This is a genomic window from Azospirillum brasilense, from assembly GCF_022023855.1.
GTDB classification, from domain to species: domain Bacteria; phylum Pseudomonadota; class Alphaproteobacteria; order Azospirillales; family Azospirillaceae; genus Azospirillum; species Azospirillum brasilense_F.
Genome location: NZ_CP059449.1, coordinates 566483 through 620408, shown reverse-complemented (window position 1 = coordinate 620408; position 53926 = coordinate 566483). Strand labels below are relative to the sequence as shown.

Below are 53926 nucleotides of genomic sequence, written 5' to 3'. Positions count from 1 at the left end.
GTTCAACCGCCGCACCTTCTTCGAGCGGCTGGACGAGGTGCTCGGCCGTTCGGACACAGGGCCGTCCGCGCTGCTCTACGTGGACCTCGACAATTTCAAGGCCGTGAACGACCTGCATGGGCATCAGCAAGGCGACGCCGTGCTGAAGGCCATCGGCGGGCTGCTGACCAACGGCGTCCGGCCCGGCGACCTGCCGGGACGGCTGGGCGGCGACGAGTTCGTCCTGTGGCTGGGTCGCACCGACGAGGAGCAGGCGGTGGCGGTGGCCGAACGGCTGCTGGCCGGGATGGTCGCGCTGCGCCATCTCTCCGCCGGTCCGGACAAGCCGCTGGGCCTGTCCATCGGCGTCGCCGTGCACCGGGTGGGGCGCGAGACCGTGCAGGAGCTGACCGACCGCGCCGACTCGGCGATGTACGACGCCAAGAAGCGCGGGAAAGGCCATTACGCCGTCGCTCCGGCTCCCAAGGGGGAAAGCTCTGTCGTGGCAGAGGCGTCCCTATGACCATCCGCGGCGACCACGCCGATCCCCAGCTTCTCGACCCCGCCGATTACGAGGCGGCCAAGCAGATGGCGCGCAGCGCCGACCCGGCGGTGCGCCGCCGCGTCGCCGCGTCGCCCGAGACCCGGCCGGAGCTGCTCTATTTCCTGGCCGCCGACGCGGCGGCGGAGGTGCGTGAGGCCATCGCCACCAACGCCGGCACGCCGCGGCAGGCGGACCTGATGCTGGCCACCGACCGGGAGGTCGCGGTGCGCGGCGCCCTGGCGCAGAAGGTCGCCCGGCTGCTGCCCGACCTGTCCGCCGACCAGGCGTCGCAGATCGAGCGGCTGACGCTGGAGTGCCTGGAGGCGCTGGCCCGCGACCAGGCGACGGAGGTGCGCGGCATCCTGTCGGAAGCGCTGAAGGAGCTGCCCGGCGCGCCCCACGGCGTCATCAACACGCTGGCTCGCGACGTGGAGCTGTCGGTCTGCGCCCCGGTCCTGCAATTCTCGCCGATCCTGACCGACGAGGATCTGGCCGACATCATCATGCGCGGTCCGGTGGCCGGCGCCCTGTCGGCGATCGCCGGACGCAAGCAGATCTCGGCCTCCGTCGCCGACTCCATCGCGCGGTCCGACGACGAGGCGGCGATGACCGCTCTGCTCGCCAACCCTTCGGCCCAGATCCGCGAGGAGACGCTGGACCGCATCCTCGACCAGGCGCCGCAGCACGAGCCCTGGCACGCCCCGCTGGTCCGCCGGCCGCGCCTGCCCGCCCGTGCCGTTGCGCGTCTGGCGAGCTTCGTCGCCGACAACCTCCTGAAGGTCCTGCGGGAGCGCACCGACCTCGACCCCGCCGCCGCCCGCGCCCTGGCCGAGGGCGTGCGGGCGCGCGTCAACCGCGGGGCCGGAGGCAACGGTGGCGGTGGACCCGGTGTCGCCCGCGGCCTCGTCGATTTCGGGGAGGAGGAGCTTGGCCATCTGCCGGGCGACAAGGACAAGGCGGCCGAACGCCCGTCCGACAAGGCGGCGAGGCTGAACAAGGAAGGCAAGCTGACGGAGAAGCTGCTGGAAGGCGCGCTGGCGGAGGGCGACCGGGCCTTCGTCCTGGCCGGGCTGGGCGAGCTGGCGCAGCTTCCCATGCCGATCATCGACCGCATCATCGGCACCCACGCCCCGCGCGCCGTCACCTCCCTGGTGTGGCGCTGCGGCCTGTCGATGCGCTTCGCCCGGCAGGTGCAATTGCGCATCGCCCAGATTCCGCCAAAAACCGCGCTTATGGCAAAGGAAGGCGTCCTTTACCCGATGTCCGACGACGAGATGCGCTGGCAGCTCGCCTTCTTCGGAGTCGAGGAGAAAGTCTGACGTCGCGCCACCACACGGACCCGTTCATGCGCGCCCTGGCTCTGCTGCTGTTGTTTCTCGGTTTCTCCATACCGGCCTTCGCCGCTCCGCCGCCCGCCTCCCCCGAGGAGCGGGAGGTCGCGGCGGTCTTCGATAGCGCCCGTTCCGCCCTGGCGCAGAAGCGCGGCGCGGCGGTCGTCCCGCTGCTGTCCCGCGCGTCGGTCGACAAGCTGGAGCAGGTGCGCGGCGTCGCCCGCAGCGGCAACGACTCCGGACTCGCCAAGCTGGAGCCGGCGGAGAAGTTCGCCGCCATGGGCTTGCGCCGCTATGTCAGCCCGGCGGACCTGCGCCGCATGTCGCTCGGCGAACTGGCCGATCACGGCATGAAGAACGGCTGGCTCGGCCCCAACGTCATCGGCAGCAGCGGGCTCGGCCCGGTGCGGGTGCGCGGCGACCGCGCCTCCGCCCTGCTGATGGTCGACAACCGCCCGGCCCTGGTTCCCGCCGACTTCGTGCGCGAGGGCGGGGCGTGGAAGATCGACCTGACCGGCGTCTTCAGCTTCGGCAGTCAGATGCTGAAGGGCTTCGCCGCCATGTCGGGCAAGAGCGACGAGGCCTACATCGAGGACATGCTGCAGAAGCTGCCGGCCAAGCCGGCGATGATGCACCGCTGACCGGCCGGATGGGCGCGGCTGTGCTAGCGCGGACAGGCAGGGGATGACGCGTTGCGCGTTACACCTCCTGCGACGGGGTGGGCCGTTGCGCGGAATCCAGGGATTGCGTTAGAGTCGCGCCACACGCACGACGCGTTGGTGCCCCTCATGACCGCTCCGGATGGCTATCCCTTCGCCGCGCTGACCGAAGCGGACGCCGGGTTCTTCCCGTCGGCCAGGAGCGTCGGCGTTCCGCCCGCCATCCCCTACCGGGTTTCCTGTGCCCCCGCTTTCGCAGCGGCGGCGGTCCGTCTGGCCGCCAAGCGCGGAACCGACCTGTCGGCGCTCGCCGCCGCCGCGCTGTTGCTGGCGCCCGACCGGACGCCAGACCCGGGGGCACCGGACGATGGTGCGGAGCGGGCGGTGCTGGACCTGCGGCTGCCGCCCGGCCACAGCGACGCGGCGATCCGCCGGGCGCTGGCGGCGGCGCTGGCGCTGGCCGAACCCGGCTGCCGCCTGATGCCCGCCGAGGAGGCGGGGCGGCTGGAAGGCGCGGTGGAAACGCTGACTTACCGCAACAAGGCGCTGGCCCACGCGCTGGAGCGGGTGTCCTTCCGCCCGCTGGACGGCAAGCTGACCCAGGTGCGCGACGCCGCGCAGATGTTCGGCTTCGTCAATGAATGGTGCTTCGACGAGGACCGGGTGGTGAAGCGCTTCCGCGAACTGGCCCCGGTCTATCACCCGGACACCGGCGTGGTCGCCTGCCGGGACCGCATGGCCCAGCTGATCGACGCGCGCAACCTGCTGATCAACCACGTCCGCACCGCCTACCGCTCTGGTCCCTGGACGCGGCGTCCCTGAAGGCGGCGGCCCTGAGTCCGCGAACGGATCAGGTCCCGGTCATCTCCTCGATCCCGATGGCGTCGGTCAGGCTGGTGCCGTCCAGAACCGTCCCGTCGAGGTCCGCGCCGGTCAGGTCGGTGCCGGTCAGGTCGGCCTCGCTCAGGTTGGCGCCGCGCAAGTCCGCCCCGGCGAGGTTGGCCCCGGACAGGTTGACCTTGCGCAGGTCGGCGTCCTTCAGAACGGCCATACCCATGCGGGCGCGCTGCAGGTTGGCCCGCCAGACGTGGCTGCTCGACCCCTGGATGTGCACGGGGCCGAGCTGCGCCTCGGTCAGGTTGGCGCCGGTCAGGGTCGCCCGCTCGAAGTTGACGCCGCGCAGGTCGGCCTTGGTGAAGTTCACCTTGCGCAGGTCCGACAGCGACAGGTCGGCGATGGCGAGCGAGGTGCCCATCATCGACGCGCCCCGCAGCGTAATGCATTGCAAGATGCCGGCCGACAGGTTGATGCCGTCGAGGTTGCGCCCCGACAGATCGAGCGAGGAGAGGTCGGCGCGCTTGCCGTCCTTGCCGCCGCTGTCGATCCAGGAAACGTGCAGGGTCAGGATGTCGCGCAGGTCATCGTCCGGATTCTCCAGAACCTTCGCCATCACCGCGGCGGACAGGTTGGGCGAGCGGAGCTGGGCCGCGTCCAGGATGGCGCCGATCAGGTTGGCGTTGGTGAAGTTGGCGCGCCCGATGGCGCAGTTGGTCATTACCGCACCGGACAGCCGGGCGCCGGACAGGTTGGCCTCCGACAGGTCGGCGTCGGTCAGGTCGCAGCCCGTCAGGTTGGAGTTCGTCAGGTTCGCGCGCATGAACTTGGTGCCGCGCAGGATCGCGTCGGTCAGGTCGGTCTGCATGACGAAAGCGTTCGCCACCTTGGCCCGCGACAGGTCGGCGCCGCGGATGACCGCCGCCGTCAGTTCCGAGGTCAGGACGGAGTCCTCGAAGTTGTGCGGCATCATCTCGCCCGACGGGCTGTAATGCAGCAGCGTACCGTCGCGCAGGTCCACCTCAACCAGCATGGCTTCCGACAGCACGGCGCCACGCAGGCAGGCGCCGCGCAGGTCGGCGCGGCGCAGGTCGGCCTTCTCCAGGTTCGCCAGCCGCAGGTCGGCGGCGTAGAGGTTCGCGTTGGTCAAATTGGCCCGGGTCAGCCGGGCGCTGAACAGCTTTGCCCCGGACAGGTCGGCGTCGGACAGGTCGATGCCGGACAGGTCCAGATGCGACAGGTCGCGCATCTTCAGGTTCGCGCGCACACCGCCCGGCTGGCTTTTCCGGAAAGCCTGATGCCGGAGCAGGATCGTGTTCAGCTGACTCTGCGTCAGCTTCGTGCGCGGCGTGTTCGTTCCGAAGCCTTGCGCGGGGGGCATCAGGGAAATCCCGGGTTGGAGTCGCGGCACACTGTAAAGGGGAGCCGCGAAGAAAAAGTTAACAATCGCTAACGCTTTATTCAAGTACGCCTCGAATGCGTTCCATCGAGGGCGCTGTTCCCGGGCCGCAAAGCCCCTGGTTGTGTAAGGAAATAGTGGCCCTTCGCGGGGCGTTGCGCAAGAAGGTCCAGCGGGGCGTGGTTGTTGGGTTGTTGACTCCGCCCCCCGCGATGCGTATGGTCCGCCGACCTGCATCCGTCGAGCCATCGACCGGGTACCATCGGCCTGCGTGCCGGGGACCTCCGCCAGTCCGCGAGTTTCGCGCACTGGCTCGTTTGTGCTTGAGCCGATCGTGTTCGAGCGGATGGAGACCGAAACTGAGGACCGCTGACCCATGTTCGATGGCCTGACCGGACGCCTGGGCGACATCTTCGACAAGCTGCGCCGCCGCGGCGCGCTGAGCGAGGAGGACGTCAACGCCGCGCTGCGCGAGGTGCGCGTGGCGTTGCTGGAGGCCGACGTCGCCCTGCCGGTGGTCAAGCAGTTCGTCAACCAGGTCAAGGAACGCGCGATCGGCCAGGAGGTCCTGCGCTCGATCACCCCCGGCCAGCAGGTCATCAAGATCGTCCACGACAACCTCGTGGAGATGCTGGGGCAGGGCGAGGAGATCAACCTCAACGCCGCCGCTCCCGTGCCGATCCTGATGGTCGGCCTGCAGGGCTCGGGCAAGACCACCAGCACCGCCAAGATCGCGCTGCGCCTGAAGAACCGGGACCGCAAGAAGGTCCTGATGGCCTCGCTGGACGTGCGCCGTCCGGCGGCCCAGGAGCAGCTGAAGGTCCTCGGCGAGCAGACCGGCGTCGCCACGCTGCCGATCGTGCCCGGCCAGGACCCCGTCGCCATTGCCCGCCGCGCCATCGAGACCGGCCGGCGCGAAGGCTACGACGTGGTCATGCTCGACACCGCCGGCCGTCTGTCCATCGACGAGGAGTTGATGGCCGAGGTCGCGGCCGTGCGCGACGCGACCAAGCCGGCGGAGACGCTGCTGGTCGCCGACGCCATGACCGGCCAGGACGCGGTGACGGTCGCCACCAACTTCAACGACAAGGTCGGCATCACCGGCATCATGCTGACCCGCGTGGACGGCGACGCCCGCGGCGGTGCCGCCCTGTCGATGCGCCAGATCACCGGCAAGCCGATCAAGCTGCTGGGCATGGGCGAGAAGATCGACGCCCTGGAGGCCTTCCACCCCGACCGCATCGCCGGCCGCATCCTCGGCATGGGCGACGTCGTGTCGCTGGTCGAGAAGGCTGCCGAGAGCATCGACAAGGAAGAGGCCGAGAAGCTCGCCCGCAAGATGGAGAAGGGCCAGGGCTTCGACCTCGACGACATGGCCTCCCAGCTCAAGCAGCTGCGCAAGATGGGCGGCATGTCCGGCCTGATGGGCATGCTGCCGGGCATCGGCAAGATCAAGAACCAGCTCAAGGACGCGAACATCGACGACGGGGTGATCAAGCGCCAGGAGGCGATCATCTCCTCGATGACGAAGAAGGAGCGCAAGCACCCCGAGCTCATCAAGGCGTCGCGCCGCAAGCGCATCGCCGCCGGCTCCGGCACCAGCGTGCAGGAGGTGAACAAGCTGCTCAAGCAGTACGACACCATGCGTGGCATGATGAAGCAGGTGCAGAAGCTGGGGCAGAAGGGGCTGATGCGCCACGGGCTGCAGAGCCTCCTGCCGAAGAATTTCCGGGGACCGAACTGATCCCTGGCGACCGCAACGCGCGATGAGCGCGATCACCTTCAACCGCCTATCAAGCGACTACACCAAGGAAGCGACTGTCCCATGTCCCTGAAGATCCGTCTGGCCCGTGGCGGCGCCAAGAAGCGTCCGTTCTACTCGATCGTCGTCGCCGACGCCCGCAGCCCGCGCGACGGCCGCTTCATCGAGAAGATCGGCACCTACAACCCGATGCTGCCGCGCGAGCACGAGCAGCGCATCGTCCTGGACGCCGAGCGCGCCAAGCATTGGCTGTCGGTCGGCGGCCAGCCGACGGACCGCGTCGCCCTGTTCCTGGCGAACGCCGGCCTGATCGCCAAGCCGGAAATCCGCGAGACTCCGAAGAAGTCCGCCCCGAAGGCCAAGGCGCAGGAGCGTCTGAAGGCCGAGGCCGCCGCCAAGGCCGCTGCCGAGGGCTGATAAAGGGAACGCTCCTCGCCCCCACCCTGACCCTCCCCCGCTGAGCGGGGGATGGGATAAAAGCTCCTTCCCCCGCCCAGCGGGGGAAGGCCGGGATGGGGGCCACGAGCCCGCAAAGCACACGCTCAAGCCATGTCCACAAAAGTCTGCGTCGGCCAATTCGCCGGGGCTCACGGCGTCCGCGGCCTCGTGAAGGTGAAAAGCTTCACCGAGGACGCACAAGCCGTGGCGTCCTACGGCCCCCTCTCGGACGAGCGGGGCGCCCGGCGCTTCGCGCTGACGCTTCAGGGCACCATGAAGGACCTGTTCCTGGTCCGCGTCGATGGCATCGCCACGCGCGAACAGGCGCAGGAGCTGACCGGTGTCCGGCTCTATGTGGACCGTTCCGCCCTGCCCGAGACGGAGGACGAGGACGAGTTCTACCACGCCGACCTGATCGGCCTGCGTGCGGAGCTCGCCGACGGCACCGTCTGGGGCACGGTGAAGGCGCTGTACGACTTCGGAGCCGGTGACGTGCTGGAGATCCGCACGGAATCGGGGCCGCTGGAGATGCTGCCCTTCACCCGCGCCTGCGTTCCGGTGGTCGATGTGAAGGGAGGCCGCGTCGTGGTCGATCTTCCCGCCGTCATCGAAGCGCGCGAAGGCGAGGCGGAAAAGGACGGAGAGGACGCGCCGGACGGCGCGGATGACGCTGAAGACGACGTTGAAAACAAGGGAACCCGCCCGTGAATCACGGCGCTTCCGGTTCTCTTGTCTGGACGGCCAAGGTTCTGACGCTGTTCCCGGAGATGTTTCCGGGTCCGCTGGGGCTCAGCCTTGCGGGAAAGGCGCTGGAAAATGGAGTCTGGGCGTTGGAATCAGTGGACATTCGCTCGTTCGCGCGCGATAAACACCGCTCCGTCGACGACACCCCCTTCGGCGGAGGGGCCGGCATGGTCATGCGGCCCGACGTGCTGGACGCGGCTCTGACCGCGACGGCGGGTCCTCCGGGCACTCCTGGACGCGGACGGGCGATCTACCTGTCGCCTCGCGGACGGGTGCTCGACCAGGAGCTGGTCAAGGAGCTGGCGGCCACCCCGGTGGTCACCCTGCTCTGCGGCCGGTACGAAGGGGTGGATGAGCGGGTGCTGGACGCGCACGGCCTTGAGGAGGTCAGCCTCGGGGATTTCGTGCTGTCCGGCGGCGAGACCGCCGCCCTGTGCCTGATCGACGCCGTGGTGCGCTTGCTCCCCGGTGTCATGGGCAATGCGGAGACGGCGGGCGAGGAAAGTTTCGAACGGGGGTTGCTCGAATACCCCCACTACACCCGGCCCGCGGTCTGGACCGACGGGCAGGGTGTGGAACGGTCGGTTCCGGACATCCTGTTGTCCGGCCACCACGAGAAGGTTCGCGCCTGGCGGCTCGCCGAGGCGGAGCGGATCACCCAGGCCCGGCGACCGGACCTGTGGGACCGCTACGAGGCGGGCAGGAAGGCCGAGGGTCAGATTGGGAAACGGGGTCGCCGGCGCGGCCCGAAACCAGAGTGACGGTCCGCCGCGAGGCGCACCGATGGAAAGGGGTAGTGTCATGAACCTGTTGCAGCAGCTCGAGCAGGAGCAGATCGAGAAGGCCCTCGGCGGCAAGACCATTCCCGTGTTCTCGCCGGGCGACACCGTCCGCGTGAACGTGAAGGTGGTCGAGGGCACGCGCGAGCGTGTCCAGGCTTACGAGGGCGTCGTGATCGCCCGCCGGAACGCCGGCGTGAATTCGTCCTTCACCGTCCGCAAGATCAGCTACGGCGAGGGTGTGGAGCGCGTGTTCCCGCTCTACTCCCCGCGTCTGGAGTCGATCGAGCTGGTCCGCAAGGGCGCCGTCCGCCGCGCCAAGCTGTACTATCTGCGCGACCGTCGCGGCAAGTCGGCCCGTATCGCCGAGCGCACGACCGGCCGCGGCATGAACAACACGAAGGCCGCCGCGGAGTAATCCGGCGCCCTTTCGTTCGGTACGCCTGAACCAGCACCCGCCCGGAGCGATCCGGGCGGGTGTTTGGCGTTGGGGTAGTGATGGCGGGGACGTGGTTGCGTCGATGCCCCCCTCCCGACCTCCCCCCGCTTTGCAGGGGGAGGAGATTTAAGCCCTCCCCTGCGTCAGCGGGGGAGGGTTGGGTGGGGGCCCAGTGCAGCCGCTCCTCCTACCGCGCCCGCATCGTCGTCAGGATCCCCGCGCCGATCAGCGCCACGGCGATCAGCACGCCGGCCGTGAGCGGCTCGCCCATGAAGACCGCGCTCAGCAGCAGGGCGGTGACGGGGACGAGGCAGATGATCTGCCCGGCCTGGGCGGCCGGCATGGCGGTCAGCGACTTCGCCCACCACCAGAAGCACAGCCCCGTGGCGATCACCCAGTTGAACGCCAGGACGGTGCCCAGCGCGGGCGTCCAATGGATCGGCCGGGCGTGCTCCGCCGCCAGGGCCAGCGGCGCAGTCGCCACGGCGCTGACGGCAATCTGCCAGAAGGTCTGGGTCCAGAAGGGCGTGCGCCAGCCGCCGCGCCGACGGCGGTAGAGGGTGGCGCCGAGCGCCCAGCTCAGCGCGCAGGCGAGCAGCAGCCCGTTGCCGAGCAGCACCGCCGGGTCGCTCCAGTCCATCAGCGCCGGGTTGAAGAAGACGAGGACGCCGGCGAAGGTCAGCAACGCGCCGATCACCCGCCCACGCGTGAAGCGCTCCCCGGCCAGCAGGACGCCCAGCGGCAACGCCCACATCTGCATGGTGTAGGCCAGCACCGCGGCCCGTCCCGGCGGCACCACCCGCAGCGCAATGGAGCTGAGGTCCAGCATGCCGGCGATCTGCAGCAGCCCGACCAGGGCCAGCGGCCAACGCTCTCCCGGCGGCGGCAGGAGGGGAAAGCGCAGCACCCGCGACAGCAGGGCCAGCACCGCCGCCGCCCCGGCGAAACGGAGAAAGCAGAAGGTCAGCGGCCCGATGTCGGACAGGGCCAGCTTCATCAGGGGCCAGTTGGCTCCCCAGAACAACACGATTCCCGCAAGCTGCGCGTAGACCACGGTGCCCGGACCGCCCACGGGTCCCTGGCCGGCCGCGGCGCGTGGCATGGCCTGATCCGCCATGAGTCCTCCCAACCCTGAATTTTGCCGCATCCTACGGCGCGGGTGGGGGCGGGAGGTCTGCGTTCCCGGTGCGGCAGCCCCGCGAGGGGGGCCGTTACGGCGTGCCGCCGGTGGAGAAGCCGGTGAGGACCTGGATGCCGAACCAGCCGCCGATGGCGAACAGCACCAGAAGGATCATGGTGGTGGCGATGGCGATGTTGGTCTGGCGGATGCGCCGGCAGTTCGGGCAGCCGGGAAGCTCGGCGGGATAAGGCCGTTCGCAGCGTTCACAGCGGACAGTGGGGTCCGTCACGGGATGACCCTTCATCGAATGGGGCAATGGAGATCGGTGGGCGGACGCTACCATAAGGAGCGCCTTCCCCGCCAGCCGATGGGCAGCGCGGGGGAGCGGCGATTTTTCGCTGCGGGATGCCGGGTGCTTTCCACAGGCTCGGCCTTGTCCTGGTTGAAAGAGACGGCTATTGTGCGGCCCTCTTACCGCACGCTTCGTTCGTCCGGTCTGTGGTTTGCGAGAGAGAATTGCCGCGAGAGAGAGTTGCTATGTCCAAGCCGCGCACCCTGTTCGACAAGATTTGGGACAGCCACGTCGTTCACCGTCAGGACGACGGCACCTGCATCCTCTACATCGACCGCCATCTGGTCCATGAAGTGACCAGCCCGCAGGCGTTCGAGGGGCTGCGGCTTGCCGGCCGTCCGGTGCGCCGTCCGGAAGCGACCCTCGCCGTTCCCGACCACAACGTGCCGACCACCGACCGCTCCAAGGGCATCGTCGAGGAGGAAAGCCGCATCCAGGTCGAGACGCTGGACAAGAACGCGCGCGACTTCGGCGTCCGCTACTTCCCGATGGACGACGTCCGCCAGGGCATCGTGCACATCGTCGGTCCGGAGCAGGGCTTCACGCTGCCCGGCGCCACCATCGTCTGCGGCGACAGCCACACCGCCACCCACGGCGCCTTCGGCGCGCTTGCCTTCGGCATCGGCACGTCGGAGGTGGAGCATGTGCTGGCCACCCAGACCCTGCTGCAGAAGCCGGCCAAGAACATGCTGGTCCGCGTCGACGGCGAGCTGCCGGAGGGCGTGACCGCCAAGGACATCGTGCTGGCGATCATCGGCCGGATCGGCACCGCCGGCGGCACCGGCCACGTCATCGAGTTCGCCGGCGACGCCATCCGCGGCCTGTCGATGGAAGGCCGCATGACCGTCTGCAACATGGCCATCGAGGGCGGCGCCCGCGCCGGCCTGATCGCCCCGGACGAGAAGACCTTCGCGTATGTGATGGGCCGCGCCCTGGCTCCGAAGGCCGGCGCCTGGGAGCAGGCGGTGGAATACTGGAAGACGCTGCCGTCGGACGAGGGCGCGGTCTACGACACCACTGTCGTTCTGAACGCCGCCGACATCGTTCCGCAGGTCACCTGGGGCACCAGCCCGGAGGACGTGCTGCCGATCACCGCGACCGTGCCGAACCCGGCCGACGTGGCCGACGCCGGCAAGCGCGCCGCCGTCGAGCGCTCGCTGGCCTACATGGGCCTGGAGCCCGGCCAGAAGCTGACCGACGTGAAGGTGGACACCGTCTTCATCGGCTCCTGCACCAACGGCCGCATCGAGGATCTGCGCGCCGCCGCGGTGATCGCCCAGGGCCGCAAGGTCGCCGAGGGCGTGCGCGCCCTGGTCGTCCCCGGCTCGGGCCTCGTCAAGGAGCAGGCGGAGGAAGAGGGTCTGGACAAGATCTTCACCGAGGCCGGTTTCGAGTGGCGGGAGCCGGGCTGTTCCATGTGCCTCGCCATGAACGCCGACCGCCTGTCGCCGGGCGAGCGCAGCGCCTCGACCTCCAACCGCAACTTCGAGGGCCGTCAGGGCCGCGGCGGGCGCACCCACTTGCTCAGCCCGGCCATGGCCGCCGCGGCGGCGGTGACCGGGCACCTGACCGACGTGCGCAGCCTGTAAGCTCTCACGGTCCGCTGTGACGCCCGGAGCGGGGATGGCCTTCCAGCCGTCCCCGCTTCGTCCTTTTCGGGGCATCCTCCGCTGTCGCGCGCCGAACGCCTCATTGACCTGATCCAGTGCCTGCGGCGCCATCGCCGGCCGGTCAGCGGGCATGTCCTCGCCGACGAACTCGGCGTCAGCCTGCGCACGATCTACCGCGACGTCGCCACCCTCCAGGCCCAAGGCGCCCGCATCGACGGCGAGCCGGGCGTCGGCTATCTCCTCCAGCCCGGTTTCCTGCTGCCGCCGCTGATGTTCGCGGAGGAGGAGATCGAGGCGCTCGCCCTCGGCATCCGCTGGGTCGCCGACCGGGCGGATGGCGCGCTGGGGGCGGCGGCGCAGAACGCGCTTGCCAAGATCGCGGCGGTGTTGCCGCCGGATCTGCGCGACCGGATGGACGCCTCCGCGCTGCTCGTCGGGCCGGGGGAGCCGATCGTCGGGGACGGCGTCGACCTCGCCGTCGTCCGGCGGGCCATCCGCGGCGAGCGCAAGCTGTCCATCGCCTACCGCGACCGCGACGGGGCCGCCAGCGAGCGCGTCGTCTGGCCCTTCGCGCTCGGCTTCTTCGACCGGCTGCGCGTCATGGTCGCGTGGTGCGAACTGCGCGGGGCGATCCGCCATTTCCGCGCCGACCGCATCGTCACCGTGACGGCGCTGGAAGCCCGCTACCCGCGGCGGCGGCAGGCGTTGCTCAAGGAGTGGCGCGAGGCTGAGGGCATCCCGGCGCGGTGAGCGCCCCCGCGCACGACTGCTGACAGAAACTGTCAGTGTGTTGGCCTAGCTTGGTCTTCGCCGGACGGGATCGCCCGTGCCGGGGACCAGCGAGGAAACCAGCCCATGTTCAGCGCCAACATCATCCTCCTCTATGTGGACAGCCCGACCGCCAGCGCCGCCTTCTACGCCGATCTGACCGGCAAGCCGCCGGTCGAGGCGTCGCCCACCTTCGCCATGTTCGCTCTGGACTCCGGCGTCATGCTGGGGCTGTGGTCGCGCCACACGGTGCAGCCGGCGGCCTCCACGGGACCGCTCGGCGGCAGTGGCGAGATCGGCTTCCGGGTGGCCGGTGCCGAGGCGGTGCAGGCCCTTCACGACGACTGGGTGCGGCGCGGCCTGACCATCGCCCAGCCGCCGACCGCCATGGATTTCGGCCACACCTTCGTCGCGCTGGACCCGGACGGGCACCGCCTGCGCGTCTTCGCCCCGATGGAAGCGTGAGGTCCGCCATGGATCGGACCACCGCCGGCCGCAGCTGGATCGCCGTCGCCTCCGCCGAGCATGTCCGGCGGGGGCGGGCGGAGGGCTTCATGCAGGTCTGCCACGGCAAGGCGGCGCCGCTGCGCCGCATCCGCCCGGGGGACCGCGTCGCCTATTACTCGCCGACCGAGCGTTTCCAGGGAAAGGACCGCCTGCAGTCCTTCACCGCCGTAGGGATCGTGCGGGATGGTGCCCCTTACCCGTTCGACATGGGCGGGGGCTTCATTCCCTTCCGCCGCGACGTGCGGTGGCTGGACGGGCGGGAGGCGCCGATCCAGCCCCTGCTCGACCGGCTGGACTTCTCCGCCGGTGTGCGGAACTGGGGCTATCCGTTCCGCTTCGGGCTGTTCACGGTCACCGACCGCGACCTGGACACCATCGCCGCGGCCATGGGGGCGGACCTTCCCTGACCGGTCCCCGCCACCGGGGGGCTCTCAATCCCCCCGCCCGCGGCGGCGGCCCATCAGCCCGTCCGGGCGGTAGATCAGGAAGAGGGTGAGCAGGCCGAAGGCCACGATGTCCTTGTAGGCGATGGCGAAATAGGCCGACCAGAAGGTCTCGACCAGCCCCAGCAGGGCGCCGCCCAGCATGGCGCCGGGGACCGACCCGATGCCGCCGACCACCGCGGCGGCCAGCGCCTTGAAGCCCACCAGATAGCCCGTGTAGAAGTTCACCCCACCGTAATAGAGCGCGATCACCGCCCCCGCCGCCGCGGCGAGCGCGCCGCCCACCGCGAAGGTGGTGGCGACGGTGCGGTCCACGTCCACCCCGACCAGCTCCGCCGCCCCGACATCGTCGGCGCAGGCGCGGTGGGCGCGGCCGTAGGCGGTGCGCTGCATGATCGCCCAGAGCAGGGCGTAGAGCCCGCCGGTCATCAGAAGGATCACCGCCTGCGAGGTCAGGGCGGTAACGGTGAAGGCGCCGTCGCTGAGCAGCTCGTGCCGGTCGGCCAGGAACTGGGCGGGCCACCAGTCGCGGGCGCCGTGCAGAAGCCGCATCCCCTCCTGATAGGCGATGGACAGGCCGACGGCGGCGATCAGCGGCGTGTGGTTGTGGGTGCGGCGCAGGCGGCGGAACACCAGCCGGTCCATGGTCCAGCCCTGGACGGCGGTGAAGGCCATCACCGTGGCGAAGACTCCCAGCACCGCCAGCGGCAGGCTGCCCAGCCCGGCCATGCCCAGAGCCGCCGCCCCCATGGCGGTCAGCATGGCACCGATCATGGTCAGTTCGCCCATGGCGAGGTTGATCTGCCCCAGGATGCCGTAAACCAGCGTGTAGCCCAGCGCCAGCAGCCCGTAGACGCAGGCCACCGTGGCCGCGTTGATGAGCTGTTGCAGGAAGAAGAGCAGCGGCGCCCAGTCCGTCCGCGGCCCCGGCTCCGGTCTGCTCGACTCGGGCGGCAGGCCTAGGCGGGCGGCGGGCAGGCCGGCCCAGATGCGCAGCATGATGAGTTGCATGGGCCGCAGCCGCCCCATGCGGTCGGTCGCCACCGCCACCAGCTCGTGCCGGCGCGAGTCGAAGAAGCGTCCGCCGAAGCGGCAGGCGATCCAGTGGGTGCCGGTCTCCGCGCCGCCGTTGCCCGAGCGGTAAGTCAGGCGCAAGGCCGGCTCGTCGCCGCCCAGCGCTTGCGTGTCCAGGATGGTGACGGGTCCGGAGTCGAAGGCGGGGATCAACTTGCCGCACAGCGCGGCCTGATCGCCGTCCACACCGCAGCCGGTCAGCAGCAGGGCGGCGATGAGCAGCAGGAACGGTGGGAGCAGGCGCGGCGGATGACGGTGCACGGCGACGGAAACCCGGCCGGTTGTGCTTCGCCTGAGAGTCTATCGGCAATTGGCAACGAGCGCCAGACGCCGCCTTGGGAGTGTCAGTAGCGGGCGCCGACGAAATACAGCCCATCCGGCGGGGCGGTCGGCCCGGCGGCGGAGCGGTTGCGGGCCTCCAGCGCGCGGCGCAGGTCGTCGGCGCTCCACTTGCCGGCCCCGACCAGCTCCAGCGTGCCCACCATGTTGCGCACCTGATGGTGCAGGAAGGAGCGGGCGGCGGCGTGCACCCGGACCTCGTCGCCGACCCGCTCGACGGCCAGCCGCTCCAGCGTCTTGACCGGGGAGTTGGCCTGGCAGAGCGCGGCGCGGAAGCTGGTGAAGTCGTGCCGGCCGACCAGGACCTGCGCGGCCGCGTGCATCGCCTCGGCGTCCAGAGGGCGCATGACGTGCCAGGCGCGGCCCGTCTCCAGGGCCAGCGGGGCGCGGCGGTTGACGATGCGGAAGACGTAGCTGCGCCCCAGGCAGGTCATGCGGGCGTGGAACTCCTCCGGCACCGCCTCGGCCAGCAGGACGGCCACGGGGGCGGGCCTCAGGTGGAAGTTCAGCGCGTCGCGCAGCTTCAGCCCGGTGAAGGGCTTTTCCAGATCGAAATGGCAGACCTGCCCCAGCGCGTGCACCCCGGCGTCCGTCCGTCCGGAGGTGTGGACGCGCACGGTCTCGCCCGACAGGCGCTCGATCGCCTCCTCCAGCGTCTGCTGGACGGAGGGGCCGTTGTCCTGCCGCTGCCAGCCGACGAAGGGCCGGCCGTCATATTCGAGGGTCAGTTTCCAGCGCTGCATGCGGCGTCGCCGAGACGGGTGCCGACGGGAAGGGCGAAGCCGCGCAGGAGGGCGGCGCCATCCACCGGGGCCTTGCCGGGCCGCTGCACCAGGGTGAGGCGTACGGCGCCGTCGGAGCAGGCGATGGTCAGGCGGTCGTCCAGCAGCGTGCCGGGCGCCGCCTTGCGGGCATCAGGCGTCGGGGCGGGCGCGGGCTCCGCCTTCAGCACCTTGATCCGCTCCACCCCGCCCGTCGGCGTCGGGGCGTCGAACCAGCAGCCGGGCCAGGGGGTGAGGGCGCGGACCTGCCGCTCCACATAGGCGGCGTCGCGCGTCCAGTCGAGCCGGCCATCCTCGCGCGTCAGCTTGGCGGCGTAGGTCACGCCGGCCTCCGGCTGCGGCTCTGCGGTCAGGCGGCCTTCGGCGAGGCCGCCGAGCGCCTCCACGATCAGGCGGGCGCCCATCTCGGCCAGCGCGTCGTGCAGGCTGCTGGCGGTGGTCCCGGCGGTGATCGGCACCGCGTCCTTCAGCAGCATGGCTCCGGTGTCGAGCCCGATGTCCATCTGCATGATGGTGATGCCGGTCTCGGCGTCGCCGGCCAGGATCGAACGCTGGATCGGGGCGGCGCCGCGCCAGCGCGGCAGCAGGGAGCCGTGCACGTTCAGGCAGCCCAGCCGCGGCGCGTCGAGGATCGGCTGCGGCAGGATCAGACCGTAGGCGGCGACCACCGCGGCGTCGGCCTTCAACTCGGCGAACTCCGCCTGGGCCTCGGCGTTGCGCAGCGACTTGGGCGTGCGCACGGGGATGCCGTGCTCCTCGGCGAAGCGGTGGACCGGGGATTTCTGGACCTGCTGCCCGCGCCCAGCGGGGCGGGGCGGCTGGCTGTAGACGCAGACCACCTCGTGCCCGGCATCGGCCAGGGCGCGCAGGCTGGGCACGGCGAAATCCGGCGTGCCCATGAAAACGAGGCGGAGCGGCGTCATGAAGAGTCGTCCAACGTCAGAAGGTTAGGCGCGCTGCATCTTCTGGACTTTGCGCAGGATCATGTTGCGCTTCAGCATCGACAGGTAGTCGACGAACAGCACGCCGTTCAGATGGTCGATCTCGTGCTGGATGCAGGTCGCCAGCATGCCGTCGGCTTCGATCTCGCGCATCTCGTTGGTCTCGTCCAGGTAACGGACGCGGACCGAGGAGGGGCGGGTGACCTCGGCGTACTGGTCGGGCACCGACAGGCATCCCTCCTCGCACACCGACGTCTCGTCCGATTTCCAGACGATTTCCGGGTTGGCGAGGCGGATAGGGTTCGGCTTCTCGTCCTTGTCGTGCACGTCCACGACGATCACCCGCTCCAGGATGCCGATCTGCGGCGCGGCGAGGCCGATGCCCTTCGCGGCGTACATGGTCTCGACCATGTCGTCCATCAGCTTGGCGATGCGGGCGTCGACCTTTTCGACGGGCTTCGCCTTCTGCTTCAGGACGGGGTGCGGGGCGACGAGGATATCGAGAACGGCCATGGGAACTCAGCAACGGTGCGTGGAGGTGCGACAATCCGTCAAAATATGGGGGGCGGGCCACGAGGTCAAGGAAGGCGCAAGGCACAACCCGCGGCGACCCGCCGATCCCATCGGGACGGCCGCGCCTCAGAGGGGCGAGCGGGTGATCGACTTGATGGGGCCGCGGGGATTGCCGGACATCTCGGCGATCTTGCGGTCCTGCTCCTCGATGAAGCCGCGGGCCGGCTCGTCGCCGTCCAGGCCGCCGACCAGCGTGCCGGGAACCTTGCGGTTGGAGGTGCGGGCGCCGTCTTCGTACAGAACGTCGAACAGCACGTAGGCGCTGTCTACCGGCTGCTTCTTCTTGGTCTTGGCCATGGGGGGAAACTCCGAACGTCAGGGGGGTGCTTGTAGAGGAAAAGCGCGCAACGGAAAAGGGCACCGGTTTCCCGGTGCCCCCTCCGATGCCGTGCCGTGAGACGTGGCTCAGACGGCCTTCAGGTTCTCCGCCGAGGTCTTGCCGCGCTTCGGATCGCGCTGCTCCTCGTAGGACACCTTCTGGCCTTCGTTCAGGCTGCGCAGACCCGCGCGCTCAACCGCGGAGATGTGGACGAAAACGTCCGCACCACCGTTGTCCGGCTGAATGAAGCCATAACCCTTGGTGCTGTTGAACCACTTGACGGTACCGACGGGCATGATTGCTCTCCGATTAGTATGAAAGGCGCCGCATCGGCCGGTGCGGCGCATCAGACTGTGTCCAGGCATAGCGACGATCTGGGCACCCGAAGGCGTAGCAGGCCGGCAGTCCGAAGCAGAATGACAGGAGGGAAATTGGGACCGCTCCCCTCCTTTGCAAGGCGAAACAAGACGGGCAAATCTGGGTTGCAGACTTCGGTCCTAAGCCCTGGCTGCCGCTCGCAGCTCGGCCGCGCGAAGCTCCGGCGCTTGGAGCGGGCGCGGGGCGTGGTCCAGCGGTTCCAGCAGGGGGATCTCCTCGGCGCTGTCCGGGGTGGCGTGCAGGTCCCGGAAACGGCGGGCGGTGACCAGGACGCGGGACTCCAGGCTGCCGACCGCCCCATTGTAGCTGCCCACGGCCTTTTCGAGCTGCCCGCCCAACCGCTCCATGTGGCCGCCCAGGTCGTGCAGGCGCTTGTAAAGCTCGGCGCCCAAGGCGCTGATCTCGCGGGCGCTGTCGGTCAGCCGCTCCTGCCGCCAGCCATAGGCGACGGCGCGCAGCAGCGCGATCAGCGTCGTCGGGGTGGCGAGGATCACGCGGTGGTCGATGCCCGCCTCGATCAGCGCCGGGTCATGCTCCAGAGCCGCGGAGAAGAAGTTCTCGCCGGGCAGGAACAGCACGACGAATTCCGGGGAATCCGCGAACTGGTCCCAATAGGCCTTGGTGCCGAGCTGCTTCATATGCTCGCGCACGTGGCGGGCGTGGCGCGACAACCCGTCGCGGCGGGCGCCGTCGTCGGCGGCCTGCACCCCGTCGAGATAGCCCTCCAGCGGCGTCTTGGCGTCCACCACGATGGTCTTGCCGCCGGGCAGCTTGACCACGAGGTCGGGGCGCAGCCGCCCGCCGGCGGCCTCCACGCTCATCTGCTCCACGAAGTCGCAATGGTCGAGCATGCCCGCCATCTCGCAGACCCGGCGGAGCTGGATCTCGCCCCAGCGCCCGCGGGCCACCGGGCTGCGCAGGGCGCGGACGAGGTTGCCGGTCTCGGCGCGGAGCTGGGCCTGGGTCTCCACCAGCGACAGCACCTGCTGCTTCAGCCCCTCGTAGGCGCCGGCGCGGCTGCGCTCCATCTCCTGGATCTGGCCGTCCATGCGTTCCAGCGACTGGCGGACCGGGGCGACGATGTCGGCGATGGCGGTCTGACGCTTTTCCAGGTCGCCGCGCGCCTGCTCCTGGAAGGTCGTCAGCGTTTCCTTGGCGAGGTCGAGGAAGCTCTGGTTGTTGGAGCGCAGGGCCTCCGCGGACAGGGCCTTGAAGCTGTCGGACAGGGTGGCCTGCGCGCGCTCCAGAAGGGCCAGCTTCTCCGCCGCCGACGCGCGCTCGCGGGCCAGCGTGGTGGACAGCTCCGCCTGCCGTTCGCGGGCGGCGGACAGCTCGCCGGTCAGCCGGGTGATCTGGTGGTCGCGGGCCTCCACCTCTTCCCGCAGGTCGCCTTCGATTCGCTCGGCGACGTCGAGCCGGGTGACCAGCTCGGCGTGGATGGCGGCGGCCTCCGCCTCGGCGCGTGCGGCGTAGAGGCGCACGATCATGCCCGCCAGGATCGCCCCGAGAAGGGCGCCGGCAAGACCGCCGAGAGCCACCGACTGTGCGTCGAACGCGAACTGCATGAAATTCCCCGAAGATCGCTGCAAATGCCGAGACCACAGGCGAGACTACAGGAACGAATCAGGAAAGAGAACGGGCAATGAACAAAGAAGAACCCTCCCTGCGGCTCCGTTCTGCCTGCGATGCGGGTCGGTGAAGCGGGCTTGCCCGCCGTCGCCGTCTGCGCCATATCCGACGGATGCCCGACGATCCGTCCTCCCCCTCCGGTTTCCCTCCCGGCCCCCTCAAGGGCCCCCGCGTCCGCACCATTCCGCCCGGCGAGGATCGCGAGCGGCTGACCTGTCCGGATTGCGGCTACATCGCCTACCAGAACCCGCTGATCGTCGTCGGGTCGGTGGCGACCTGGGAGGACCGCATCCTGCTGTGCCGCCGCGCCATCGAACCGCGCAAGGGCTATTGGACGCTGCCCGCCGGCTTCATGGAGGAGCGAGAAAGCACCATGGAGGGCGCCGCCCGCGAGGCGTGGGAGGAGGCGCGGGCCAGGATCGCCATCGACTCGCTGCTGGCCGTCTACGACATCCCACGCATCAGTCAGGTGCAGCTCATTTTCCGCGCCCGCCTGCTGTCGCCGGACGTGTCCGCCGGGCCGGAGAGCCAGGAGGTCGGGCTGTTCCGCTGGGAGGAGATCCCCTGGGACGATCTGGCCTTCCCGACCGTCCAGTGGGCCTTGCGCGAACACCGGTCGCGGCTGGGCCGCCAGGACTTCGCCCCGGCGATGAACCCCACGCCGGACGTTTTGGCGCAGTGGGAGCGGATGCTCTAGCTCCCGATCACTCCACGGTGGGCGAGGCGGGGAACTTCGCCACCAGCTCCGCCGTGCCCTGCTCGCGCTTGACGGTCAGCGGCAGCCAGGTGCCGGGGGCTTGGCGCTGCACCACCGCCGTCAGGTCGGAGGCTTCGCGGACCGGGGATCCCGCCGCGGCGACCACGAGGTCGCCCGCCGTCAGGCCGGCGGCGGCGGCGACGCTGCCCTCGGTGACGGAGCGCACGCGCACCCCCTCGGTTCCTGGCTCAAGCATCACGCCCAGCCGGGGGCGGGGCGTCTCGGCCGGCGCCTCGCTCTCGCCCAGCCCGTAGACCGCGTCGGCGATCCGCCCGTCCAGCTCGGCGCAGGGGCGATCCTCATCCCAGGGCAGCAGGACGACGCTGTTCCGGATGCCCAGGTCGGCCAGCTGGTGGGGCACGCCGTCGCGGCCTTCGATGTGCCCTTGGCCCAGGATGGCGACGACGGTGCGGTTGGTCTGGCGGTGGGTCTCGGCGATCCGCTCGGCCATGGCGCGGTCCCAGACGGATTGCGCCTCGACGAATCGCTCGAAGCTGCCGGAGCGGCGCTCGGTCGGACCGTGGGCGGCCATCACCTGGCGCAGCCGCTCGGTGTAGGAGGCGGGAGGAGGGGCCGGGTCGCCCACGCCTTCCCGTTCGTTGGCCGGAACGGCGGCCCAGCCATCGCGCGCAGTGCGGCTGACCAGCCCGCGGTCGACGTTCAGCGCGACCACCGGCAGTCGGTTCATCCGGGCGAAATGCAGGATCGGCAGGTAGAAGCGCGCGTCGTAGCCCCAGACCTTCGGCCAGTTGGTTTCGCGCAGCAGCTCCGCCTCGGTCAGCTGCCCGGCGCTCCAGCGGTCGAGGACCGGCTGGACGCTGCGCGGGAACATCTCCATGCCGACCGCCAGATCAGGGTTCAGCGCGTGCAGCGCCGCCAGGCTGTGAAGCTGCCAGCGGTGGTGGTCGGCGTTGTCGTGCCGCTCTCCCAGCAGCACGGCGGGCGAGGCCGCGGCGCGGCGCAGCAAATCGGCGGCGTTCAGCGGGCGGGCGGTGGCGTCGGACCAGCCGCCGGGCGGCACGCAGGCATTGGTCAGGGCGGCGGCCTTCGCCGCGGTGGCGTCACCCAGGCCGGCCAACAGGCTGCCGGAGAGCAGAAGGACAGCCATCAAACGGGGGAGCACGTCGGCGGTCCTCCTGGACTCTGTGAAACGGTTGGCCTCAGGCTGAAGGTTGGGCGGTGGGGTGCGCCCGTCAACGGTGCATGGTCTGACCGGCAACGGCCGCGCTGGCGCGGTGCGGCGAAGCGGGGTATCCTCGGACATCATGCCGCACCGTAAAACCGTCATTCTGACCGGCGCGAGCCGGGGCATCGGCCACGCCACCGTGCAGCGCTTCAGCGCCGAGGGCTGGCGGGTCATTTCCTGTTCCCGCGAGGAGGTGCCGGACCATTGCCGGCGCGATCCGAACTGGACCCACCACATCCCGACGGACCTGTCCGATCCGGACAGCCGCGCCCGCTTCCTGGAGGAGGCCAACCGGGCGCTGGACGGCGGGCCGCTGCACGCGTTGATCAACAACGCCGGCATTTCGCCCAAGACGCCGATCAAGGAGCGTCTCGGCTGCCTGAACGGGGCCATCGAAGGATGGCACCGGGTGTTCGAGCTGAACTTCTTCGCTCCGCTGGTGCTGGCCCGCGGCTTCGCGGCGCCACTGTCGCGGGCGAAGGGGGCGATCGTCAACGTGACCTCCATCGCCGGCCATTCGGTGCACCCCTTCGCGGGGTCGGCCTATTCGACCTCCAAGGCGGCGCTGTCCGGCCTGACCCGTGAGATGGCCGTGGAGTTCGCCGAGATCGGCGTGCGCGTCAACGCCGTGGCGCCGGGCGAGATCGAGACGGCCATGACCGGGCCGGAATACGACGTGCTGATCCCGCGCATCCCGCTGAAGCGCATGGGCACGCCGGAGGATGTGGCGGCGGTGGTCTTCTACCTGTGCGGTCCCGACTCGGGCTACGTCACCGGTACGGAAATGTTCATAACCGGCGGGCAGCATCTGTATTGATGCGGGTGGTTGCCCGTTACGAGTGACGGGCTGGGATCACAAGATTTACACGGATTTTACCGATCTTTTCACGGATTACACGGATTTTTTAGATCGCTTGCTCAGCAAGGGCTCCTCGACAAGTCACTACTGGGCGAGCATCAAAGAAAAATCCGTGTAATCCGTGCTCTAAATCCGCGAAATCCGTGAAGTCATTTTTGCCCGCAACGGTGTTCAGCCACCTCAGCCGAGGTTGTGCTTCGCCACCACCGCCGCGAAGTCGTCGCCGAAATGCTCGCCGACGCGGATGACCGAGACGCCGTGCGGGATTTCCTTCAGGGCCGGGTTGTCCAGGCTCATCGAGGTCAGCAGCGCCATCGGCACATTGTGCGTGACGCTCATCGCACGCAGGCCGCGGATCAGGTCCAGGCCGGACAGGCCGTCCATCACCATCGACGCGATCAACATGTCCGGCGGGACGCGAACGGCGAGACTGATCGACTCGATGGGGTCGCTGACCGTCACCGTGCGGAAGCCGCAGGCCGCCAGTTCACTGCCCAACTTCTTGGCGACGACCTTGGACGGGGTGACCAGCATGATCTCGACGTTGCTGATCTGGATGTCGGTGATCTCGAACTGGTAACGCACCGGCAGGGCGCGGATGATCCGGTTCGTTTCGGCAACCTGCGGCTGCTCGGCGCGGTCCACCAGCTCGGCGATCCGGTCCACGAAGGTCTGCGCGTCGTTCAACTCGCGCTGTTCCAGCCGTTTCAGGCCGGACAGGTAATCCTCCAGGCGGTGCGCGACGAGGCTGACGGTGGGGTAGCCGAAGCTGGTGCCCATGCCCTTGAAGTTGTGGGCCTCCAGCCGGAGCACGCCGATGACCGCGCTTTCCTCCCGCGTGCCCTTGGACAAGCCTTCCAGGGCGGCGTTCATCACCTCCAGCCGGTCGCGGGCGTCGTCCATGAATTCGACGCGCAGGCGGTCTTCAAGATCGTCGGGCGACAGGTTGGAAGCCATGGGAGAGGGTCCTGACTATGCTTTCGGGTTAGGCAGTATGGCCCCGAAAGTTACACCAGAACCCTAACGCGGAACAAATGTTGGCATGAAAGGCGGCTAAAACGCCGCGCCGGTCACAACCGGGACAGGAGATTGTTGAACCAGTTCAGCCGCTCTTCGGCCTGGGCGATGTCGTGCTCCAGCCATTCGGCGAAATGGCCGTCGGTTCCCGCACTCGCCCGCTTCAGGTCGCCCAGCCGGGCCAGCTCCGTCTCGCACAGGGAGGCGAGGTGGTCGATCTGGTCGCGCTGCGACTCGACGTCCAGCAGGTGCAGGAAGCGCAGCTTCAGCGCGATGACCAGCTTGTTCAGCCCGTCCGCCGAAGGCGCGCGCACGTTGGCGCGCATCAGCGTGTCGAATTCCGCCCGTCCGGCCTCGGTCGCGCCGAGCAGGGCGTTGTCCTCCATGCCGGTGCCGTCCAGCGCCTCGATCAACCCCTCGTAGCGCAGCATCTCCAGCGACGTGCCCATGAGGTCGAGCGACGGGCCGACGATGCGGTCGAGGAAATGGCGGAGCGCGCCGGCCAGTTCGGCGTAACGCTGCGGCCCGTTCTGGATCAGCGTGCCCAGGACGGCGAGGCGCACGGCCTCCTTCGGCATCAGCGAGTTGTCACGGTACATGGCGAACCCCTGGGCGGTGGCTGTCGACGTTTACGGACCGAACGTTGCGAAACGTTCTCAGATACGTCTAAAGGTAAGGCGCTCCGGCCCACAAGTCCAGAGCGCCGATGCCATCATCGCCGGGAGATCACCGAATCCCCTCCTCCCTGGAGGAGGGGTGCCGTGGGGCTTACGCCGCCAGACGCAGGTCCAGGCGGCTCCACACGTCGAGCAGGGCGTCGACGAGACGCGCCATCTCGGCGTCGCTGTGCAGCGGGGTCGGGGTGAAGCGCAGGCGCTCGCCGCCGCGCGGCACGGTCGGGTAGTTGATCGGCTGGACGTAGATGTCGTGCCGTTCCATCAGCTCGTCCGAGGCGCGCTTGCAGCGGTGGGCGTCGCCGACCATCACCGGAACGATGTGGCTGGCCGACGGCATCACCGGCAGGCCGGCCTCGGCCATCAGCCGCTTCAGGGTCGCCGCGCGCTCCTGGTGCCGGTCGCGCTCCGTCTGGCTGGTCTTCAGGTAGCGGATGCTGGCCAGCGCCCCGGCGGCGAGAACCGGCGACAGGGAGGTTGAGAAGATGAAGCCGGCGGCGAAGCTGCGGATGCAGTCGACCAGCGCGGTGGAGCCGGTGATGTAGCCGCCCTGGACGCCGAACGCCTTGCCCAGCGTGCCCTCGATGATGGTCAGCCGGTCCATGGCGCCGTCGCGCTCCGCCACGCCGCCGCCGCGCGGGCCGTACATGCCGACCGCGTGCACCTCGTCCAGATAGGTCATGGCGCCGTGCTTGTCGGCGACGTCGCACAGGTCATGGATCGGGGCGACGTCGCCGTCCATGGAGTAGACGCTCTCGAAGGCCACGACCTTCGGGCGGTCCGGGGCGATCTGCGACAGCAGCTCGTCCAGGTGCTTGGGGTCGTTGTGGCGGAAGATGTGCTTCTCGGCGCCGCTGTTGCGGATGCCGGTGATCATCGAATTGTGGTTCAGCGCGTCCGACAGGATCACGCAGTTGGGCAGCAGCTTGCCCAGCGTCCCCAGCGTCGCGTCGTTGGACACGTAGCCGGAGGTGAAGAGCAGCGCCGCCTCCTTCCGGTGGAGGTCGGCCAGTTCGCGTTCCAGCAGCACGTGGTAGATGTTGGTGCCGGAGATGTTGCGCGTGCCGCCGGCGCCCGCACCCACGCCGTCGATGGCGTCGTGCATCGCCTTCAGGACGACCGGGTTCTGGCCCATGCCCAGATAGTCGTTGGAGCACCAGACGGTGACCTCCCGCTCCTTCCCGGCGGCGTCGCGGAAGGTGGCTTTCGGAAAGTTCCCCGCTTGCCGTTCGAGGTTGGCGAAGACCCGGTAGCGGCCATCCTGTTTCAGGCTGGCGATCTGGGTGCGGAAAAAGCTCTCGTAATCCATCGCGCGTTCCGTTCGCATTCATCCGAAGGGGCGGGTGCCGTCCGGGCGGTCCAGCCACCGGGCCTAGCACGTTAGGAAGATGGCATGATCGTTGCCGTGTTGCCACCCGGCATTGACCGAGGTCAAAAGGTCTGCCCGGCAAGGAGGCAATTCTCGCCGATCCGCCGCCGCGGGGCCATTCGACCTATGGATGATCGTCCGCGCGGGGCGATTCATGTTCGTCACCCGCCGCGCTGTTGCCGAGGCTGTGAAACACCCTTTCGCCCCTGCATTTCGTTGATGATTGCAAGTGATCGTGAATATTATCAACATATAACGGACAGCAAAGATCAAAGTATCTCCTGTCCGATTGTGCCGAATACCATTGTCGTGTTCTTTTACGAACAAGGTCGTATGGACGAAGACAGGGAGTAAGTGAGAGGGTTCGTCAAGCCGTTGATGGGGAGTGTCGTGCGATGAGTGCCGTTCTGACGTTCGACAGCGCGCATGGCCGGCGAATGTCCGGCCCGGAATTGAGCCATGGTGCCACCGGTCCCGGCGGCAGCAAGGTCATCCCCTTCCGCCCGGCCCCCGCCGCAATGGTCTCCCCGGCGGCCTCCCCGGCGCCGTCCCCAGCCCGCGCCGAGGCGGTGGCCCAGCCGGCGGAGCCCGCGCCGCGGCCGGAGCGTCTGGCGCGGCTGATCTACATGGCGAGCGTGGGCGGCTACATAGCCGTGCGCGAGGACACGCTGGTGCAGTTGGACGGGCGCATGGTCTGGCCGACCGCCGACGCGCTGATCCGCGACGCGGCGGCGGCGGGCGTGCCGGTCTCGTCGCACGTCATCAACACCGCCCGGTCCTGACGCCTCTCATCGAATGAAAAGGGCCGCCCGCGCCGGATGGCGGGGCGGCCCTTTCTCGTCGCGGAACCGGCCGTTACCCGCGCAGGACAGGGATCGCGGCGTCCAGCGCGGTGGTCAGGCGGTCGAACATCAGGTTGATGTCCTCCTCGCCGATGACCAGCGGCGGGCAGACCGCCACGCTGTCGCCCATGGCGCGGATGATCAGGCCGTTCTCCTGGCTCAGCCCGTTCACGACGGCGCCGGCCCGGCCCACCGGATCGAACGGGGTCTTGGTCTCCTTGTCGGCGACCAGTTCGAGGGCGCCGATCAGCCCGACGCCGCGCGCCTCGCCGACCAGCGGATGGTCGGCCAGGGCCTTCAGCCGGCGCTGGAACAGCGGGGCGACGGCGCGGACATGGCCGATCAGGTCCCGCTCCTCGTAGATTTTCAGCGTCTCGATCGCGACCGCCGCCGCCACCGGATGGGCGGAGTAGGTGTAGCCGTGGCCGAAGGTGCCGATCGTCTTGCTCTCCTCGACGCAGGCCCGGTAGACCGCGTCCGACACCATCACGGCGGAGATCGGCAGATAGCCGGAGGACAGCTGCTTGGCGCAGGTTATGATGTCCGGCTGCATGCCCATGGTCTGGCTGCCCCAGAAATTGCCGGTACGCCCGAAGCCGCAGATCACCTCATCGGCGACCAGGAGGATGTCGTACTTCTTCAGGATCGGCTGGATCTTCGCGAAGTAGGTCGCGGGCGGAACGATGACGCCGCCGGCCCCCATCACCGGCTCGGCGAACATGGCGGCGATGGTCTCCGGCCCCTCGGCCAGGATCAGCGCCTCCAGGCTTTCCGCCAGACGGGTCGCGAAGGCCTCCTCGCTCTCGCCCGGCTCGGCGAAGCGGTAGTGGTGCGGGCAGTCGGTGTGATGGATGCGCGCGATGGGCAGGTCGAAATCGCGGTGGTTGTTCACCAGGCCGGTCAGGCTGGCCGTCGCCACGGTGACGCCGTGATAGGCCTTCACGCGCGACAGGATCTTCTTCTTCTCCGGGCGGCCCAGAGCGTTGTTGTAGTACCAGACCAGCTTGACGGCGGTGTCGTTCGCCTCCGACCCGGAGTTGGCGAAAGAACACCTTGGACATCGGCACCGGGGCCAGCTTGATCAGCCGCTCGGCCAGATCGATGCCCGGCTCGTGGCTTTTGTGGCCGAAGACATGGTAGGTCGGCAGCTTGCGCATCTGGCGGGTGGCGGCCTCGACAAGGCGCTCCTCGCCCCAGCCCAGCGACACGCACCACAGGCTGGCCAGACCCTCGATGTATTCCTTGCCGCTGTCATCGAAGACGCGCACGCCCTCGCCCCGCTCGATGATCAGCGGGCCCTGGGTCTCGTGCGCGTGCAGGTTGGTGTAGGGGTGGAGGAAATACGCCTTGTCGCGGCTGGCGGCGGAGTTTCCAGCGCCATGATTGTCGGGCCCAGAACTTTCAGTCGCCGCGACGCCCTGTTCGGTCATGATCTCTATCCCTGTGTTCGCTGCCGGAGTCGGTCGTTGCCGATGCTGGTTCGCCGCTGTTGAAAATGTTAAACGGCGCTCCCGATCATAGGCATGGTTGGTCCTCCTGACAAAGCCGGAGAATCGGGGGGTGGGGCGGGCATTCCCATCCTGCATGGCGCCCAGGCCCGTTGCACAAGCTCCGGGGTTTCGGAAGGTAAGGGGAACGATGATCACCTTGTATGGAATGCCGAGCAGCGCGTCGATGGCGCCGCACATCCTGCTGCGCGAGATTGGGCAGCCCTTTGATCTGGTCCTGCTGGACCGCGCCACCGCCGCGCACAAGGCGCCGGACTATCTGCGGCTGAACCCCAACGGACGGGTGCCGACTCTGGTCGACGGCGATCTCGTGCTGTTCGAGGCGGCGGCGATCTGCCTGCATCTGGCCGATTCGCACCCGGCCGCCGGGCTGGCCCCCGCGCCCGGCACGGCGGAGCGCGCGCATTTCTACCAGTGGCTGGTCTTCCTGACCAACACCGTCCAGGCCGACATGCTGGTCTATTTCTACCCGGAGCGTCACGCCGAAGGGGCGGAGGCGCAGGCCTCGGTCAAGGCCATGGCGGAAGCGCGGCTGCTGGAGCGCTTCACGCTGCTGGACCGTCAACTGGGTGATAGGGCGTGGTTCCTGGGTGACCGCTACAGCGCCGTCGATCCCTACCTGTTCATGCTGGCCCGCTGGACCCGCTTCATGGGCACGCCGGCGCGCAGACTGCCCAACCTCGGCCCCTACCTCGCCCGTGTGCTGGACCGTCCCGCCGTCAAGGCGACGTTCGAGGCCGAAGGGCTCGGTGACCCTTACTATTGAGTGGACAAGGGGGTGCCGCTCCGTTTCCAAAACTGAGCGGCATCAGCCGCTCAGCGCGGCACCTGCCAGGGCAGATGCTCCGCGCCGACCAGCCGGTCGGCGTCGGCGGCGGGCATCGGGCGGGCGAAATGGTAGCCCTGCCCATAGTCGCAGGCGAGCGCGCGCAGCAGGTTGGCGTCGGCGCTCGTCTCGATGCCCTCGGCGATGACGTCGAAGCCGAGGAGCCGCGCCAGATCCATGATGATGCGGACGATGGCGCGGTTTTCCTCCGACTGGTGCATGGCCATGACGAAGGAGCGGTCCACCTTCAGACTGTCGATGGGCAGCTTGTGCAGGTAGGACAGCGACGAATAGCCGGTGCCGAAGTCGTCGATGGACATCTTGATGCCCAGCCCGCGCAGGGTCTGCAGCAGGCGGATCGACTGCTCGGCCTTTTCCATGACCGCGCTTTCGGTGATCTCCAGCTTGATCCAGGACGGCTCGGCCCCGGTTTCGCGCAGAACGTCGCGCACCAGCGAGACCATGTCGGGGTCGTTCAACTGGCGGGTGGACAGGTTGATGCTCATGAACAGATTGGCGGAGCCGGGCAGGCGCTGATCCTGCCATGCGGCGATCTGCCGGCACGCCTCGCGCAGCACCCAGGCGCCCAGCGTGACGATCAGGCCGGTGCTCTCGGCGATCGGAATGAAGACGCCGGGGGGGATGTTGCCGCGCTCCGGATGGTTCCAGCGCACCAGCGCCTCGAATCCGGCCAGACCGCCGGTGACCATCTCGACGATCGGCTGGTAGGCGACCCACAGCTCCTCGCCGCGCTCCAGGGCGCGGCGCAGGTCGTGCTCCAGCCGCACCTGCTCGACGACGCGGGCGTGCATGGCCGGGTCGAACCAGGCGTGGCGCCCGCCGCCCTGCTCGCGGGCGCGGCCGGTGGCGATCTCCGCGTCGCGCAGCACGTCCTCGGGCCGGGTGTGGGTGTCGCAGGAAGCGGCGACGCCGATGCTGGCCGACAGGAAAACCGAGGCGCCCGACGCCGTCTTGGCGGAGCGGACCAGCGACGCGATGGTGGTCAGCCGCTCCTCCACCGCCAGCGGGTCCTGCGTGCCGCCGATCAGCAGCGCGAAGGCGTGGTCGCTGATGCGGGCGATCAGGTCCACCGAACCGGCCCGCACGCTCAGCCGCGTGGCGACGTCGGTCAGGATCTCGTTGGCGAAGCTCTGGCCCAGGCTGGTGCGCACGTCGACGAAGCGGTCGAAATCCACGATGACCAGCGTGAAGGGTTCCCCCATGCCGTGGAAATCGGCCATGTGCTTGACCAGCAGGAGCCGGTTCGCCAGCCCGGTCACCGGGTCGTAGTAGGCCAGCCGGAAGAGGTCGTCCTGGGTGCGCCGCCGCTCCGTCATGTTCTGCATGATGACGAAATAGCCGGCGATGGAGCCGTCCGGGCCGCGGTAGGGCGCGTGCACCCGCGTCACGTAGTCGTTGCCGCCGCCGGATCGGGGAAGCCAGCCCTCCACCTGCACCGTCTCGCCGTCCAGCGCGCGCTCAACCGCGGCGCTGTTGTTGCGCTGGGTCTCCGGCCCGAGGATGTCGCCCACCGTGGTCCCGATGAGGGAGTCCAGCTTGCGGCCCATATAGTCCAGATACGCCTGGTTGGCGTAGAGGTGCCGCCGCTGCGTGTCGAGCAGGCCGACCATCGCCGGTATGACGTCGAGAAGCTGCCGCAGGGTGTCGAGCGCCGGAGCCCCGGAAGCGGTGCCGGACAGGGCTGCGGCAAGGGAGGCGAGGTGAGGGTCCGGCTTCATGGGCGGGAATGGTCGAGACACCGTTGGGAAAACCACGATCAACACTTACGCGAAAGAATGCCTGCCCGTCAAAACCAAAGCCGCCGAAGACGGTGGAAAGCATCGCCCCACTATAGTTGCCCGACGACAGAACCGACCTTCATACTCGGGTATTCATGCAAATCACGGTTGATGTTTCGATTGGCGGCGATTGATTTTGCGGCATCGGTGGCGGGCGGGGCCGGAGGCGGCGTGCCGATCCGTGCCGGACCACGGCAGGTTGCCGGGGCTGCGAAAGGTCACGAATGGTCGAATCCTAGGCCGGCGATCGGACCGGCGGCGCGCGCAGATGCGTCATGCCAGCGTTCCCTATTCTGACCATCGTCAGAGAGGGCCATGCCGGGCTATAATTTCGACCAATGCGCGAGAAGAGGTGGTGCACAACGATCGCCCACCCGCGCGAGCGAGGGAGAATCGCCATGGCACTCAAGGATCTGCTGGTGGTCGTCGACGACACCGCCGCCGCTGCGGCGCGAATCGATGCCGCCGCCCAACTGGCCGCGCGCACCGACAGCCACATCACCGGCCTCTACCCCATCGTTCCGCTGACCCTGCCGGGCTATGTCGAGGCGGAACTGCCGGACGAGGTGCGCGCCATGCAGCGCGGCTACACCGAGAACCAGACCGCCAGGGCGGAGGCTCTCTTCACCGACGCGGTGCGCCGCAACGGCCTGACCGACCGCTCGGAATGGCGGGTCCTCTACGGCCACCCGACGGACAGCGCGGCGCTGCATGGGCGCTACGCCGACGTGGTGGTGATCGGGCAGGCCGATCCGCACCGCGACCGTGACCGCCCGATCGCTCTGCCGCAGGATCTGGTGTTCGAATGCGGGCGTCCGCTGCTGGTCGTGCCCTACGCCGGCTCTTTCCCTCACATCGGGGAGCGCGTGCTGGTGGCCTGGAACGGCAGCCGTGAAGCGGCCCGCGCGGTGGCCGACGCGATGCCCATCCTGACCGCCGCCAAGCGCGTGGTGGTGATGGCCGTTAACCCCAAGGCCGGTCCTGCCGGCATCGGCGACGAGCCGGGCGCCGACATCGCCAAGCATCTGTCGCGCCACGGCTGCCGTGTGGAGGCCACCCACATCGTGACCGATCAGATCGATCCGGGCGACACGCTGCTGAACACGGTCGCCGACGAATCCTGCGATCTGCTGGTCATGGGCGCCTATGGCCGCTCGCGGCTGCGCGAACAAGTGCTGGGCGGCATGACCCGCTACATGCTGGAGCATATGACGGTTCCGGTCCTGATGAGCCATTGAGGCCATCCGGTCGTCCGGGAATAGTCCGGCGGGACCGCCTGTTCATCCCAGTGAGGCGGCGCCGGGCTTCGGCCGACGGATTTCGGTCGAGGGGCGCCGCCGGACCTGCGAAGGAAGTCCGGCATGAGCGCGCTGATCCCCACGTTCCTCCACCGCATGCGTCTTCCGGGCGTGGCCGCGGTGTTCCGTCCGGCGGCCCGCATCGCGGTGCTGGGCATCGCCGGTGCGCTGGCGCTGGCCGTTCTTCCCACGGCGGCGGACGCGCATGGCCCGCGGGACCGCGGCTCCTGGTACGGCGGTTCTCCCTATGGCGGTCCTTCGGTGATCGTGCCGCCGCCGGGAAGCCGGGTGATCGTCGTGCCGGGCTACCGCCCGCCGCCGCCCATCGTGGTCGCCCCGCCCCCCTATTGGGGACCGCCGCCCCGTCACCACCACCACCGCGCCTGGCGCAACGATTGGGGGCCCCGTCCCTATCCGGGGCCGAGCGTGCAGTTCTATGGCGGATGGTCGTCGGGCCGGGGCTGGTGACGGGCCGGTCCGCTTCGAGGCTTCCTGTCTAAAAAGACCAGTCTGAAAGGAATGGGTGTCGCAGGAACGGCACCGCAATGACGTATTCTCGCATGGACAACGGCCCGCTGCCCGCCCATGCTCGCGGCGGTGGCGCCCAGTTCGGGGTGCCGCGCTGTGCGTGCATGAGGGTGCGATGTCCTTCCTTGATAAAGAAACGAAACACCGTCGATCGATGAAGCGTGGTCTGGCCGCGGCGATGCTGGGGCTGACGGTCCTGTCGCTCGGCGCCTGTGCCGGCCAGAGCCAGAACCGCTACAGCTACCGGGATGTCGGCCAAGCGACCTCGGTCGAGTTCGGCACCGTGATGGCGACCCGTCCGGTGGACATCCAGGGGCAGAACACGGGGGCCGGCGGGCTGGTCGGCGGCGCTGCCGGCGGGTTGGCGATGTCCAACGTCGGCAAGGGCTCCGGCAACGTGGCGGCGATCCTGGGCGGTGCGCTGGTGGGCGCCGTGGCCGGCGCCGTGGCCGAACAGGCGATTTCGGACCGCACCGGGATCGAGTATGTGGTGACGCTCGCCACCGGCCGCACGATCACCATCGTGCAGGAGCAGGCAACCAACGAGCCGATTTTCGGTCCCGGCCAGCGCGTGATGGTGCAGACGAACGGCACCTACCAGCGTGTCCTGTCCGCCGATCATCTGCCGACCGAGACGAACCGCCCCAAGGGCATCAAAGTGGTGGATTGAGGCGCTCTGGCCGTGGGTTGGCGCCCCGGCACAGGACGTCCTCCTGCCTGTTGATCCGAGGGGACGAAGGAGCGGCGTGCAGGAGGATGATCCGATGATGGGCGGAACAGGCGGAAGGGCAGAGTGCCTCCGGGCGCTCCAACGGGGTGGAGCCGTCGCGTCGGTGGTGCTTGTGGCGGCCTGCGCCGGGCTTAGCCCGCCGCCGCAGGCCGCCGCCGAACCCGGCGCGGTGAGTGCCCTGGATCGGCTCAGCCCGAACCGCTGCAACGAGGCCGTCGCCTCCTCCCTTGCCGGGGTGCGGATACCGGTGTCCGACGTCCGCTATCTTGCCTACGGCCTGTATCGCAACATACCGGGGGACATCGTTGGCTACGATGCTTGGGTGGGCTTGAACAGCCAACCCGGAGCCGTGGTGGTGCAACTCGATGAATATTGCGCGCCGCGCCAGATCTACGCCCGTGAAGGAGCCCGGCTTCCCGACGTCCGATAGCGCGCCGGCCGCTCCCGCCAAAATAGTCTTTGCCATCCCGACAAAAAAACTGCCGCTAACCCATTGGGCTAGCGGCGAGTTGAACAGGGAGGCTTCACGTCTGGGAGACGCTGGGTCCGAGGACCCAACCCCGGAAGCGGGCTTCCGGGACGAAACGCCGGATGCTGCGGCGCAACATCCAACGCCCAAGATTTGACCATTCTGCCCAAAGGATTCCATCCCCAAATATCCAATTCGGCCATGCGAGAACCGCATAGCTTGTAAGGGCTTGAATAAACGTGAGAAATTGGCGTGCGGATGCGTATGGTGCTGAAGGGCAGGTGGCCTCGCACGGGAAACGGCAACCGGATTGCAAAGATGCGAGACGGGTTTCGGTACAATCCGTACAAAAAGAAAAGCGCCCGGCATGGCTCACCGGGCGCCTTTGCATCAATAACAGGCAAACATGGTGTCTGCTCAAAGGCTGGGCTGGGTCAGAAGGCCGACTCCGCCACCTTCTTCACCAGGAAGTCGCGGAACACCGCGATGCGCTTGGAATGACGCAGCTCCTCGGCATAGACGAAGTAGGCGTCGACCTTCGGGCCGTCCACATCGGGCAGGACGCGTGTCAGCTCCTTGCTGCCGTCCACCAGGAAGTCGGGCAGGGCGGCGATGCCCAGGCCGCTCTCCACGGCGCGGTACATGGCGTAGATGCTGTTGACCTGCAGGATCGGCTTGCGCGCGCCCGGCGCCGGATCGCCAACCTCGTTGATCCAGTTGACGTTGGCGATGGGCGCGCGGACGTCTGGCGGATAGGCGACGATGTCGTGACCGTCCAAGTCGGCGGGGATCTTCGGGGCGCCGCGCTTCTTCAGATAGTCCTGATGAGCGTACAGATGGAAATGCACCGACATCAGGTGGCGCTGGATCAGGTCGGGCTGGCGCGGCGTGTTCATGCGGATGGCGATGTCCGCCTCGCGCATCGCCAGATCCAGCTCGTTGTCGTCGATCAGCAGGGTGAGCTGGATGTCCGGGTAGATCGACAGGAACTCGTTGACGCGCGGGGTCAGCCAGGTCGAGCCGAAGGCCACCGTGGTGGTCACGCGCAGCGGACCCTTCGGATGCTCCCGACTTTCGGTCAGCATCGCTTCGGTCATCGACAGCTTGGCGAAGACGTCGCGGGCGGTGCGGTGCAGAAGCTCGCCCTGCTCGGTCAGGATCAGGCCGCGCGCGTGCCGGTGAAACAGCGGCACGCCGAGGCTCTCCTCCAGCGCGCTGATCTGGCGGCTGACCGCCGACTGGCTGAGGTTCAGCGTCTCGCCGGCGTGCGTGAAACTTCCAGCCTCGGCCACGGCGTGGAAGACCCGAAGCTTGTCCCAGTCCATCATGCCTGTCTTGCTGCCCGCGCCCTGGCGGGGAGCCTCCCGTTCATTCTTGAAGACGGCGCATAGCCGCCATGCTCATTTATACCGGGAACGCGCGGCGAACGCACCCCCAACCAAAGGCCCACCGCACGAAAAAGAGCCAAGCTTGGTAAGAATTTTCCGTTGTGCTGCGAAGAGCGCACATTTGTTTATCCCGCATTGTGGGATTTTTGCCGTTCGCGCAACCGAAGGACGACTTCGCTGCGCTGGATTTGCTCGGACGATAATCGAGATCCAGCGGAGGACCGGGAGACTCGGACCGGCGACCCCTGGGAAGGCACCTCCCTCTTGTTGCTGCGGGGCTTCCACCCTTGCGCCGTTGCGCCGGGCGTCGGATGGGCCGCAAATCGGGTGTGACGCGGATTTGGGAAGGAGGGGTTCCGAATGCCCGATCAGCATCAGCCGGCGCTCACCCGCGATCAGGTGATCGACATCTGCGGGCGCCTGGACGACATGCGCATCGCCAGCATCATCGGCACGGGCGCGACGCCCGCCGAATTGATGGAGGCCACCAGTTGGACCGGCGCCGACGACTACATGGGGGAGGCGACGCGGCATCCCCCCTCGGGCCGGGTCGCCCGGCTCCTGGAGCTTCTCAAGGCGGACGAGCCGGACTGGGAAGACCGCTGACCCGGCCGCATTTGATCCGGCTGCGGCCGATCCGGTTGGGGTTCAGTCGGCCGCTTCGAGCGCGCGCGGCGGTTCCTTGGCCCGCGCGCGGGCGCGGTGGCCGCTGATCTCGGCGCCGGCGTCGGGCGGCAGCCGCAGGAAGAACAGGGCCGACACGCAGGCCATCCCCCCGACCGTCAGGAAGGCCGGCACGAAGTCGGTGGGCGTCAGCGCGGCACCGGGGCCGCCGGTGATGCTCTGCGTCAGGTGCAGCACCGTCGCCCCGACCGCGACGCCCAGGCTGAGCGAGACCTGCTGCATCACGCTGGCCAGCGTGTTGGCGCGGCTCAGGCACTCCTTGGGCACCTCGGCGTAGGCCAGGCTGTTCAACCCGGTGAACTGCAGCGAGCGGAAGAAGCCGCCCATCAGCAGCGCGCCCAGGATGACCCAGTGCGCCGTCTCGGGCCGGAAGGCGGCATAGCTCGCCAGGATCAGGCCGCTGAGCAGCGCGTTGGCGGTCAGCACCCGGCGGAAGCCGAGGCGGCGCAGGATGGGACCGGCCAGTGCCTTCATGGTCAGCGCCCCGGCGGCCCCGGCGAAGGTCAGCGCCCCGGACTCGAAGGGCGTGCGCCCGAAGCCGACCTGAAGCATCAGCGGCATCAGGAAGGGCACGGCGCCGATGCCGATGCGGAACAGCGTGCCGCCCATGACCGAGGCGAAGTAGGTCGGCAGCCGCAGCAGCGAGGGGTCGAGCACCGGCCGCTCCATCCCGCGGGCGTGGCGCAGGTAGAGCCACGCGGCGGCGAAGCCCAGCCCCAGCACCCCGGCCACCGCGGCGGGCGGCAGCACCCCGCGGCCGACATTCTCCAGCCCGAACATCAGCGCGGCCAGGGCCAGCGCGCTCAGCATGAAGCCGCGGCCGTCGAAGGGGTCGCGCTCGGTCTCGCGCACGTTGGGGATCAGGGCCAGCACCAGCGCCATCCCGATCAGCCCGATCGGCACGTTGATGTAGAAGATCCAGCGCCAGGAGGCGTAGGTGGCGATGAAGCCGCCGACCAGCGGCCCCAGCGCCGGGCCGATCAGCGCCGGCAGGGTCATCTGGGCCATGGCGGCGACCAGCTTTTCCTTGGGCACCGTCTTCAGCAGGATCAGCCGCCCGACCGGCACCATCATCGCCCCGCCCAGCCCCTGGACGATGCGCGCGCCCACCAGCTCGTACAGCCCGTCCGCTTGGCCGCACAGGATCGAGCCGACGGTGAACACCCCGATGGCCGCCGCGAAGATCGTCCGCGTGCCGTAGCGGTCGGCCATCCAGCCGCTGACCGGCAGGAACACCGCCAGCGCCAGCATGTAGGAGGTCATGGCGAGGCTGAGGCGCAGCGGGTCCTCGCCCATCGACCGTGCGATCTCCGGCAGCGCCGTGGCGATCACCGTCGCGTCCAGATTCTCCATGAACAGGGCGCAGGCGATGATGAAGGGAATGTAGCGGGTGGCGCGGGGCATGGCGGAAGGCATGGCGGGGATGGGGCGGTGGGACAGGGGAGGCAATTTTCCCAATCTGGACTTCCCCCGTCCGGAAACCACCGCTATGGCGCGAACCCTGGCATGCGCGGCCGCTCACCGCCCCTTGAAGACCGGCTTGCGTTTCTCCAGGAACGCCCGGTAGCCCTCGCGGAAATCCTCCGTGCCGAAGCAGTGGTAGCATTCGGCGATCTCCGCCTCCGACAGCGGGGTGGGGTCGGACAGGCGGCGGACGAACTGCTTGTGCAGACGGGCGGCCAGCGGGGCGCCCCCGGCGATGCGCCCGCAGGTCGCGGTGATCTCGTCCTCGAAGGCTTCGTCGGCGACGAGGCGGTGGACCAGCCGCTTGTCCTTGGCCTCGTCCGCGCCGAAGACGCGGCCCTCCAGCAGGATTTCCAGCGCCGCCGGGCCGCCCGCGATGTCGTGGAGCAGCTTCAACTCCGGCAGCGCCATGGAGATGCCGAGCCGGCTGACCGGCACGCCGAAGCGGCTCCCCGCCGTGCAGACCCGCAGATCGCAGGCCAGCGCCACGGCCAGCCCGATGCCGCAGCAGGCGCCCTGGATGGCCGCCAGCGTCGGGTGCGGCAGGTCGCGCAGCAGGGCCAGCCCCTCGTCCATCAGCACGCCGTAATCGGCGCCCTGTTCGGGGCTGTTGCGCTCCGTCTCGAATTCGGAGATGTCGGCGCCGGGGCTGAAGGCCCGCCCGCCGGCCCCGCGCAGCACCACCGCGCGCACCGTCTCGTCGGCGCCGAGCTGGCGCAGCAGCGGGATCAGCGCCTGCCACATCGGCTTGTCGAAGGCGTTCAGCTTGTCGGGGTTGCTGAGGGTCAGCGTGGCGACGACGCCGTCGCGGGTCAGGGTCACGGTGCCGGCCATGGCCTGTCGGGCTCCCCATCCATTCGGTTGCGTATGGGGCAGACCACAAACACCCGCGCCTCCGATCCGTCAAGGACTTCGCAAAGCCCGCTTCCACTCTGGACCGCAGGGCTGCGGGTCCCCATAGTTCGTAGCCGGGACTTCACCGGACGGAGATGACGCCGCGATGCGAACGGGATTGGCCGCTTTCACCCTGGCCGCCGCTCTGGCCGCCGCCCCCATGGGCTCGCCCGCCTTCGCAGCGAAGGACGAGCTGGTGATCGGCATGACCCAGTTCCCGTCCAACTGGCACCCCTCCATGGAAGCGATGATGGCGAAGAGCTACGTCCTGTCCATGGCGCGCCGGCCCTTCACTGCTTACGATCCCGACTGGCGGCTGACCTGCCTGCTCTGTACCGAGCTGCCGGCGCTGGACAAGGGCACCGCGGAGGTCGAGACGCGGGCCGACGGCAAGAAGGGCATCAAGGTCACCTATACCATCAACCCCAAGGCGACCTGGGGCGACGGCACGCCGGTGACGACCGAGGACGTGCTGTTCACCTGGACGGTGGGCAAGCACCCGCAGAGCGGCTACAGCAACTTCGACCTGTTCGCCCGCGACATCGTGGCGATTGACGCCAAGGACGAGCGCACCTTCACCATCCATCGCGACAAGGCGGTGTGCAGCTACGCCGAGATCAACGACTTCGAGATCCTGCCCGCCCATCTGGAGCGCGCGGTGTTCGAGGCCGACCCGGCGACTTACCGCAACCGCTCCAAGTATGAGACGGACACGACGAACCCCGGCCTGTGGTTCGGCCCCTACCGCATCGCCCAGGTCGAGCCGGGCAGCCATGTGGTGCTGGAACCCAACCCGACCTGGTGGGGCGCGAAGCCGGCTTTCAAGCGGGTGATCGTGAAGTCCATCGAGAACACCGCCGCGCTGGAGGCCAACCTGCTGGCCGGGCAGGTCGACATGGTGCCGGGGGAGACCGGCCTGCCGCTCGATCAGGTGCTCGCCTTCGAGAAGCGGCACGGCAGCCGCTACAACGTCTTCTACAAGCCCGGCCTGTTCTTCGAGCATGTCGAGTTGAATCTTGACAACCCGGCGCTGGCCGATGTGCGGGTGCGCCGGGCGCTGCTCCACGCCATCGACCGCGACGCGATCTCCAAGCAGCTCTACGACGGGCGCCAGCCGGTCGCCCACAACGAGATCAGCCCACTCGACCGCGTGCACGCGCCGGGCTACCCGACCTACGCCTTCGACCCGGCGCTGGCGGCCAAGCTGCTGGACGAGGCGGGCTGGAGCGAGCGGCGCGCCGGGGTGCGCCACAACGCCAAGGGGGAACGGCTGTCGCTGGAGATCATGACGACCGCCGGCAACCGCTCCCGCGAGGTGTTGCAGCAGGTGCTCCAGGCCCAGTGGCGGCAGGCCGGGGTGGAGGTGCGCATCGTCAACGAGCCGGCCCGCGTCCTGTTCGGCGACACGCTGGAGAAGCGCCGTTTCAAGTCGATGGCGCTGTTCGCCTGGATCAGCGCGCCGGAAAACATCCCGCGCACCATCCTGCATTCCAGCATGATCCCGACGGAGGCCAACAACTGGGCGGGCCAGAACTACACCGGCTACCGGAACCCGGAGATGGACAAGGTCCTGGAGGACTTGGAGCACGTCTGCGAGCCGGAGGCCAACCGCGCGCTGTGGGCGAAGCTGCAGACGCTCTACGCCCAGGACCTGCCGAACCTGCCGCTGTTCTTCCGCGCCGATCCGTTCATCCTGCCGCCCTGGCTGGAGGGCGTGGTGCCGACCGGGCATCTGGATTCCAGCACGCTGTGGATCGAGACGTGGAAGGCGAAGGAGTGAGGGGGGGCATCCCAGGGGTTGCCCCCACCCAACCCTCCCCCGCTATGCAGGGGAGGGCTTTTTCTCCTCCCCCTGCAAAGCGGGGGGAGGTTGGGAGGGGGGCTCCGCTCAGCAACGCCCCCAACACTCCATGACCCGCTTCCTCGCCTCCCGTCTGCTCCAGGCGCTGGTCGTCCTGCTGCTGATGAGCTTCGTCATCACCGTCCTGATGACGCTGATGCCGGGCGATCCGGTGGACATGATGCTGGCCGGCAACCCACGCGCCACGCCCGCCGACGCGGCGCGGCTGAAGGCGCTCTACGGCCTCGACAAGCCTCTGCTGGAGCGCTACGGACACTGGCTCCAGGCGGCGCTGGTGGGGGATTTCGGCTTCTCCCGGCTCTACGCGCAGCCGGTGCTGACGATCCTGCTGCCGCGGCTGGGCAACACGCTGCTGCTGCTCGGGGCGGCGATGGCGCTGACGCTCGCGGTGGCGCTGCCGCTCGGCGTCTACGCGGCGCGGCGGCCCTACGGCTGGGCGGACAACGCCATCAACCTGTTCTGCTTCGCCGGCATCTCCGTCCCGGCCTTCTGGCTGGCGCTGCTGCTGATCCTGCTCTTCGCGGTGGAACTGCAATGGCTGCCGGCCTCCGGGCTCGGCCCGGTGGGCGGCGAGGGCTGGTGGGAGCGGCTGCCCTACCTCGTGCTGCCGGTGGCCTCGCTGACCCTGGCGAGCATCGGCGGCTACACGCGCTACGTCCGCGCCGCGATGATGGGGGAGCTTCGCCAGGATTACGTCCGCACCGCCCGCGCCAAGGGGCTGGGGGAGGGGCGGGTGGTCTGGCGCCATGCGCTGCGCAACGCGACCATCCCCATCGTGACCATCGTGGCGCTGGAGTTCGGCGCCCTCTTCTCCGGCGCGCTGGTGACCGAGACGATGTTCGCCTGGCCGGGCATGGGCAAGCTGATCTACGACAGCATCATGGGCAACGACCTGAACGTGGCGCTGGTGGCGCTGCTGTTCGCGACGCTGACGACGCTGGCCGGCAACCTGCTGGCCGACGCCACCTACGCCGGGCTGGACCCGCGCATTTCCTTCAAGGGGGACGGGGCGTGAGGGCCGGGCGCTTCCTGCGGCGCTTCGCCCGCCACCGGCTGGCGGTGGTCAGCGCCCTGCTGCTGCTCGTCCTGGCCCTCGCCGCGGCGGCGGCGCCCTGGGTGGAAAGTTGGCTGGGGGTGGAGTCCACGGGGATCAGCCTGCTCGACCGCTTCGGCCCGCCCTCGGCCCTGCACCCGCTGGGCACGGACGAGCTGGGGCGCGACGTTCTGGTGCGGCTGCTCTACGGCGGGCGGGTGTCGCTGTTCGTGGGCGTGGCGGCGGCGCTGGCCTCCGCCGTCATCGGCACGGGGATCGGGCTGCTGGCCGGCTATTTCGGCGGGCGGCTCGACGACCTGCTGATGCGCGTCACCGACGGGCTGATCGCCTTGCCGCTGCTGCCGCTGCTGATCGTGCTGGGCGCCATCGACCTGACGCGGCTGGGCATCCCGCCGGAGGTGGCGGGATCGGAGGACGCCAGCCTGCTGCGCATCGTCGTTCTGGTGGCGCTGTTCGGCTGGACGACGGTGGCGCGGCTGGTGCGCGGCGCCACCCTGTCGGCGCGGCGGCGCGATTATGTGCGGGCGGCGGTGGCGATGGGGGCGGGCAGCCGCCGCATCATGCTGGCTCACATCTTGCCGAACGTCGCGGCCCCCGCCGTGGTGGCGACGACGCTGACGGTCGGCAACGTGATCCTGCTGGAGTCGGTGCTGAGCTTCCTCGGGCTGGGCATCCAGCCGCCGCTGCCCTCCTGGGGCAACATGCTGACCAATGCGCAGGAGCTGGTGGGAACGGCGCCGCTGCTGGCGGTGTGGCCGGGGCTGTTGATCTTTTTGACGGTGATCGCCGTCAACCTGCTGGGCGACGGGCTGCAGGACGCGCTGGACCCGCGGGTGGTGGGGAAAAGGTAGGGGAGCGAGGTCTTGCCCCCTCCCTAACCCTCCCCCGCTTCGCAGGGGAGGGGATAAACGCCCTCCCCTGCGAAGCGGGGGAGGGAAGGGGCCCGCGGCGAAGCCGTGGGAAGGGTGGGGGCAAGTGCCCCCTCACTTCTCCCGCTGAAACTTCGCCGCCCCCGCCGCCATCGGGATCAACCGCACCGCATAAGGCGACGTCTGCATCTGCGCCACCGCCTGGGCCGGACCGGGAACCCGCTCGCGGTAGCCGACGACGACATCGCCGCCGGACGCCCGCGCGCTGACGATGGACACGCCGTAGCCGCCGGTGTCGCGCGGGCCGAGGAAGACCGCCGCGGCCATGCGGTCGCCGGGTAGGGGCCCCGGCGCGGCCTCGCCGACGCGGGCCCAGAGGTCGTTCCATTCCTGCGGGTTGCGGGCGACCACATAGGCGCGCTCGTAGGCCTGGCTGCGGTCGCCCTGCCAATAGGTGCCGGGATCGGCGTCGGCAGGAAGCAGGGCCTGGGCCTCCGTGCCGTCCGGGGCGGTCTGGCAGGCGGCCAGCAGGGGGAGGGCGGCGGCGAGGGCGAGAAACGCGACGGCCGGACGAGTCATGCGGCGGCTCACTCCGGCACCGCCATGCCGCGCTTGACCGCCGGGCGCTCCGCGACCGCGTCGTGCCAGCGCTTCAGGTTGGGGTAGCGGTCCAGCACGTTGCCCTCCGCCTTGGCGGCCACGGCCACGAAGGGGAAGCAGGCGATGTCGGCGATGGAGAAGGCGCCGCCGGCCAGATATTCCGACCCGCCCAGACGCTCCTCCATCGCGGCGTGGATGCGCTGCAGCTCGCCTTTGAAATAGTCGATGGCGTAGGGGATCTTCTCCGGCGCCATGACCGCGAAGCGGAACTTGCTCAAGCCCGAGGGGCCGAGGTCGCTGACGCCCAGCATCAGCCAGCTCATCGCCTCCGCCCGCTCGTCCTCGTCCTCGGGCAGGAGGCGGCCGGTGCGCTCCGCGTAGTGCAGCAGGATGGCCCCCGACCCGAACAGGCGGCGCTTCTTGCCGCCGGGCAGATCCTCGACGACGGCGGGGATCTTGCCGATCGGGCTGACCGCCAGATAGTCGGGCTGACGGCCTTCGCCGGCCACGAGGTCGACCTTGTGGACCTTGTAGGTGAGACCCAGCTCTTCCAGCAGGATCGAAGCCTTTTGCCCGTTCGGCGAGGCGAAGGTGTAGAGCGTGATCATCGGTGCCCGTCCCTGGAGCCTGTTCCTTTGCCGCGTCCGCAAAGAATTCAACAGGCACCAGTTTCGCCGATTTGCACGCGGAAGGCCAGAGGCAGGAAAAAGCGTCCTTTTTCCTGCCGATCACATCCTTTTCCTGCCGGTCACAGGGGGATCACGCTCACACCGCGCGGCTGTGCTTCCCGGCGCCGGTGGACAGGTAGGTGTCGAAGCGCGCGGCCACGATGCGCATCAGCGGGCGGGCGGGTTCCGGCACATGGACGCGGCGGCCCTCCACCACGGCGACCCCATCGGCCACCAGATCGGCCATGGCCTCCAGATCGGCGTCGAAGGCCCCGGTGGTCAGCCCGTGGGCCACGGCCACCGCGCCGACGTCCACCGACAGGTCGCACATCAGGCGCACGATCAGGTCGCGGCGCAGCCGGTCGTCGGCGGTCAGCGTCAGCCCCTTGCCGGTCGGGAAGCGTCCGGCCTCGACGGCCTGGGCGTACTGGTCGAAGGGAACGGCGTTCTGCACATAGCCCTGCGGCAGCGCCCCGATGGAGGAGGCGCCGAAGCCCAGAAGCACCTCCGCGTCGTCGGTCGTGTAGCCCTGGAAGTTGCGGCTGAGCCGCCCCTCGGCCTGCTGCACGGCCAGTTCGTCGTCGGGCCGGGCGAAGTGGTCGAGGCCGATGGGCTGGAAGCCGGCGTCGGTCAGCACCCCGGCGATGGACGCGAACTGCTCCCACCGGCCCAGCGTTCCGGCCAGCGCCGACTCGTCGATCTTCTTCTGGTGCGTCTTCATCCACGGCACATGAGCGTAGCCGAAGACCGACAGCCGGTCCGGCGCCATGGTCAGGGCGATCTCCGCGGACCGCGCGACGCTCTCCACCGACTGGTTGGGCAGGCCGTACATCAGGTCGAGGTTGATGTGGCGGATGCCGTTGGCGCGCAGCCACTCCAGCGTCTGCTCGGTCTGTTCCTGCGGCTGGATGCGGTTGATGGCCGCCTGGACGTTGGCGTCGAAGTCCTGCACGCCCAGCGAGGCGCGGTTGACCCCGGCGCGGCCCAGCGCCTCCGCCATCTCGCGGGTCAGGGTGCGCGGATCGATCTCCACCGCGATCTCCGCGTCCGCCGTCACGTCGTAGCGTTCGCGCAGCAGGGCGATCAGCGATTCGAAGTCGTCCGGCGCCATCATGGTCGGGGTGCCGCCGCCGAAATGGATGTGCCGCACCCGCAGTCGCCCGGAGATGCGGTCGGCGACCATGCCAACCTCGCGCCGCAGATGGCCGAGATACTCGGCGATGGGAGCGTAACGGGCGACGATCTTCGTGTGGCAGCCGCAGTACCAGCACATCTTCGCGCAGAAGGGCACATGCAGGTACAGCGACCCCGTGTGGGCCGCCGTGTCCAGCTCCGCCAGCCAGTCCGCGTAGCGCTCCGCCCCCACGGCGGCGGTGAAGTGCGGCGCCGTCGGGTAGCTGGTGTAGCGGGGCACCCGCAGCCCGTCGTACTTGGCGAGCAGGGCGGCGTTCAGCGGGGCGGTCGGGGCGGTGGCGCAGGCCACGGGGGAGATCGCGTTCATGGCGGGGAGGATCGTGCAGACCGCCTTCCGCCGCTTTGACACAAGTCAAGCGTTCGAACGCCGGCCGTCTGGCCGGTCCGTCAGTTGGGTGCGGCCAGCCGGTTCTCCAGATGCTCCAGCAGCAGGTTCAGGTTGCGGCGGTTGGCCTTGAAGCCGATGTCGAAGAGGGCGCCGACCACCGGGACCGAGCCGCCGGCCCAATCCACCGCCATGTTGGCGAGCATGCGGGCGATCAGGCTCTTCGGAAGGTCGAAGCGGGCGGCTTCCATGATGATGTAGGCGGCCACCACGGTGGTCGCCGTGCTGCCGACGACCGGGACCAGCGCGGCGATGCCGTCCAGTCCGAAGGGGATGCGGGTGCCGGGAACGCGCCAGCGCGTGTCCATCAGCCGGGTCAGCCGGCGCAGCCGTTCCAGCCGTTCCAAGTCGATGTGGATGACCGGCGCCGCCGTGGCGACGCCCGAGAGGCTGGTGGCGGGCGCGGGGCGCGTGCGGATGTCGCTCATGGGGCTTCACCGGAGCAGGAGAGCCGCCGTGGGGAGCCGCCGGTGGATGAAGCCGTTGGCGGAGCCGGTCGGGCGTGACGGGTGAGCAACCCGCGGCTGTGCCCGGCGGTTCCCGGCCTATCTCCATCGGGTGCCCGGCACCACGGACGCGCTCACGGTCCGGGCGGGGCCATCGTCATATGGATGGTCGGGCGGACGCAGGGTCATCGTCCGAACGGAGAGGGGGGGTGACGACCGGGTGCGGCGAATGGACGCGCGATCTGGATTTGTGGGAAGCCAAGCGATTGTTGTTCCGACGATTTTTCCGGAATCGCCGGGTTTTCGAGCGGCCATATGCCGAAGGCATCTCTGGTCTGGGACGTCCTTAGGCACAACAATGGTGCGCGCAGATCGAGACTTTAGACCGAAAAGAACCGAACGGGCACCCGCTCCACAGGGTGATGGGCGGGGCACCAGTCATCGGATAAAAGCAGGGAGGATCACCATGACCACTCTTTATTGCGCCTGCTGCGGACAGCCGTTCCGCCGCAGCTCGCCGCGCGGCCCGGCGCCGCTTTACTGCTCGCGCGATTGCCGTCGCCAGATCGAGGTGCGCCGCCGCGTCTGGGCATCGCTGCAAGCGGCGGAGCGGCTGCCCGCGCCGCTGCCGCCGGCCGTTCCGGCCGGTGCGGGAACTTTCCATAGGGTGGAAATGGTGTGGGAGCGCGCCTCCGCCTGATCGGGGGCGACGGGCGGCCTGCGCATTTTTTGGCCGGTTTGGTTGCGGCCCCCTCTAAAACAGCAGGGCTGCCATACCATATAGGAGGACGCTACATGAGTGAGCGTCCCCCGAAACGAGGGCTTTACCGAACACGGCCATGACCCAGAACACGCGATCCCCCCGCACCGTTTCCCGCACTCCGGCCCGCGCCTTCGGCGCCGTCGCTCTGGCGCTGGCCGTGGCGCTGACCGCCGGCACCGCCGACGCCCGCGCCGGCAAGAGCAGTTCCGCGGGCAGCCGCGGCTCGCGCACTTACGAGGCGCCGGCCCAGACCAACACCGCGCCGCGCGCCGCCCCGATGGAGCGCTCGGCCGCCCCGGCCCAGACCCCGGGCGCCCAGCAGCCGGGCATGGCGTCGCCGGCGGCGGCGCAGCGCGGCGGCTTCTTCTCGCGCGGCGGCTTCATGCCGGCCCTGATGGGCGGCCTGATCGGCGCCGGCATCGCCGGCATGCTGTTCGGCGGCGGCTTCCTCGATGGGCTGGGCAGCTTCGCGGGCATCCTGGGCTTCATCCTCCAGATCCTGCTGGTCGTCTTCCTGGTCCGTCTGGCCATGCGCTTCTTCCGCAACCGTTCGGCGGGTTCGGCGCGGCCGGCGGGCATGGGCGCTTCCAACGCCGCCTATGCCGGTCCGAATCCGGGCGCCATGAACCGCGAGGCGGTGGACGCGCGCTCGAACCCGCTGGGTGGTGGCGCTCGCGGTGGTGCGGCGGCGGGTCCGGCCTCGGGTCCAGCTTCTTCCGGCCGGCCGGGCGTGCGCCGTGACGACCTGGGCATCGGTCCGGCCGACTATCAGGCGTTCGAGCAGACGCTGGTCGCGGTCCAGACCGCCTACGGCAACGAGGACCTGACGGCCCTGCGCAGCGCCGTGACGCCGGAGATGGCCTCCTACTTCACCGAGGAACTGGCGGCCAACCACAACCGCGGCGTGGTCAACCGCCTGTCCGACGTCCGCCTGCTCCAGGGCGACCTGGCCGAGGCGTGGCGCGAGGGCAACGCGGAATACGCCACCGTGGCGATGCGCTTCTCGCTGACCGACGTGACGGTGGACCGCGCGAGCAACCGCGTGGTCGAGGGCGACCCGAACCGTCCGGTCGAAGCCACGGAAATCTGGACCTTCACCCGTCCGCGCGGCGGGCGCTGGGTCCTGTCGGCGATCCAACAGGCCGGCTGACCACTCTCCACTCCTCAACCGGTCTCGCGAGGGGGGCGTCCGAAAGGGCGCCCCCCTTTTGCATTTCCGGACTCCCCTGGGCGGATGGGACATGATAGAACATATCAGGAACAAATACCTGTTCAGCGGAAGCGAGTCATGCCCGAACTTCCTGTGCCTGGGTCCTGCATCGAAGCGCCCCCGCCGGACCGGGCGGCGGTTCTGGCCGATCTGCGCGCCCGCATCCGGGGCCTGGAAGGGCTGGGCGGGGAGGGCACGCGGGTGCTGCCCTTCGGCCTGCCGGATCTCGACGGAGCCTTTCCGGCGGGCGGTCTGCCGCTCGGCTGCCTGCACGAGGTGGCGGGGGAGGAGCCGGGGGCCGGCACGGCCTTCGCCGCGCATCTGCTGGCCCGCCTCGCCAGCGCGGCGGCGCCCGCGCTGTGGGTCGTGCGCGGGCGCGACCTGCACGCCGCCGGGCTGGCCGCCTATGGGCTGACGCCGGACCGGCTGATCGCCGTGCGCGCGACCCGCGACGCCGACGCCCTGTGGGCGATGGAGGAGGCGCTGCGCTGCAAGCGGCTGTCCGCCGTGCTGGGGGAGGTCGGTGGGCTGGACCTGACGGCGAGTCGCCGGCTGCAACTGGCCGCCGAGTCGTCGGGTGTGACGGGATTCCTGTTGCAGAGCACCGCCCGCCGCTCGGCGGCGAGCGCGGCGGTCACCCGCTGGCGGATCGCGCCGGCGCCCAGTTGGACGGCGGAGCCGGGCGTGGGCGATCCGCGCTGGCGCGCGGAACTGGAGCGCTGCCGGGGCGGTCGCCCGGGGGCGTGGCTTGTGGAATGGCGTGACGGTGTCCTGGTCCCGGCGCAAGCACCGGAGCGGGCCGTTCCCGCGCCCGCATCCACCCCGGTTCGGCGTCCGGCTCCGGCGGGCGGACACGGACCGTCCTGGGCCGAGGTGGCATGATGCGGACGGAGGGACGGACGGTGATGTCGCCTACGCGACAGCCACCCGTCGTTTTCCTGTCAGTAGTTGGTGGCCCAGTCGGGCAGGGGGTGCCCGGTCTCGCCATCCGGATCGGCGTCGGGCGGAAAGGGCGCGTCGTCCGCGTAGAGCGGCAGTTGCCGGGCGAATTCCGCCGATTCCTGAGCCCGGCGTTGCTCCAGCAAGCGGGCGGCCAAATGAGCGGGCAGCATGGCAAGCCTCCTTCTGAGCGTCGGGAGAGCCCGGGGAGCGGTCCTGTCGGCCGCCCTCGGCCCAACCCGTCCTGTGTGTCTGGACGCTATCATGCAAGGTCCAGGCCTCTAAGTGATGCAGATCACGCGTTATGCAAACTTTAATGCGCCCGGTTTCTTTTCGGGCCCCGTTTCTTTTTGAGGCCCGTTCCTTTTTTCGGGTGGGAAGCCCATAGTCCCCGCCTCCCGCTTTTCCGCGGATGTTCCTTCTCCGAGACCGACCATGCATGCCGAATCCTGCCTCACCTGCCTAAAACCTATGCATTTGTGCGTTTGCGAGGCGGTGGAGCCGATCGACAACGCCGTCTTCCTGCTCATCCTCCAGCACCCGCAGGAAAAGCGCGAAACGCTGGGCACCGCGCAGATCACCCATCTCCAGTTCAAGAACTCCGCGCTGAAGGTGGGGCTGAGCTGGTCGAACCTGAAGCGCATCCTGGGACGCGAGGTCGATTACAAGCGCTGGGGCGTGCTCTATCTCGGCCCGGTCAAGCAGGGTGCGGCCCCTCTGCCGGAGGTGTCCGTGGTGGACAAGGGCGGCGTCCCGCAGAAGGACAGCGAGCTGGTGCTGGGCGACCTGGAGGGCGTCATTGTTCTGGACGGCACCTGGAGCCAAGCCAAGACGCTGTGGTGGCGCAACCCGTGGCTCCTGAAGTGCCGCCGCATCGTGCTGAACCCGCAGTTCCGCTCCCTCTATGGGCAGGCCCGCAAGGAGCCGCGGCGCGACAGCGTCTCGACCCTGGAGGCCGCCGCCTTCCTGCTGTCGCGGCTGGAGGCCGAGCCGGCGGTCCTCGAGCGCGCGCTGAAGCCTTTCGCCCTGCTGCTGAAGAAGCTGCGCGCGCCGCGCCCACGCCCCGTTCCGCCGCCCCGCGCGGAGGCGGCAGAGCCCGCTCTGGAGACGGCCCCCAATCAGGACGAGGGGAAATAATCCGCACCTCTTCCGGGATCGCCCTTTCCGGGTAAGCCCCCCTCGACCAGGGCGGCCGTGGCAACCAACGCGCGTTTCTGCTGTTGGGGATTGCATCGGCCGCTCGGGCCTCAACCAAGGGAGCGATCCATGAAGGGCGTTTTGCTGTGGCTTGTCGGGATTCCCATTCCGATCATTCTTCTGCTGTATCTGTTCAACGTCCTCTGATTGGGTCTCTGATCGGCTTGACGGCACGGACCGGCGGCGCCACATGCGAACCGCGCCGCCCTCCGCGCGCACGGCAAGAGACGAGGACCATGGCCCGCGATTTCGTTCCCTTCGGACTGACCGTCTGCGGCATCGAGGAGCTGAACGGCTTCTGCGAGGCCGGCGTGACCCACGTCCTGTCGATCCTCGACCCCGGCCATCCGGAGCCGACCGCTTTCGGCTCCTACGGCGAGCACAAGCGGCTGGAACTGCGCTTCCACGACATCATCGACCCCTACATGGGCCAGTCCCTGCCGCAGCGTGCGGACGTGGAGCGCATCCTGGCCTTCGGGCGCGACCTGATGACCGAGCCGACCGGGGTGGGCGGGCTGCTGGTCCATTGCCACGCCGGCATTTCGCGCTCGACCGCCGCCCTGACCATGATCCTGGCCCAGGCCAGCCCGGACCGTCCCGCCGCCGAGGCGATGGCCGCCGTGGTCGGCATCCGCCACAAGGCGTGGCCCAACCTGCGCATGATCGAATTCGCCGACGAGATCCTGGAGCGACGGGGTGAGCTCGTCGCCGCCGTCCGCGCCCGCCACCGCAGCTATGGCCGGGAGCGTCCCGATCTGGTCCAGTTCATGATCGACAACGGCCGGGTGCGCGAGGTCGCGGACCTGATCGACTGACCGTTTCTTTTCAACCCTTCCTCAGCGGAAATTCCGCCCCTCCGGGAAGACCGCGGCGGCGGAGCGGTTGGGCAACGCGTCGGGGTCGGTCAGGTCGCACAGCCGGTGCGTCAGGTCGCTCAGCCGCTCGACGCGCAGGTGGATGACCTCGCCGCCCTCGTCGTTGGGCTTGCCGCTGCGCTCCACCCGGCCGGTGGCGGCGATCAGGCGGGCGCCGATGATCGTCTTGCGGAATGTCTCGAACACGTCCGGCATGATGACGAGGTTGGCGATACCGGTCTCGTCCTCCAGCGTGATGAAGACCACGCCCTCGGCGCTGCCCGGCCGCTGCCGGACCAGCGCCAGCCCCGCCACGGTCAGCCGCGTGCCGGCCCGCACCGTGCCCAGCCGGTCGGTCGGAGCCACCCCGGTGAAGCCATCGCGCAGCAGCGCCATGGGATGCGCCTTCAGCGACAGGCACAGGCTGCCGTAGTCCATCACCACATGCTCGCCCAGCGCCATGGTGGGCAGGAGGGCCTGTGGCTCGTCCTGGGCGGAGTCGGCGAGGCCGGCGAACAGCGGCAGCGGCTGCGCCCCCAGCGCCTTCACCGCCCACAGCGCGGCCCGCCGGTCCAGCCCGACGGAGCGGAAGGCGTCGGCCTTGGCCAGCCGCTCCAGACCGGCAACCGGCATGCGCGCGCGGCGCCACAGGTCGTAGGGATCGCGGTAGCCCGCCCCGCGGCACAGCACGAGTTGATGCGCGTCCTTTTCGTCCATCCCCCGGACCAACCGCAGGCCGAGCCGCAGGGCATGGCGGATGTTTCCAATGCACCCTCTCCCCCCCGGGGAGAGGGTCTGCGTTCCCATTTCGCAAAGCGGTTCCAATGTGCAATCCCAATCCGACCGGTTGATGTCCGGGGGCAGCACGGTCACCCCATGCTCACGGGCGTCGCGGACGATCTGGGCGGGGGCGTAGAAGCCCATGGGTTGGCTGTTCAGCAGGGCCGCGGCGAAGACGTCCGGATGGTGGCACTTCATCCAGGCCGACACATAGGCCAACAGGGCGAAGCTCGCCGCGTGGCTCTCGGGGAAGCCGTACTCGCCAAACCCCTCGATCTGCTGGAAGCAGCGCTCGGCGAAGGCGCGGTCGTAGCCTTTGCCGACCATGCCCTCGATGAACCGGTCGCGGAAAAGCTGGACCTCTCCGGTCTTGCGGAAGGTCGCCATGGCGCGGCGCAGCCGGTCAGCGTCTTCCGCGCTGAAGCCGGCGCCGACGATGGCGATCTGCATCGCCTGTTCCTGGAACAGCGGCACGCCCAGCGTCCTCTTCAGCACCGCTTCCAGGTCGGGAGATGGGTAGGTGACCAATTCCTCCTTGTTGCGGCGGCGCAGGTAGGGGTGGACCATGTCGCCCTGGATCGGGCCGGGGCGCACGATGGCGACCTGGATCACCAGATCGTAAAACTCTTTGGGCCGCAGGCGGGGCAGCATGGACATTTGCGCCCGGCTTTCCACCTGGAAGACGCCCAGGCTGTCGGCCCGGCACAGCATGTCGTAGGTCGCCGGGTCCCCCTGCGGCACCATCGCCAGCGTCAGGGGACGCTTGTAGTGCCGCTTCAGCAGATCGAAGCCGCGGTGCAGGCAGGTCAGCATGCCCAGCGCCAGCACGTCCACCTTCAGGATGCCCAGCGCGTCGATGTCGTCCTTGTCCCACTCGATGGTCGTGCGGTCCTTCATGGCGGCGTTGGCGATGGGGCACAGGTCGCTCAAGGGGCTGCGGGTGATGACGAAGCCGCCGACATGCTGCGACAGGTGGCGGGGGAAGCCGATCAGCTCCTGCGCCAGTTCCAGCGTCTGGCGGAGCCGCGGGTCGTCGGGGTCGAAGCCGTATTGCCGGGCGCGCTCCTCGTCCACGCCGTGGCGGCTCCAGCCCCAGACGGAGGAGGACAGCCGCGCCACCAGATCGGCGGACAGGCCCATGGCCTTGCCGACCTCGCGGATGGCGCCGCGGGCGCGGTAGCGGATGACGGTGGCGGTCAGCCCGGCCCGCTCGCGCCCGTATTTTTCGTAGATGTACTGGATGACCTTCTCGCGCTTCTCATGCTCGAAATCCACGTCGATGTCCGGCGGCTCGTTGCGGGCCGAGGAGATGAAGCGCTCGAACAGCAGCCTGGTGGTGGCGGGATCGACCGAGGTGATGCCCAGGCAATAGCAGACCGCCGAATTGGCCGCCGAGCCACGCCCTTGGCAGAGAATGTCCTGCGAGCGGGCGTAGCGCACGATGTCGTGCACCGTCAGGAAATAGGGTGCGTAATCGAGTTGCCCGATCAGCGCCAATTCGCGGTGCAGGGTCTGCGCCACCGTCTCCGGCACGCCGTCCGGGTAGCGGCGGGCGGCGCCGGCCCAGGTCAGGTCGCTCAGCGTCTCCTGCGGGCTGCGCCCGTCCTCGGCCACCTCGTCCGGGTATTCGTAGCGCAGCTCCTCCAGCGAGAAGCGGCAGGCGGCGGCGATCTCCACCGTGCGGGCGACCGCGTCGGGGTGGCGGTGGAACAGGCGGGCCATCTCCACCCCGGCCTTCAAATGCCGCTCGGCGTTGGCCGACAGGCGCCAGCCCGCCTCGTCGATGGTCGTGCCGCTGCGGATGCAGGTCATCACGTCGGCCAGCGGGCGGCGGGCGGGGGTGTGGTAGAGCACGTCGTTGGTCGCCACCAGCGGCACCCGCTCCGCCTCGGCCAGCCCGGCCAGCCAGGACAGCCGCCGCTGGTCGTCGCCGCGGTAGCGGTGGCTGGCGGCGAGGTGCAGGCGGTTCCCCAGATCGTTGCGCCAGCCGCGCAGCGCGTGGACGAACGCAGGGTCGCGCTGGTCCGGCGGCACCAGCAGGAACAGCATCCCCTCCGCATGGTCCAGCAAGTCGGCACGGGCGATGAAGCAGGCCCCCTTGGGCGCCCGCCGCTTGCCCAGCGTCAGCAGCCGCGACAGCCGCGCGTAGGCCGCCCGGTCGGTGGGGTAGGCGAGCAGGCTGTCCGCGTCGGTCAGGTCGAGCCGGCAGCCGACAATCAGGCGGAGGCCGTGCTTGCGGGCGGCGGTGTGCGCCTGCACCACCCCGGCCAGCGAGTTGCGGTCGGTCACCGCGACGGCGGCGTGGCCGAGGCCGGCGGCGGTCAGCGCCAGCTCGTCCGGGTGGGACGCGCCCTCCAGAAAGGTGAAGCTGGTCGAGACCTGGAGTTCGGCGTAGGGGGTCATGGCGGCCCCATCACCCGAAGAAGCCGTGCAGGAACCACAGCGCCGCCACGCCGGGCCGGTACAGCCCCTGGCGGAAGACCCAGAAGCGGCGCCCGGCCTCGTCCTCGACGCGGTAATAGTCGCGGGGCTCGCCGTCGCGCCGCCACCACTCGGCCGCGATCCGCTCCGGCCCGTCGGCACGGCGGATGCGGTGCCGGGCGCCGCGCCAGAGGAACATCACCGGCGGGTCGTCGGGAAGCAGGGCCATGGCCTCGATGGGCTCCGGCGGGGCGAGCAGCCGCACCGGGCGCGGGCGGTCGGCGGGCCACAGCGCACCGCCGGGGGCATCCGCGAAGGCGGGGGCGGGGGCCACGCTACGCTCCGGCAGCCAGCTTTGCCGCGGGACCAGCCGCAGCACCGCCCGCTCCCCCAGCCGGTTGCCCAGGCGGTCCATCAGCTCTCCCAGCTCCGGCTGCCCGTCCGCACCGCCATCCAGCGCGGCCTGCGCGGCGACGAGCGGGCCGACCTCGGTGGCCGACAGCACCATCAGTTCCAGGCCGGGGCCGGGCTCCACCCGGTCGAGCTTCTGGGCGAACAGCCGCATCAGCGCGTCCGGGCGGCGCACCGGGTGGCCGGTGCCGATGGCCAGCGTCTGGGGCGCGTCCTCCAGCCGGCGGTCCACCCGGTGC

At 69.3% G+C, this 53926-nt stretch carries 56 protein-coding genes and 2 pseudogenes (2 of these 58 cut by a window edge); 32 read left to right on the top strand and 26 right to left on the bottom strand.

Annotated features, from left to right (window positions below):
- The 4 genes from H1Q64_RS02945 to H1Q64_RS02930 all read left to right on the top strand — a co-directional run.
- Positions 1-502 carry the final stretch of a sensor domain-containing diguanylate cyclase gene (locus tag H1Q64_RS02945; protein ID WP_237904308.1) on the top strand. The gene continues 1181 nt to the left of window position 1, outside the view, so the window shows 502 of its 1683 coding nt (coding positions 1182-1683); its start codon lies beyond the left edge, outside the window; the stop codon is at positions 500-502.
- A complete protein-coding gene (locus H1Q64_RS02940) occupies positions 499-1842 on the top strand; it encodes a DUF2336 domain-containing protein (protein WP_237904307.1) in 1344 nt (447 codons plus the stop codon). Before H1Q64_RS02945 ends, H1Q64_RS02940 begins: the two co-directional genes overlap by 4 nt.
- A gap of 26 nt (positions 1843-1868) precedes the next feature.
- On the top strand, positions 1869-2495 hold the full coding sequence (locus tag H1Q64_RS02935; protein ID WP_237904306.1) for a hypothetical protein: 627 nt from the start codon (positions 1869-1871) through the stop codon (positions 2493-2495).
- Between the two features lie 147 nt (positions 2496-2642).
- Positions 2643-3335, top strand: coding sequence for a hypothetical protein (locus H1Q64_RS02930; protein WP_237904305.1), 693 nt, complete (start codon positions 2643-2645; stop codon positions 3333-3335).
- A gap of 28 nt (positions 3336-3363) precedes the next feature.
- Here the strand turns inward: H1Q64_RS02930 and H1Q64_RS02925 are convergent, their stop codons facing one another.
- Complete coding sequence (locus H1Q64_RS02925) at positions 3364-4728, bottom strand: pentapeptide repeat-containing protein (RefSeq protein ID WP_237904304.1); 1365 nt, start codon at positions 4726-4728, stop codon at positions 3364-3366.
- A gap of 394 nt (positions 4729-5122) precedes the next feature.
- Between H1Q64_RS02925 and ffh the strand changes: the two genes are divergently transcribed.
- From ffh to rplS, 5 genes are all read left to right on the top strand, one after another.
- Entirely contained in the window at positions 5123-6490 is a 1368-nt protein-coding gene (gene ffh / locus H1Q64_RS02920; RefSeq protein ID WP_145625371.1) for a signal recognition particle protein, read from the top strand.
- An 81-nt stretch (positions 6491-6571) separates the two neighbouring features.
- On the top strand, positions 6572-6925 hold the full coding sequence (rpsP, locus tag H1Q64_RS02915) for a 30S ribosomal protein S16 (RefSeq protein ID WP_014239325.1): 354 nt from the start codon (positions 6572-6574) through the stop codon (positions 6923-6925).
- Between the two features lie 132 nt (positions 6926-7057).
- Complete coding sequence (rimM, locus tag H1Q64_RS02910) at positions 7058-7654, top strand: ribosome maturation factor RimM (protein ID WP_237904303.1); 597 nt, start codon at positions 7058-7060, stop codon at positions 7652-7654.
- Complete coding sequence (gene trmD / locus H1Q64_RS02905; protein ID WP_269145353.1) at positions 7651-8451, top strand: tRNA (guanosine(37)-N1)-methyltransferase TrmD; 801 nt, start codon at positions 7651-7653, stop codon at positions 8449-8451. The genes rimM and trmD overlap by 4 nt, the downstream gene beginning before the upstream one ends.
- A 40-nt stretch (positions 8452-8491) precedes the next feature.
- On the top strand, positions 8492-8887 hold the full coding sequence (gene rplS / locus H1Q64_RS02900; RefSeq protein WP_014239328.1) for a 50S ribosomal protein L19: 396 nt from the start codon (positions 8492-8494) through the stop codon (positions 8885-8887).
- A 208-nt stretch (positions 8888-9095) separates the two neighbouring features.
- On the opposite strand, the gene H1Q64_RS02895 is transcribed toward rplS, so the two are convergent.
- Together H1Q64_RS02895 and H1Q64_RS02890 are read right to left on the bottom strand one after the other, a co-directional pair.
- Positions 9096-10010 (bottom strand): DMT family transporter, encoded by a 915-nt coding sequence (locus tag H1Q64_RS02895; protein WP_237904302.1) that lies wholly within the window; start codon positions 10008-10010, stop codon positions 9096-9098.
- Positions 10011-10119: 109 nt separating this feature from the next.
- Positions 10120-10317, bottom strand: a complete 198-nt coding sequence (locus H1Q64_RS02890) for a hypothetical protein (protein WP_237904301.1) — start codon at positions 10315-10317, stop codon at positions 10120-10122.
- 248 nt (positions 10318-10565) lie between these two features.
- Here H1Q64_RS02890 and leuC point away from each other — a divergent pair, with 248 nt between their 5' ends.
- The 5 genes and pseudogenes from leuC (at position 10566) to H1Q64_RS02865 (ending at position 13672) form a co-directional block, all read left to right on the top strand.
- Positions 10566-11969, top strand: coding sequence for a 3-isopropylmalate dehydratase large subunit (leuC, locus tag H1Q64_RS02885; protein ID WP_200527774.1), 1404 nt, complete (start codon positions 10566-10568; stop codon positions 11967-11969).
- Between the two features lie 81 nt (positions 11970-12050).
- Positions 12051-12215 (top strand): annotated as a pseudogene (locus H1Q64_RS33765) (helix-turn-helix transcriptional regulator); the annotation flags it as partial.
- A gap of 45 nt (positions 12216-12260) precedes the next feature.
- Positions 12261-12740, top strand: coding sequence for a helix-turn-helix transcriptional regulator (locus H1Q64_RS02875; RefSeq protein ID WP_237904300.1), 480 nt, complete (start codon positions 12261-12263; stop codon positions 12738-12740).
- Positions 12741-12845: 105 nt separating this feature from the next.
- The gene (locus H1Q64_RS02870) at positions 12846-13223 is read left to right on the top strand and encodes a VOC family protein (protein WP_237904299.1); all 378 of its coding nucleotides are present in this window, start codon (positions 12846-12848) and stop codon (positions 13221-13223) included.
- 8 nt (positions 13224-13231) lie between these two features.
- The gene (locus tag H1Q64_RS02865; RefSeq protein WP_237904298.1) at positions 13232-13672 is read left to right on the top strand and encodes an EVE domain-containing protein; all 441 of its coding nucleotides are present in this window, start codon (positions 13232-13234) and stop codon (positions 13670-13672) included.
- Positions 13673-13696: 24 nt separating this feature from the next.
- Here the strand turns inward: H1Q64_RS02865 and H1Q64_RS02860 are convergent, their stop codons facing one another.
- The 7 genes from H1Q64_RS02860 to rmuC all read right to left on the bottom strand — a co-directional run bounded on the left by H1Q64_RS02860 (position 13697) and on the right by rmuC (position 19679).
- A complete protein-coding gene (locus H1Q64_RS02860) occupies positions 13697-15043 on the bottom strand; it encodes a branched-chain amino acid ABC transporter permease (RefSeq protein WP_237904297.1) in 1347 nt (448 codons plus the stop codon).
- An 83-nt stretch (positions 15044-15126) separates the two neighbouring features.
- Positions 15127-15864 carry a tRNA pseudouridine(38-40) synthase TruA gene (truA, locus tag H1Q64_RS02855; protein WP_237904296.1) on the bottom strand — a complete coding sequence of 246 codons (738 nt, stop codon included), beginning with the start codon at positions 15862-15864 and terminating at the stop codon, positions 15127-15129.
- A complete protein-coding gene (fmt, locus tag H1Q64_RS02850; RefSeq protein WP_237904295.1) occupies positions 15846-16826 on the bottom strand; it encodes a methionyl-tRNA formyltransferase in 981 nt (326 codons plus the stop codon). The genes truA and fmt overlap by 19 nt, the downstream gene beginning before the upstream one ends.
- Before the next feature lie 24 nt (positions 16827-16850).
- Positions 16851-17357, bottom strand: a complete 507-nt coding sequence (def, locus tag H1Q64_RS02845; protein WP_237904294.1) for a peptide deformylase — start codon at positions 17355-17357, stop codon at positions 16851-16853.
- 126 nt (positions 17358-17483) lie between these two features.
- Positions 17484-17714 carry a hypothetical protein gene (locus H1Q64_RS02840; protein WP_145674796.1) on the bottom strand — a complete coding sequence of 77 codons (231 nt, stop codon included), beginning with the start codon at positions 17712-17714 and terminating at the stop codon, positions 17484-17486.
- A gap of 108 nt (positions 17715-17822) precedes the next feature.
- Positions 17823-18032 carry a cold-shock protein gene (locus H1Q64_RS02835; RefSeq protein WP_014239340.1) on the bottom strand — a complete coding sequence of 70 codons (210 nt, stop codon included), beginning with the start codon at positions 18030-18032 and terminating at the stop codon, positions 17823-17825.
- Between the two features lie 201 nt (positions 18033-18233).
- Positions 18234-19679, bottom strand: coding sequence for a DNA recombination protein RmuC (gene rmuC, locus H1Q64_RS02830; protein WP_237904293.1), 1446 nt, complete (start codon positions 19677-19679; stop codon positions 18234-18236).
- A gap of 176 nt (positions 19680-19855) precedes the next feature.
- Here rmuC and H1Q64_RS02825 point away from each other — a divergent pair, with 176 nt between their 5' ends.
- Positions 19856-20440: an NUDIX hydrolase gene (locus H1Q64_RS02825; protein WP_237904292.1), complete on the top strand. Its 585-nt coding sequence runs from the start codon at positions 19856-19858 to the stop codon at positions 20438-20440.
- 7 nt (positions 20441-20447) lie between these two features.
- Here H1Q64_RS02825 and H1Q64_RS02820 read toward each other — a convergent pair whose 3' ends face one another.
- Positions 20448-21623, bottom strand: coding sequence for a ChaN family lipoprotein (locus H1Q64_RS02820; protein WP_237904291.1), 1176 nt, complete (start codon positions 21621-21623; stop codon positions 20448-20450).
- A 142-nt stretch (positions 21624-21765) separates the two neighbouring features.
- On the opposite strand from H1Q64_RS02820, the gene H1Q64_RS02815 reads away from it, so the two are divergent.
- On the top strand, positions 21766-22503 hold the full coding sequence (locus H1Q64_RS02815) for an SDR family NAD(P)-dependent oxidoreductase (RefSeq protein WP_059399062.1): 738 nt from the start codon (positions 21766-21768) through the stop codon (positions 22501-22503).
- A gap of 222 nt (positions 22504-22725) precedes the next feature.
- On the opposite strand, the gene H1Q64_RS02810 is transcribed toward H1Q64_RS02815, so the two are convergent.
- The 3 genes from H1Q64_RS02810 to hemA form a co-directional block, all read right to left on the bottom strand.
- Positions 22726-23502 (bottom strand): response regulator, encoded by a 777-nt coding sequence (locus tag H1Q64_RS02810; protein WP_237904290.1) that lies wholly within the window; start codon positions 23500-23502, stop codon positions 22726-22728.
- 113 nt (positions 23503-23615) lie between these two features.
- The gene (locus H1Q64_RS02805; protein WP_149164193.1) at positions 23616-24161 is read right to left on the bottom strand and encodes a hypothetical protein; all 546 of its coding nucleotides are present in this window, start codon (positions 24159-24161) and stop codon (positions 23616-23618) included.
- Positions 24162-24330: 169 nt separating this feature from the next.
- Positions 24331-25545 (bottom strand): 5-aminolevulinate synthase, encoded by a 1215-nt coding sequence (hemA, locus tag H1Q64_RS02800; RefSeq protein WP_237904289.1) that lies wholly within the window; start codon positions 25543-25545, stop codon positions 24331-24333.
- Positions 25546-25629: 84 nt separating this feature from the next.
- On the opposite strand from hemA, the gene H1Q64_RS02795 reads away from it, so the two are divergent.
- Positions 25630-25959 carry a hypothetical protein gene (locus tag H1Q64_RS02795; RefSeq protein ID WP_237904288.1) on the top strand — a complete coding sequence of 110 codons (330 nt, stop codon included), beginning with the start codon at positions 25630-25632 and terminating at the stop codon, positions 25957-25959.
- A 41-nt stretch (positions 25960-26000) separates the two neighbouring features.
- Positions 26001-26387 carry a hypothetical protein gene (locus H1Q64_RS02790; protein WP_237904287.1) on the top strand — a complete coding sequence of 129 codons (387 nt, stop codon included), beginning with the start codon at positions 26001-26003 and terminating at the stop codon, positions 26385-26387.
- Positions 26388-26460: 73 nt separating this feature from the next.
- Here the strand turns inward: H1Q64_RS02790 and H1Q64_RS02785 are convergent.
- Positions 26461-27877, bottom strand: a pseudogene (locus H1Q64_RS02785) (aspartate aminotransferase family protein).
- Between the two features lie 208 nt (positions 27878-28085).
- On the opposite strand from H1Q64_RS02785, the gene H1Q64_RS02780 reads away from it, so the two are divergent.
- Positions 28086-28721 (top strand): glutathione S-transferase family protein, encoded by a 636-nt coding sequence (locus tag H1Q64_RS02780; RefSeq protein ID WP_237904286.1) that lies wholly within the window; start codon positions 28086-28088, stop codon positions 28719-28721.
- Between the two features lie 50 nt (positions 28722-28771).
- Here the strand turns inward: H1Q64_RS02780 and H1Q64_RS02775 are convergent, their stop codons facing one another.
- Entirely contained in the window at positions 28772-30520 is a 1749-nt protein-coding gene (locus tag H1Q64_RS02775; RefSeq protein ID WP_237904285.1) for a putative bifunctional diguanylate cyclase/phosphodiesterase, read from the bottom strand.
- Between the two features lie 458 nt (positions 30521-30978).
- Between H1Q64_RS02775 and H1Q64_RS02770 the strand changes: the two genes are divergently transcribed.
- The 4 genes from H1Q64_RS02770 (at position 30979) to H1Q64_RS02755 (ending at position 33566) form a co-directional block, all read left to right on the top strand.
- Positions 30979-31818, top strand: a complete 840-nt coding sequence (locus H1Q64_RS02770) for a universal stress protein (protein ID WP_237904284.1) — start codon at positions 30979-30981, stop codon at positions 31816-31818.
- A gap of 123 nt (positions 31819-31941) precedes the next feature.
- On the top strand, positions 31942-32346 hold the full coding sequence (locus H1Q64_RS02765; RefSeq protein WP_237904283.1) for a hypothetical protein: 405 nt from the start codon (positions 31942-31944) through the stop codon (positions 32344-32346).
- Between the two features lie 214 nt (positions 32347-32560).
- Complete coding sequence (locus tag H1Q64_RS02760) at positions 32561-33076, top strand: hypothetical protein (protein ID WP_237904282.1); 516 nt, start codon at positions 32561-32563, stop codon at positions 33074-33076.
- 94 nt (positions 33077-33170) lie between these two features.
- On the top strand, positions 33171-33566 hold the full coding sequence (locus tag H1Q64_RS02755) for a hypothetical protein (RefSeq protein WP_237904281.1): 396 nt from the start codon (positions 33171-33173) through the stop codon (positions 33564-33566).
- A gap of 473 nt (positions 33567-34039) precedes the next feature.
- On the opposite strand, the gene H1Q64_RS02750 is transcribed toward H1Q64_RS02755, so the two are convergent.
- Positions 34040-34930: a LysR family transcriptional regulator gene (locus H1Q64_RS02750; RefSeq protein WP_145625596.1), complete on the bottom strand. Its 891-nt coding sequence runs from the start codon at positions 34928-34930 to the stop codon at positions 34040-34042.
- 423 nt (positions 34931-35353) lie between these two features.
- On the opposite strand from H1Q64_RS02750, the gene H1Q64_RS02745 reads away from it, so the two are divergent.
- A complete protein-coding gene (locus H1Q64_RS02745; RefSeq protein ID WP_014239362.1) occupies positions 35354-35599 on the top strand; it encodes a hypothetical protein in 246 nt (81 codons plus the stop codon).
- Positions 35600-35641: 42 nt separating this feature from the next.
- On the opposite strand, the gene H1Q64_RS02740 is transcribed toward H1Q64_RS02745, so the two are convergent.
- Complete coding sequence (locus H1Q64_RS02740) at positions 35642-37081, bottom strand: DHA2 family efflux MFS transporter permease subunit (RefSeq protein WP_237904280.1); 1440 nt, start codon at positions 37079-37081, stop codon at positions 35642-35644.
- Positions 37082-37195: 114 nt separating this feature from the next.
- Positions 37196-37975: an enoyl-CoA hydratase-related protein gene (locus tag H1Q64_RS02735; protein WP_237904279.1), complete on the bottom strand. Its 780-nt coding sequence runs from the start codon at positions 37973-37975 to the stop codon at positions 37196-37198.
- A 166-nt stretch (positions 37976-38141) separates the two neighbouring features.
- Here H1Q64_RS02735 and H1Q64_RS02730 point away from each other — a divergent pair, with 166 nt between their 5' ends.
- The 3 genes from H1Q64_RS02730 (at position 38142) to H1Q64_RS02720 (ending at position 41801) form a co-directional block, all read left to right on the top strand.
- Complete coding sequence (locus H1Q64_RS02730) at positions 38142-39815, top strand: peptide ABC transporter substrate-binding protein (protein ID WP_237904278.1); 1674 nt, start codon at positions 38142-38144, stop codon at positions 39813-39815.
- A gap of 130 nt (positions 39816-39945) precedes the next feature.
- Positions 39946-40911: an ABC transporter permease gene (locus H1Q64_RS02725; protein WP_237904277.1), complete on the top strand. Its 966-nt coding sequence runs from the start codon at positions 39946-39948 to the stop codon at positions 40909-40911.
- On the top strand, positions 40908-41801 hold the full coding sequence (locus tag H1Q64_RS02720; RefSeq protein WP_237904276.1) for an ABC transporter permease: 894 nt from the start codon (positions 40908-40910) through the stop codon (positions 41799-41801). The genes H1Q64_RS02725 and H1Q64_RS02720 overlap by 4 nt, the downstream gene beginning before the upstream one ends.
- Positions 41802-41933: 132 nt before the next feature.
- Here H1Q64_RS02720 and H1Q64_RS02715 read toward each other — a convergent pair whose 3' ends face one another.
- The 4 genes from H1Q64_RS02715 to H1Q64_RS02700 all read right to left on the bottom strand — a co-directional run bounded on the left by H1Q64_RS02715 (position 41934) and on the right by H1Q64_RS02700 (position 45094).
- A complete protein-coding gene (locus H1Q64_RS02715; RefSeq protein WP_237904275.1) occupies positions 41934-42398 on the bottom strand; it encodes a protease complex subunit PrcB family protein in 465 nt (154 codons plus the stop codon).
- A gap of 8 nt (positions 42399-42406) precedes the next feature.
- The gene (locus H1Q64_RS02710) at positions 42407-43027 is read right to left on the bottom strand and encodes a glutathione S-transferase family protein (protein ID WP_237904274.1); all 621 of its coding nucleotides are present in this window, start codon (positions 43025-43027) and stop codon (positions 42407-42409) included.
- Between the two features lie 157 nt (positions 43028-43184).
- A complete protein-coding gene (hemN, locus tag H1Q64_RS02705; RefSeq protein WP_237904273.1) occupies positions 43185-44588 on the bottom strand; it encodes an oxygen-independent coproporphyrinogen III oxidase in 1404 nt (467 codons plus the stop codon).
- Positions 44589-44668: 80 nt separating this feature from the next.
- Positions 44669-45094 carry a DUF4112 domain-containing protein gene (locus H1Q64_RS02700; RefSeq protein ID WP_237904272.1) on the bottom strand — a complete coding sequence of 142 codons (426 nt, stop codon included), beginning with the start codon at positions 45092-45094 and terminating at the stop codon, positions 44669-44671.
- 484 nt (positions 45095-45578) lie between these two features.
- Here H1Q64_RS02700 and H1Q64_RS02695 point away from each other — a divergent pair, with 484 nt between their 5' ends.
- From H1Q64_RS02695 to H1Q64_RS02685, 3 genes are all read left to right on the top strand, one after another.
- Positions 45579-45812 (top strand): hypothetical protein, encoded by a 234-nt coding sequence (locus H1Q64_RS02695; RefSeq protein WP_237904271.1) that lies wholly within the window; start codon positions 45579-45581, stop codon positions 45810-45812.
- A gap of 139 nt (positions 45813-45951) precedes the next feature.
- The gene (locus tag H1Q64_RS02690; protein WP_237904270.1) at positions 45952-47025 is read left to right on the top strand and encodes a Tim44 domain-containing protein; all 1074 of its coding nucleotides are present in this window, start codon (positions 45952-45954) and stop codon (positions 47023-47025) included.
- 138 nt (positions 47026-47163) lie between these two features.
- Positions 47164-47967, top strand: coding sequence for an ImuA family protein (locus tag H1Q64_RS02685; protein ID WP_237904269.1), 804 nt, complete (start codon positions 47164-47166; stop codon positions 47965-47967).
- A 59-nt stretch (positions 47968-48026) separates the two neighbouring features.
- Here the strand turns inward: H1Q64_RS02685 and H1Q64_RS02680 are convergent, their stop codons facing one another.
- Positions 48027-48197 (bottom strand): hypothetical protein, encoded by a 171-nt coding sequence (locus H1Q64_RS02680; RefSeq protein WP_188259004.1) that lies wholly within the window; start codon positions 48195-48197, stop codon positions 48027-48029.
- A 262-nt stretch (positions 48198-48459) separates the two neighbouring features.
- On the opposite strand from H1Q64_RS02680, the gene H1Q64_RS02675 reads away from it, so the two are divergent.
- Positions 48460-49161: a tRNA-uridine aminocarboxypropyltransferase gene (locus H1Q64_RS02675; RefSeq protein ID WP_269145352.1), complete on the top strand. Its 702-nt coding sequence runs from the start codon at positions 48460-48462 to the stop codon at positions 49159-49161.
- A gap of 296 nt (positions 49162-49457) precedes the next feature.
- Positions 49458-50036: a tyrosine phosphatase family protein gene (locus H1Q64_RS02670; RefSeq protein WP_014239380.1), complete on the top strand. Its 579-nt coding sequence runs from the start codon at positions 49458-49460 to the stop codon at positions 50034-50036.
- A gap of 21 nt (positions 50037-50057) precedes the next feature.
- On the opposite strand, the gene H1Q64_RS02665 is transcribed toward H1Q64_RS02670, so the two are convergent.
- Both H1Q64_RS02665 and H1Q64_RS02660 read right to left on the bottom strand, forming a co-directional pair.
- Entirely contained in the window at positions 50058-53258 is a 3201-nt protein-coding gene (locus tag H1Q64_RS02665; protein ID WP_237904267.1) for an error-prone DNA polymerase, read from the bottom strand.
- Positions 53259-53268: 10 nt separating this feature from the next.
- Positions 53269-53926: the end of a Y-family DNA polymerase gene (locus H1Q64_RS02660; protein WP_237904266.1), read on the bottom strand. The gene runs 974 nt beyond the window's last position; the window shows 658 of its 1632 coding nt (coding positions 975-1632); its start codon lies off the right edge, out of view; the stop codon is at positions 53269-53271.

Coding starts and splice junctions, on each gene's coding strand:
- H1Q64_RS02940 (WP_237904307.1), top strand. CDS start 499: ATGACCATCCGCGGCGACCACGCCGATCCCCAGCTTCTCGACCCCGCC.
- H1Q64_RS02935 (WP_237904306.1), top strand. CDS start 1,869: ATGCGCGCCCTGGCTCTGCTGCTGTTGTTTCTCGGTTTCTCCATACCG.
- H1Q64_RS02930 (WP_237904305.1), top strand. CDS start 2,643: ATGACCGCTCCGGATGGCTATCCCTTCGCCGCGCTGACCGAAGCGGAC.
- H1Q64_RS02925 (WP_237904304.1), bottom strand. CDS start 4,728: ATGCCCCCCGCGCAAGGCTTCGGAACGAACACGCCGCGCACGAAGCTG.
- ffh (WP_145625371.1), top strand. CDS start 5,123: ATGTTCGATGGCCTGACCGGACGCCTGGGCGACATCTTCGACAAGCTG.
- rpsP (WP_014239325.1), top strand. CDS start 6,572: ATGTCCCTGAAGATCCGTCTGGCCCGTGGCGGCGCCAAGAAGCGTCCG.
- rimM (WP_237904303.1), top strand. CDS start 7,058: ATGTCCACAAAAGTCTGCGTCGGCCAATTCGCCGGGGCTCACGGCGTC.
- rplS (WP_014239328.1), top strand. CDS start 8,492: ATGAACCTGTTGCAGCAGCTCGAGCAGGAGCAGATCGAGAAGGCCCTC.
- H1Q64_RS02895 (WP_237904302.1), bottom strand. CDS start 10,010: ATGCCACGCGCCGCGGCCGGCCAGGGACCCGTGGGCGGTCCGGGCACC.
- leuC (WP_200527774.1), top strand. CDS start 10,566: ATGTCCAAGCCGCGCACCCTGTTCGACAAGATTTGGGACAGCCACGTC.
- H1Q64_RS02875 (WP_237904300.1), top strand. CDS start 12,261: ATGTTCGCGGAGGAGGAGATCGAGGCGCTCGCCCTCGGCATCCGCTGG.
- H1Q64_RS02870 (WP_237904299.1), top strand. CDS start 12,846: ATGTTCAGCGCCAACATCATCCTCCTCTATGTGGACAGCCCGACCGCC.
- H1Q64_RS02865 (WP_237904298.1), top strand. CDS start 13,232: ATGGATCGGACCACCGCCGGCCGCAGCTGGATCGCCGTCGCCTCCGCC.
- truA (WP_237904296.1), bottom strand. CDS start 15,864: ATGCAGCGCTGGAAACTGACCCTCGAATATGACGGCCGGCCCTTCGTC.
- fmt (WP_237904295.1), bottom strand. CDS start 16,826: ATGACGCCGCTCCGCCTCGTTTTCATGGGCACGCCGGATTTCGCCGTG.
- def (WP_237904294.1), bottom strand. CDS start 17,357: ATGGCCGTTCTCGATATCCTCGTCGCCCCGCACCCCGTCCTGAAGCAG.
- H1Q64_RS02840 (WP_145674796.1), bottom strand. CDS start 17,714: ATGGCCAAGACCAAGAAGAAGCAGCCGGTAGACAGCGCCTACGTGCTG.
- H1Q64_RS02835 (WP_014239340.1), bottom strand. CDS start 18,032: ATGCCCGTCGGTACCGTCAAGTGGTTCAACAGCACCAAGGGTTATGGC.
- rmuC (WP_237904293.1), bottom strand. CDS start 19,679: ATGCAGTTCGCGTTCGACGCACAGTCGGTGGCTCTCGGCGGTCTTGCC.
- H1Q64_RS02825 (WP_237904292.1), top strand. CDS start 19,856: ATGCCCGACGATCCGTCCTCCCCCTCCGGTTTCCCTCCCGGCCCCCTC.
- H1Q64_RS02815 (WP_059399062.1), top strand. CDS start 21,766: ATGCCGCACCGTAAAACCGTCATTCTGACCGGCGCGAGCCGGGGCATC.
- H1Q64_RS02810 (WP_237904290.1), bottom strand. CDS start 23,502: ATGGCTTCCAACCTGTCGCCCGACGATCTTGAAGACCGCCTGCGCGTC.
- H1Q64_RS02805 (WP_149164193.1), bottom strand. CDS start 24,161: ATGTACCGTGACAACTCGCTGATGCCGAAGGAGGCCGTGCGCCTCGCC.
- hemA (WP_237904289.1), bottom strand. CDS start 25,545: ATGGATTACGAGAGCTTTTTCCGCACCCAGATCGCCAGCCTGAAACAG.
- H1Q64_RS02795 (WP_237904288.1), top strand. CDS start 25,630: ATGATCGTTGCCGTGTTGCCACCCGGCATTGACCGAGGTCAAAAGGTC.
- H1Q64_RS02790 (WP_237904287.1), top strand. CDS start 26,001: ATGAGTGCCGTTCTGACGTTCGACAGCGCGCATGGCCGGCGAATGTCC.
- H1Q64_RS02780 (WP_237904286.1), top strand. CDS start 28,086: ATGATCACCTTGTATGGAATGCCGAGCAGCGCGTCGATGGCGCCGCAC.
- H1Q64_RS02775 (WP_237904285.1), bottom strand. CDS start 30,520: ATGAAGCCGGACCCTCACCTCGCCTCCCTTGCCGCAGCCCTGTCCGGC.
- H1Q64_RS02770 (WP_237904284.1), top strand. CDS start 30,979: ATGGCACTCAAGGATCTGCTGGTGGTCGTCGACGACACCGCCGCCGCT.
- H1Q64_RS02765 (WP_237904283.1), top strand. CDS start 31,942: ATGAGCGCGCTGATCCCCACGTTCCTCCACCGCATGCGTCTTCCGGGC.
- H1Q64_RS02760 (WP_237904282.1), top strand. CDS start 32,561: ATGAAGCGTGGTCTGGCCGCGGCGATGCTGGGGCTGACGGTCCTGTCG.
- H1Q64_RS02755 (WP_237904281.1), top strand. CDS start 33,171: ATGATGGGCGGAACAGGCGGAAGGGCAGAGTGCCTCCGGGCGCTCCAA.
- H1Q64_RS02750 (WP_145625596.1), bottom strand. CDS start 34,930: ATGGACTGGGACAAGCTTCGGGTCTTCCACGCCGTGGCCGAGGCTGGA.
- H1Q64_RS02745 (WP_014239362.1), top strand. CDS start 35,354: ATGCCCGATCAGCATCAGCCGGCGCTCACCCGCGATCAGGTGATCGAC.
- H1Q64_RS02740 (WP_237904280.1), bottom strand. CDS start 37,081: ATGCCCCGCGCCACCCGCTACATTCCCTTCATCATCGCCTGCGCCCTG.
- H1Q64_RS02735 (WP_237904279.1), bottom strand. CDS start 37,975: ATGGCCGGCACCGTGACCCTGACCCGCGACGGCGTCGTCGCCACGCTG.
- H1Q64_RS02730 (WP_237904278.1), top strand. CDS start 38,142: ATGCGAACGGGATTGGCCGCTTTCACCCTGGCCGCCGCTCTGGCCGCC.
- H1Q64_RS02725 (WP_237904277.1), top strand. CDS start 39,946: ATGACCCGCTTCCTCGCCTCCCGTCTGCTCCAGGCGCTGGTCGTCCTG.
- H1Q64_RS02715 (WP_237904275.1), bottom strand. CDS start 42,398: ATGACTCGTCCGGCCGTCGCGTTTCTCGCCCTCGCCGCCGCCCTCCCC.
- H1Q64_RS02710 (WP_237904274.1), bottom strand. CDS start 43,027: ATGATCACGCTCTACACCTTCGCCTCGCCGAACGGGCAAAAGGCTTCG.
- hemN (WP_237904273.1), bottom strand. CDS start 44,588: ATGAACGCGATCTCCCCCGTGGCCTGCGCCACCGCCCCGACCGCCCCG.
- H1Q64_RS02700 (WP_237904272.1), bottom strand. CDS start 45,094: ATGAGCGACATCCGCACGCGCCCCGCGCCCGCCACCAGCCTCTCGGGC.
- H1Q64_RS02695 (WP_237904271.1), top strand. CDS start 45,579: ATGACCACTCTTTATTGCGCCTGCTGCGGACAGCCGTTCCGCCGCAGC.
- H1Q64_RS02690 (WP_237904270.1), top strand. CDS start 45,952: ATGACCCAGAACACGCGATCCCCCCGCACCGTTTCCCGCACTCCGGCC.
- H1Q64_RS02685 (WP_237904269.1), top strand. CDS start 47,164: ATGCCCGAACTTCCTGTGCCTGGGTCCTGCATCGAAGCGCCCCCGCCG.
- H1Q64_RS02680 (WP_188259004.1), bottom strand. CDS start 48,197: ATGCTGCCCGCTCATTTGGCCGCCCGCTTGCTGGAGCAACGCCGGGCT.
- H1Q64_RS02675 (WP_269145352.1), top strand. CDS start 48,460: ATGCATGCCGAATCCTGCCTCACCTGCCTAAAACCTATGCATTTGTGC.
- H1Q64_RS02670 (WP_014239380.1), top strand. CDS start 49,458: ATGGCCCGCGATTTCGTTCCCTTCGGACTGACCGTCTGCGGCATCGAG.
- H1Q64_RS02665 (WP_237904267.1), bottom strand. CDS start 53,258: ATGACCCCCTACGCCGAACTCCAGGTCTCGACCAGCTTCACCTTTCTG.